The 55,057-nt window shown below is 39.5% G+C and carries 46 protein-coding genes, 1 tRNA gene and 1 pseudogene; 20 read left to right on the top strand and 28 right to left on the bottom strand.

All coding sequences use genetic code 11. The features are described 5' to 3' along the window. Positions 1 to 36 precede the first annotated feature (36 nt). Positions 37 to 1,920, bottom strand: a complete 1,884-nt coding sequence (locus O0V13_RS19440) for an amidophosphoribosyltransferase (RefSeq protein WP_268036669.1) — start codon at positions 1,918 to 1,920, stop codon at positions 37 to 39. 330 nt (positions 1,921 to 2,250) lie between these two features. Between O0V13_RS19440 and O0V13_RS19435 the strand changes: the two genes are divergently transcribed. Together O0V13_RS19435 and O0V13_RS19430 are read left to right on the top strand one after the other, a co-directional pair. Further along, positions 2,251 to 2,565, top strand: a complete 315-nt coding sequence (locus O0V13_RS19435) for a hypothetical protein (RefSeq protein ID WP_268036667.1) — start codon at positions 2,251 to 2,253, stop codon at positions 2,563 to 2,565. An 82-nt stretch (positions 2,566 to 2,647) separates the two neighbouring features. Next, the gene (locus O0V13_RS19430; protein WP_268036666.1) at positions 2,648 to 4,069 is read left to right on the top strand and encodes a sigma-54-dependent transcriptional regulator; all 1,422 of its coding nucleotides are present in this window, start codon (positions 2,648 to 2,650) and stop codon (positions 4,067 to 4,069) included. On the opposite strand, the gene O0V13_RS19425 is transcribed toward O0V13_RS19430, so the two are convergent. From O0V13_RS19425 to lepA, 7 genes and pseudogenes are all read right to left on the bottom strand, one after another. Then, entirely contained in the window at positions 4,066 to 6,669 is a 2,604-nt protein-coding gene (locus O0V13_RS19425) for an ATP-binding protein (protein WP_268036664.1), read from the bottom strand. The genes O0V13_RS19430 and O0V13_RS19425 overlap by 4 nt on opposite strands. Before the next feature lie 39 nt (positions 6,670 to 6,708). Next, complete coding sequence (locus O0V13_RS19420; protein ID WP_268036663.1) at positions 6,709 to 7,251, bottom strand: DsrE family protein; 543 nt, start codon at positions 7,249 to 7,251, stop codon at positions 6,709 to 6,711. A gap of 182 nt (positions 7,252 to 7,433) precedes the next feature. After that, positions 7,434 to 8,600 (bottom strand): 6-bladed beta-propeller, encoded by a 1,167-nt coding sequence (locus tag O0V13_RS19415; RefSeq protein WP_268036662.1) that lies wholly within the window; start codon positions 8,598 to 8,600, stop codon positions 7,434 to 7,436. 145 nt (positions 8,601 to 8,745) lie between these two features. Further along, positions 8,746 to 8,829: transfer RNA gene (locus tag O0V13_RS19410), tRNA-Leu, on the bottom strand. A gap of 67 nt (positions 8,830 to 8,896) precedes the next feature. Further along, positions 8,897 to 9,778: a bifunctional 5,10-methylenetetrahydrofolate dehydrogenase/5,10-methenyltetrahydrofolate cyclohydrolase gene (locus tag O0V13_RS19405; protein WP_268036661.1), complete on the bottom strand. Its 882-nt coding sequence runs from the start codon at positions 9,776 to 9,778 to the stop codon at positions 8,897 to 8,899. A 35-nt stretch (positions 9,779 to 9,813) separates the two neighbouring features. Next, positions 9,814 to 10,014 (bottom strand): annotated as a pseudogene (locus O0V13_RS21730) (hypothetical protein); the annotation flags it as partial. A 201-nt stretch (positions 10,015 to 10,215) separates the two neighbouring features. Further along, the gene (lepA, locus tag O0V13_RS19400) at positions 10,216 to 12,009 is read right to left on the bottom strand and encodes a translation elongation factor 4 (protein WP_268036660.1); all 1,794 of its coding nucleotides are present in this window, start codon (positions 12,007 to 12,009) and stop codon (positions 10,216 to 10,218) included. Positions 12,010 to 12,368: 359 nt separating this feature from the next. On the opposite strand from lepA, the gene O0V13_RS19395 reads away from it, so the two are divergent. From O0V13_RS19395 to O0V13_RS19375, 5 genes are all read left to right on the top strand, one after another. Then, complete coding sequence (locus O0V13_RS19395) at positions 12,369 to 13,523, top strand: efflux RND transporter periplasmic adaptor subunit (RefSeq protein WP_268036659.1); 1,155 nt, start codon at positions 12,369 to 12,371, stop codon at positions 13,521 to 13,523. A gap of 131 nt (positions 13,524 to 13,654) precedes the next feature. Further along, the gene (locus tag O0V13_RS19390) at positions 13,655 to 16,849 is read left to right on the top strand and encodes an efflux RND transporter permease subunit (RefSeq protein ID WP_268036658.1); all 3,195 of its coding nucleotides are present in this window, start codon (positions 13,655 to 13,657) and stop codon (positions 16,847 to 16,849) included. Further along, positions 16,846 to 18,339, top strand: coding sequence for an efflux transporter outer membrane subunit (locus O0V13_RS19385; protein ID WP_268036657.1), 1,494 nt, complete (start codon positions 16,846 to 16,848; stop codon positions 18,337 to 18,339). Before O0V13_RS19390 ends, O0V13_RS19385 begins: the two co-directional genes overlap by 4 nt. A 75-nt stretch (positions 18,340 to 18,414) precedes the next feature. After that, positions 18,415 to 18,951 (top strand): DUF4924 family protein, encoded by a 537-nt coding sequence (locus tag O0V13_RS19380; protein ID WP_268036656.1) that lies wholly within the window; start codon positions 18,415 to 18,417, stop codon positions 18,949 to 18,951. A gap of 3 nt (positions 18,952 to 18,954) precedes the next feature. Continuing rightward, the gene (locus O0V13_RS19375) at positions 18,955 to 19,080 is read left to right on the top strand and encodes a hypothetical protein (protein WP_268036655.1); all 126 of its coding nucleotides are present in this window, start codon (positions 18,955 to 18,957) and stop codon (positions 19,078 to 19,080) included. Here O0V13_RS19375 and O0V13_RS19370 read toward each other — a convergent pair. Beyond that, positions 19,067 to 20,995, bottom strand: a complete 1,929-nt coding sequence (locus O0V13_RS19370; RefSeq protein ID WP_268036654.1) for an AAA domain-containing protein — start codon at positions 20,993 to 20,995, stop codon at positions 19,067 to 19,069. The genes O0V13_RS19375 and O0V13_RS19370 overlap by 14 nt on opposite strands. A 50-nt stretch (positions 20,996 to 21,045) precedes the next feature. Here O0V13_RS19370 and O0V13_RS19365 point away from each other — a divergent pair, with 50 nt between their 5' ends. Both O0V13_RS19365 and O0V13_RS19360 read left to right on the top strand, forming a co-directional pair. Then, a complete protein-coding gene (locus O0V13_RS19365) occupies positions 21,046 to 21,651 on the top strand; it encodes an acyl carrier protein phosphodiesterase (RefSeq protein ID WP_268036653.1) in 606 nt (201 codons plus the stop codon). Further along, positions 21,638 to 22,096 (top strand): hypothetical protein, encoded by a 459-nt coding sequence (locus O0V13_RS19360; protein ID WP_073572904.1) that lies wholly within the window; start codon positions 21,638 to 21,640, stop codon positions 22,094 to 22,096. Before O0V13_RS19365 ends, O0V13_RS19360 begins: the two co-directional genes overlap by 14 nt. A gap of 19 nt (positions 22,097 to 22,115) precedes the next feature. Here the strand turns inward: O0V13_RS19360 and O0V13_RS19355 are convergent, their stop codons facing one another. The 5 genes from O0V13_RS19355 to O0V13_RS19335 form a co-directional block, all read right to left on the bottom strand. Then, positions 22,116 to 22,652 carry an inorganic diphosphatase gene (locus tag O0V13_RS19355; RefSeq protein ID WP_268036652.1) on the bottom strand — a complete coding sequence of 179 codons (537 nt, stop codon included), beginning with the start codon at positions 22,650 to 22,652 and terminating at the stop codon, positions 22,116 to 22,118. Between the two features lie 75 nt (positions 22,653 to 22,727). Next, positions 22,728 to 23,813, bottom strand: coding sequence for a hybrid sensor histidine kinase/response regulator (locus O0V13_RS19350; RefSeq protein ID WP_268036651.1), 1,086 nt, complete (start codon positions 23,811 to 23,813; stop codon positions 22,728 to 22,730). Further along, positions 23,806 to 25,911, bottom strand: a complete 2,106-nt coding sequence (locus tag O0V13_RS19345; RefSeq protein WP_268036650.1) for a sensor histidine kinase — start codon at positions 25,909 to 25,911, stop codon at positions 23,806 to 23,808. Before O0V13_RS19345 ends, O0V13_RS19350 begins: the two co-directional genes overlap by 8 nt. Beyond that, entirely contained in the window at positions 25,908 to 26,594 is a 687-nt protein-coding gene (locus tag O0V13_RS19340; protein ID WP_083586487.1) for a hypothetical protein, read from the bottom strand. The genes O0V13_RS19345 and O0V13_RS19340 overlap by 4 nt, the downstream gene beginning before the upstream one ends. A gap of 4 nt (positions 26,595 to 26,598) precedes the next feature. Continuing rightward, complete coding sequence (locus tag O0V13_RS19335; protein ID WP_268036649.1) at positions 26,599 to 28,869, bottom strand: Rv1355c family protein; 2,271 nt, start codon at positions 28,867 to 28,869, stop codon at positions 26,599 to 26,601. A 205-nt stretch (positions 28,870 to 29,074) separates the two neighbouring features. On the opposite strand from O0V13_RS19335, the gene O0V13_RS19330 reads away from it, so the two are divergent. Beyond that, a complete protein-coding gene (locus O0V13_RS19330) occupies positions 29,075 to 29,548 on the top strand; it encodes a response regulator (RefSeq protein ID WP_073572898.1) in 474 nt (157 codons plus the stop codon). Positions 29,549 to 29,554: 6 nt separating this feature from the next. Here the strand turns inward: O0V13_RS19330 and O0V13_RS19325 are convergent, their stop codons facing one another. The 3 genes from O0V13_RS19325 to porX are packed head-to-tail and all read right to left on the bottom strand — an operon-like array spanning position 29,555 to position 32,749. Next, a complete protein-coding gene (locus O0V13_RS19325) occupies positions 29,555 to 30,766 on the bottom strand; it encodes an alanine dehydrogenase (protein ID WP_268036648.1) in 1,212 nt (403 codons plus the stop codon). Further along, complete coding sequence (gene tsaE / locus O0V13_RS19320) at positions 30,756 to 31,166, bottom strand: tRNA (adenosine(37)-N6)-threonylcarbamoyltransferase complex ATPase subunit type 1 TsaE (protein ID WP_268036647.1); 411 nt, start codon at positions 31,164 to 31,166, stop codon at positions 30,756 to 30,758. The genes O0V13_RS19325 and tsaE overlap by 11 nt, the downstream gene beginning before the upstream one ends. A 29-nt stretch (positions 31,167 to 31,195) precedes the next feature. After that, positions 31,196 to 32,749, bottom strand: a complete 1,554-nt coding sequence (porX, locus tag O0V13_RS19315; RefSeq protein WP_268036646.1) for a T9SS response regulator signal transducer PorX — start codon at positions 32,747 to 32,749, stop codon at positions 31,196 to 31,198. A gap of 60 nt (positions 32,750 to 32,809) precedes the next feature. On the opposite strand from porX, the gene O0V13_RS19310 reads away from it, so the two are divergent. From O0V13_RS19310 to O0V13_RS19285, 6 genes are read left to right on the top strand one after another with little or no spacing between them, the layout of a single operon-like run. Continuing rightward, on the top strand, positions 32,810 to 34,033 hold the full coding sequence (locus tag O0V13_RS19310) for an HD domain-containing protein (protein ID WP_268036645.1): 1,224 nt from the start codon (positions 32,810 to 32,812) through the stop codon (positions 34,031 to 34,033). 20 nt (positions 34,034 to 34,053) lie between these two features. Beyond that, positions 34,054 to 35,076, top strand: coding sequence for a UDP-3-O-(3-hydroxymyristoyl)glucosamine N-acyltransferase (gene lpxD, locus O0V13_RS19305; protein ID WP_268036644.1), 1,023 nt, complete (start codon positions 34,054 to 34,056; stop codon positions 35,074 to 35,076). Positions 35,077 to 35,113: 37 nt separating this feature from the next. After that, the gene (locus tag O0V13_RS19300) at positions 35,114 to 36,508 is read left to right on the top strand and encodes a bifunctional UDP-3-O-[3-hydroxymyristoyl] N-acetylglucosamine deacetylase/3-hydroxyacyl-ACP dehydratase (RefSeq protein ID WP_268036670.1); all 1,395 of its coding nucleotides are present in this window, start codon (positions 35,114 to 35,116) and stop codon (positions 36,506 to 36,508) included. Further along, positions 36,505 to 37,284, top strand: a complete 780-nt coding sequence (gene lpxA, locus O0V13_RS19295; protein WP_268036643.1) for an acyl-ACP--UDP-N-acetylglucosamine O-acyltransferase — start codon at positions 36,505 to 36,507, stop codon at positions 37,282 to 37,284. The genes O0V13_RS19300 and lpxA overlap by 4 nt, the downstream gene beginning before the upstream one ends. Before the next feature lie 2 nt (positions 37,285 to 37,286). Next, positions 37,287 to 37,907: an ABC transporter ATP-binding protein gene (locus tag O0V13_RS19290; protein WP_268036642.1), complete on the top strand. Its 621-nt coding sequence runs from the start codon at positions 37,287 to 37,289 to the stop codon at positions 37,905 to 37,907. Positions 37,908 to 37,964: 57 nt separating this feature from the next. Further along, a complete protein-coding gene (locus O0V13_RS19285) occupies positions 37,965 to 38,450 on the top strand; it encodes a hypothetical protein (protein WP_268036641.1) in 486 nt (161 codons plus the stop codon). 52 nt (positions 38,451 to 38,502) lie between these two features. On the opposite strand, the gene O0V13_RS19280 is transcribed toward O0V13_RS19285, so the two are convergent. Both O0V13_RS19280 and O0V13_RS19275 read right to left on the bottom strand, forming a co-directional pair. Further along, positions 38,503 to 40,890, bottom strand: a complete 2,388-nt coding sequence (locus O0V13_RS19280) for an endonuclease MutS2 (protein ID WP_268036640.1) — start codon at positions 40,888 to 40,890, stop codon at positions 38,503 to 38,505. Beyond that, entirely contained in the window at positions 40,890 to 41,240 is a 351-nt protein-coding gene (locus O0V13_RS19275; protein WP_268036639.1) for a DUF4296 domain-containing protein, read from the bottom strand. The genes O0V13_RS19280 and O0V13_RS19275 overlap by 1 nt, the downstream gene beginning before the upstream one ends. A gap of 107 nt (positions 41,241 to 41,347) precedes the next feature. Between O0V13_RS19275 and O0V13_RS19270 the strand changes: the two genes are divergently transcribed. The 4 genes from O0V13_RS19270 (at position 41,348) to hemN (ending at position 45,610) form a co-directional block, all read left to right on the top strand. Then, positions 41,348 to 42,226, top strand: a complete 879-nt coding sequence (locus tag O0V13_RS19270; RefSeq protein ID WP_268036638.1) for a DUF58 domain-containing protein — start codon at positions 41,348 to 41,350, stop codon at positions 42,224 to 42,226. Then, positions 42,219 to 43,115, top strand: coding sequence for a hypothetical protein (locus tag O0V13_RS19265; RefSeq protein WP_268036637.1), 897 nt, complete (start codon positions 42,219 to 42,221; stop codon positions 43,113 to 43,115). Before O0V13_RS19270 ends, O0V13_RS19265 begins: the two co-directional genes overlap by 8 nt. Further along, positions 43,096 to 44,139: a vWA domain-containing protein gene (locus O0V13_RS19260; RefSeq protein ID WP_268036636.1), complete on the top strand. Its 1,044-nt coding sequence runs from the start codon at positions 43,096 to 43,098 to the stop codon at positions 44,137 to 44,139. The genes O0V13_RS19265 and O0V13_RS19260 overlap by 20 nt, the downstream gene beginning before the upstream one ends. Before the next feature lie 112 nt (positions 44,140 to 44,251). Continuing rightward, positions 44,252 to 45,610, top strand: a complete 1,359-nt coding sequence (hemN, locus tag O0V13_RS19255) for an oxygen-independent coproporphyrinogen III oxidase (RefSeq protein ID WP_268036635.1) — start codon at positions 44,252 to 44,254, stop codon at positions 45,608 to 45,610. A 3-nt stretch (positions 45,611 to 45,613) separates the two neighbouring features. Here hemN and O0V13_RS19250 read toward each other — a convergent pair whose 3' ends face one another. The 9 genes from O0V13_RS19250 to O0V13_RS19210 all read right to left on the bottom strand — a co-directional run bounded on the left by O0V13_RS19250 (position 45,614) and on the right by O0V13_RS19210 (position 54,775). Next, positions 45,614 to 46,318, bottom strand: a complete 705-nt coding sequence (locus O0V13_RS19250; protein WP_268036634.1) for a sulfite exporter TauE/SafE family protein — start codon at positions 46,316 to 46,318, stop codon at positions 45,614 to 45,616. After that, on the bottom strand, positions 46,318 to 46,743 hold the full coding sequence (locus O0V13_RS19245; protein WP_268036633.1) for a FixH family protein: 426 nt from the start codon (positions 46,741 to 46,743) through the stop codon (positions 46,318 to 46,320). Before O0V13_RS19245 ends, O0V13_RS19250 begins: the two co-directional genes overlap by 1 nt. 6 nt (positions 46,744 to 46,749) lie before the next feature. Then, positions 46,750 to 48,168 carry a cytochrome c oxidase accessory protein CcoG gene (gene ccoG, locus O0V13_RS19240; protein ID WP_268036632.1) on the bottom strand — a complete coding sequence of 473 codons (1,419 nt, stop codon included), beginning with the start codon at positions 48,166 to 48,168 and terminating at the stop codon, positions 46,750 to 46,752. Positions 48,169 to 48,215: 47 nt separating this feature from the next. Continuing rightward, positions 48,216 to 49,148, bottom strand: coding sequence for a cbb3-type cytochrome c oxidase N-terminal domain-containing protein (locus tag O0V13_RS19235; RefSeq protein WP_268036631.1), 933 nt, complete (start codon positions 49,146 to 49,148; stop codon positions 48,216 to 48,218). Continuing rightward, positions 49,145 to 49,330, bottom strand: a complete 186-nt coding sequence (locus O0V13_RS19230; protein WP_268036630.1) for a cbb3-type cytochrome c oxidase subunit 3 — start codon at positions 49,328 to 49,330, stop codon at positions 49,145 to 49,147. The genes O0V13_RS19235 and O0V13_RS19230 overlap by 4 nt, the downstream gene beginning before the upstream one ends. A gap of 12 nt (positions 49,331 to 49,342) precedes the next feature. After that, positions 49,343 to 51,469 carry a cytochrome-c oxidase, cbb3-type subunit I gene (ccoN, locus tag O0V13_RS19225; protein WP_268036629.1) on the bottom strand — a complete coding sequence of 709 codons (2,127 nt, stop codon included), beginning with the start codon at positions 51,467 to 51,469 and terminating at the stop codon, positions 49,343 to 49,345. Continuing rightward, positions 51,462 to 51,647 carry a cbb3-type cytochrome oxidase assembly protein CcoS gene (gene ccoS, locus O0V13_RS19220; RefSeq protein WP_268036628.1) on the bottom strand — a complete coding sequence of 62 codons (186 nt, stop codon included), beginning with the start codon at positions 51,645 to 51,647 and terminating at the stop codon, positions 51,462 to 51,464. Before ccoS ends, ccoN begins: the two co-directional genes overlap by 8 nt. 1 nt (position 51,648) lies before the next feature. After that, positions 51,649 to 54,075 carry a heavy metal translocating P-type ATPase gene (locus tag O0V13_RS19215; RefSeq protein WP_268036627.1) on the bottom strand — a complete coding sequence of 809 codons (2,427 nt, stop codon included), beginning with the start codon at positions 54,073 to 54,075 and terminating at the stop codon, positions 51,649 to 51,651. A gap of 70 nt (positions 54,076 to 54,145) precedes the next feature. Then, positions 54,146 to 54,775, bottom strand: a complete 630-nt coding sequence (locus O0V13_RS19210; protein ID WP_268036626.1) for a hypothetical protein — start codon at positions 54,773 to 54,775, stop codon at positions 54,146 to 54,148. Between the last annotated feature and the right edge of the window lie 282 nt (positions 54,776 to 55,057).

The raw sequence follows: 55,057 nt of genomic DNA, 5'->3' as shown, positions 1-55,057 counted from the left end.
GAATTCTCTGCGCCTTTCGAAATTTTATTTCAATGATTAATATGCTCTGACAGTTTTGCCTTCCATAAAATTCACGAATGACTTATTCACTACTCTTGTACCTCCTGTGGTAGGGTAGTTTCCAGTGAAATACCAGTCACCAATATGATCAGGAGTACATTTATGCAGATTATCAACAGTTTGGTAAATCACTTGAACCTCTGCCTCAATCTCAGGATTAGTAACAATCTCACCAATTTTGGTGGATATTTCCTCATCGGTAAATGATTCATAAACTTTCTTCACAAAGTTTTCAGAACCAGCAGGGTTCACTACACATGCATCATAGGTTTCATCCAAGATATTATCCAATCCTCTTTCTTTCAATAAAGCAAGGGCAGCTCTGAAGGCAATGAATTCCTTCATTCTGGACATATCAATACCGTAGCAATCAGGGAATCTAATTTGAGGAGCTGAAGAAACGATAATGATTTTCTTTGGCTTCAATTTATCCAAAGTCGTCAAAATACTCTTCTCCAAAGTGGTTCCTCTCACGATACTATCATCAATTACAACCAAGGAATCAATTCCAGGTTTGATCACTTCATATGTCGTATCATACACGGATGAAACCATCACATCTCTATCATCATCATTGGTGATAAAGGTTCTCAGTTTCACGTCTTTGGAAACCAATTTTTCAACTCTTGGACGGAAGTTCAAAAGATCTTCCAAATCTCCCATATGTGGCTTTCCTTCCAAGAAAACTTCTTTTCTCTTGGCTACCAAGTAGTCTTCCAAGCCTTCGATCATACCCAAAAAGGCAGTCTCAGCAGTATTAGGAATGTAGGAAAACACGGTGTTTTTAAGGTCAAAGTCGATTGCTTTCAAGATCTGAGGAATCAAGGCTTTACCCAAATTCTTTCTTTCCTGATAAATCGCTGGATCAGTACCTCTTGAGAAGTAAATTCTCTCAAAGGAGCAAGAAGTCTTCTTCCTTGCAGGCATGATCTCGGATTCAGCATAGGAACCATCCTTATTGATCACCAAAGCATGACCTGGCTGAATCTCTTTAATAGCGTTGAAATCTATATTGAAGGCAGATTTGATAGCCGGTTTTTCAGAAGCTACCACAATCACCTCATCATCTGCATAATAATAGGCTGGTCTAATTCCGGATGGATCTCTCACAACGAATGAAGATCCGTTTCCAATTAATCCTGCCATTGCATAGCCTCCATCGAAGTCTCTACAAGATCTTCTCAAGATTCTGGCTACATCCAATTCGTTTTCGATCACATGTGTGATCTGCTCATTGGAATACTGATGTTTGTACTTGTCAAAAATTCTCTGGTTCTCCTCATCTAGGAAGTGACCTATTTTCTCCATCACTGTGACAGTATCGGTTTTCTCTTTCGGGTGCTGCCCCAATTGAACCAATTTGTCAAACAGTTCCTCCACATTGGTCATGTTGAAGTTACCCGCCATCACTAGGTTTCGGCTTCTCCAGTTATTTTGCTTCAAGAAAGGGTGACAGGTCTCGATACTGTTTTCACCATGTGTACCATATCTAAGGTGTCCCAACCAAACTTCCCCTGTAAAGGCGATGTTTTCTTTTAGCCAACTTGCACCACTCAAAGCATCATGTCCGCCAAGTTTTTTGGCCTTTTTATACTTCTTGTTGATTTTGTCAAAGATAAAATTGACTGCTGAAGGCTCGATAGAACGATATCTGGAGATATATCTCGTTCCCGGCTGGGTATCGATTTTCACATTTGCGACACCGGCGCCATCCTGACCTCTGTTGATTTGCTTTTGCATCAGGACGTACATCCTGTTTGAAGCGTAGGCGGCTGTACCGTATTTGTCAATGTAATATTGAGGAGACTTACGGAGCCTTACCATGGCTATACCGCATTCATGTTTGATCGCGTCGCTCATTACCTGGGTGAGTGTTTAAATGACAGTTCAAAGTTACAGGTTTTTAGAAGATATTTCGGGTTAAAAAAGTTCGCATTTCTATAATTTACCATTCCTTTTTGATTTAAAGCAAGTTATAGGCATAAATCGAACGATTTATGGTTTTTTAGGACCATGTTGACCAGCTAATCCTCAACATTTCCGCAATCAAATCTCCCCAAAATCGCTTTCAGGAGCTATTGAGCCAGATGGCACACCAATGGCAATTCATAAATCAACCGACATTAAAATCGGTGAACGGGTCCGGACCCTACCATTTACTTTAACCAATTTAACAAAACCACAATGATTATGAAAAAGTCAATGTTATTTGCCGCCATGTTTGCAACTGGAGTCGCTTTTGCCGCTCCACTTCAACCAACAAGTTTGACTCCAATGGGTATAGAAATCCAAGAAGGAAAAGTCAAAATAGAACCCGACACTTTACCTGATCCGGTAAAGACAGCCGTCGCAAATGATGAAGAAGTAAAATCCTTAACCATCGCTGAAGCTTGGCAATGGACATTGCCAGATGGAAGTTTCAATTTTGAAGTTGTCTTTGATAATGGCACCGAAGAAAAACTAAGTAAGAAGTATGATAAGGATGGAAATGAAATAAAAGATTAAGTTGTTCAATCCCCTTAATTTGAAAGCACCGGAATCATGTCTGGTGCTTTTTTTGTTTTAATTGGCATAAGAAAAAATTCCTATGAAAAAGATACTACTGGTAGAGGACGATTTGACTTATTCTAGAATTGTCAAAACCTTTTTAGAAAAAAACGGATTTCAAGTAGAAACCACCACCAAGGTCAAGGAAGCTCAACAAATGATGGGAGGAGGAAAATTTGACCTCATCATTGCAGACTTCCGACTTCCTGATGGTACCGGCATGGAACTTCTCCAATGGTCCAAAAAGGAATTTCCTCAGACTCAGGTAATTTTGATCACGCATTACTCTGATATCAGGATTGCGATTAAAGCCATGAAGCTGGGTGCCTTTGAATATATCACCAAGCCAATCAATCCAGATGAGCTTTTGGCGACTGTCAAAGAGTCCCTTTCTTCTCAAGCAGAGGCTCCAAGTCACTCTTTTTCAGAAATAAAACAAGAAAGTACATCTCCTAAAATCAGTCAAAAAACTACTTCTCCCAGCAGCTCTTTTTATGTAGTAGGAGATTCTCAAGAGGCTGAAAAGCTGGAAAAACATATTCATCTGGTTGCTCCAACTGATCTGAGTGTTTTGGTACTTGGCGAAACAGGAACTGGTAAAGAATTCATTTCCAGAAGAATACATGATAATTCTGAAAGAAAAGATGGCCCTTTTATCGCAATTGACTGCGGTGCCTTGCCAAAAGATCTTGCTGGAAGTGAGCTATTTGGACACGTAAAAGGTGCTTTTACAGGGGCATTGGAAAATAAAACAGGCCACTTTGAGATGGCACATGGTGGGACCATCTTTTTGGATGAGGTCGGAAACCTCAGCTATGAAGTCCAAATCCAGCTGTTGAGAGCTATTCAGGAGAGAACAATCCGTAAAATCGGTGGAAACAAAGAGATTAAAATCGATGTAAGAATCATCGCTGCTACAAATGAAAACCTTTTACAGCAAGCGGGTGAAGGTGCTTTCAGGGAAGACCTTTATCATAGATTAAATGAATTCACATTAAACGCTATTCCTCTTCGCAGAAGAAAAGATGATCTGGAAGTTTTTGCCGAGCAGTTTTTAGAAGAAAGCAATGAGCGACTCAACAAATCCGTAAAAGGCTTTACTTCAGATGTTTGGGAAGTTTTCTTAGGTTATGATTGGCCGGGAAATCTTAGAGAATTCAAAAACATTATCAAAAGAGCGGTACTTTTAACAAGTGGTCCTTTGGTAGAAAAAGAAGCTTTACCAGCAGATTTGCACGATCCGGAGCAGGCATTTGCCACCCATAGAAGTGTGGCAACCAGTCCAGCCGGAGCTGATTTACCTTCTCCCAGAGACTATAAAAGTCAGTGGATCGAACAGGAAAAAGAATTGATTCAGCAAGTTCTTCAGGACACAAAATTCAACAAGTCCAAGACAGCCAGAATTTTAAAAATGGACCGAAAGACACTTTACAGCAAAATGGAAAAATACGGTCTTAATTAGGTTTTTGCTGGAGCTTTTGACAAAATAAACTTATCCAGTTCGTTCAAAAGCTCCTTTATTTTTTCTTCCAAAACAACCAACTGAGAACCAACTCCTTGCTTATTCCCAAGCTTGAGACTATTTTCAATTTTTCTGGCCATATCACCTGTCTCAGATTTAATTTGTCCCAAACGGCTTCCCAATTGATGGCAAATCTCCAACACTGTATCATACCTCTCATTCAAGCGAGCCTTTTGTAGCTGCTCCACATTCTTTTTTGTTTCCTGAATCAGGTCCTTCAAAATATCCTTCAACAAGGACTCATCCCCCATACAGAATCGATTCAAATCCCTTAGGTCAAAAAGCTCTGTATTGACCACTTCCTCTTCGGTTTCATCGGATTGAATTTCTGTAACACACTCAGGGAAAAAACGGCCCAAAACGCCCACAAGGGACACTTCCTGGAATGGTTTGAACAAAATATCACTAAATCCAATCTGCTTCATCTTCTCCTTTTCCTCGACAAAAACATTTGCTGTCATAGCCAAAATAGGCTGGCCTTGATAGCTAGGATGATTTTTAAGCATCTCTATTACATCAAAACCAGAGAACTCAGGCATCTGAATATCCAATATTGCTAAGTCAAAGTCCTCACTATCAAACCTATCCCTAAAAGCTGCACCACCATCATATAAGGAAGTTTCTGCCCCGAAATAGGTCAAAATTTGAGACAGGTATTGAATCCCAACAGGATCATCATCCACCAACAAAATCTTCTTCCCAGAAAGATTCAACACAAACTGTTGATTATAAAGCGGTTTCGTAGACAAAGCCTCCACACTTTCCATTGGAAGAACAATCTTCATGGAAGTCCCTTTCCCCTCTTCGCTTTTCGCTTCGATGGTACCACCCATCAACTGTGCAAGCCTGTGAACGATCGCCAAACCCAGCCCTGTACCTCCAAATTTTCTAGAAATAGAGGTATCTGCCTGATCAAACTCCCTGAACACTTTGGACAAAACTTCCTCACTCATACCGATCCCACTGTCCTCTACTTCCACAGATAGTGTATTTTCTACCCAATCCACTCTCACCTGAATCCAGCCATGAGAAGTAAATTTGAAAGCATTGCTCAATAAATTATTGACGATTTGCTTTATTCTCAATTGATCTCCTACCAACCACTTTCCTTCAGGGAGATTGAGTTTCCATTTGAAATCCAAATCCTTTTCCTGAGCTTTCAGATCAAAAAAGTCTTGAAGAGCACTGAATAATTGCTCAGGATCAAATGGCTCAGTTTCCAACTTCAATTTCCCTGCTTCGAGTTTAGAAAAGTCCAATACCTCGTCAACAATCTCCATCAATGTTTCCGAAGCAAATCCAATCATTTTCAGTTGAGACTTTTGTCGATCATCCAATTGAGTCTTTTCCATCACGGATCGATAGCCCTGAATGACATGCAGAGGATTTCGGATCTCATGACTCATATTGGCCAAAAACTCCTGCTTTGACCTAGCCAATTGCTCTGACTTTAATCGAGAAGCTTCCAGATTTTCCTGATATTGACGGTTTCGCTTAATCTCTTTTAGAATGGAATAAACCATAAATCCGCTCCCCAAAATCGCTAAAGCAACGATAATCACCAGGAAGAAGGTTACATCATATGCTAGACCATAGGCCTCACGATTTTGCTGGGAAGATTCTTCCAAAATCCTCCTCTGCAACAAGGTCAACAGATCCTGAATCGTTGCAATTACTTCACTCTGCTTAATGGAAAGGTCCGTTTCTATCTGAGCCAGATTCTCCCTCTGCCTCCTTTCTTCTCTATAGATTCGATTGATCACTCCACGGATATTGAACAGAATACTGTCTAAGGTTCCTGAACCAGAATTGGAGCTTATACTTGTTCCTTGTTGAAGAGAACTGATCAATTTATCCAATTCGGGAGTTTGGGAAATCGGAAGACTTGGCGTTGGTTCTTCTACGGGTGCCGGAGTGACTGGAACTGCCTTATCTCTTTTTCTTGAATTGGATTTACCCGCTTCTACTTCGGGTGTAGGAAGCGTGGTTGTAACAGACTTAACAGTTGTTTGTTTCTTGATATCATTGATGATATTATCTCTTGGATTCAGTTCATGAAGCGGTTGATTTTCTAAAATCTCAGCTCTTCTTCTGATTCCGATCTCTACATTTCGAAGTGCTTCCCTGGTAAAATTCCGATTGGCTAGATTGGTTTTTACCTCGTAGAGATTTTCATATCCAGCAATTAAAGAATCTAAATTGGTACGGATCAATTCAATATCATCCTGCTCCTCATCATCTGCAGCAAGAGATTCCAACTCATCCAATTTTTCCTCAAGATAATTCCGGGTAGAATCCGTAACCCTAAAATCTCCCTCAGGACCCAATCTGTCAATTTGAGTGATTTGGATGATTTCAGCCTGCAAATCATTGAGAGCATCCAGCTTTTGATTAGGCGCAGACAGCTGCCCCATCGTGTCGAGGAGCCGATTGAGTGTATAGTACGTCAACCCAGCTACCCCGACGAGGAATATAGCTGCCAGAAAAAAGCCTAAAACGACTTTGATCGCGGCGGTGGTATTGGGAGTGTTTTTTTTCATAGAGATGCCCCCAAAATCCCCAATAATTATTCCAAGTCCTTAGAACTTGAGTAAAACGTATCCTTGGGGAACGTAGGTAGTAAGTGTAGTCAAGGCAGAATGCGCAATCTGAACCCCTGTCCACAGATCCTCTTTATTCAAATTTCTGGCTCTCATGGATTGCCCACAAACGTAAAATTCCACGCCTGCGTCCTTCAATGCATCGTAAACCGGAATATTCGGGTTTTCCACTTGATGTCTTTCACTATACTTCGCATCATTCAGAACCGTGAAGATTGCTCCTCCATGAACGACTACTTTCACATGAATGTTTTCTTGAGGCACCCCTGCCAAAGCATGCAAATTCACCATTCTGGCTATATTATCCACCCATCTGCTGATCTGAGCAGGATCATCTGGCCCGGAAGTCATATCAACAATGATCTTATATTCTTTAGTAGGATCCGGTCGCTCTGTTGCTTCAGGGATTTCATAGATCCCCCCATACTTTTTGATGATAGGAAAATGAGGTTGGTTTTGGGCAAATAAAGCGGTAGTACCTAGGAAAAACAGAACTAGAAGCGAAAGCAGATTTTTTCTCATATTGAAATATTATTAAGCTTGAAAAGTAAGGAAATAATCTGCGAATGGGAGTCCGTTGATGGAAAAAACATGAAAGATCAAGGGAGAATTGGCAATGGTCAATTTTCAAATTCAAGGATAAAAAGGCTTCCTCCGTCATTTGTGACTTTACTAATGCACGTTTCTGAAAATGCAGATGGAGATTAATCCTTCTTTATTCTGCTTATGCAAATAAAATAAGGGAAGGCTGAACCCTTCTGAACCAACTGGTCTTGAAGTTTAGCCTGAAATTCAGAATTAAAATTAGAGTCGAAAAAGTCATCTGACCCCAATTTTTCACCATAGATAGGGAAATAAAGTTTATTATCCTCTGTTAGAACCTGAGGACTATCAAAAAGCCTGAAAATCGGATTTTCAGAACTGTAGGCAAACACTTTAAACTCAGAATCCTGCTTATCCAGAATCCCAGATTTGAAGGTAGAATAATCCAGAAAATTAAAGACAACAAATCCATCATTTTCCAAATAAAAGTTCCCGTTCATCGATTCCCCTCCTCGTACAGATTTAACCAAAGTTTCTGGAGATGCTAAAGCCTTAAAATCCCTTTGATTTTCTTTCATAAAAGGACTTAACAAATCAGTATAATACCTGGCTTTAAAATCTTTTCCTAATGGATCGTAAGTATAAACAGTATCATGAAAAGGTTTTGAAAAACTCACATTTTGGCCTGTCCTATCTAAAAATCCAGAAATAGTTATAATACTTTTTTCTTTTTTAGGATCATAGATAAAATAAGAATCCAATATTGCACCATCACTCCCAATTAGATGGACATTGAATGAACCCTTTGCAGAATTATGATTCACATAAATCAAAAGCTCCCCATTCCCGGCAGAGACTAATTTGTCCCCAAACAAACCGGTATTAATTTTTTCCACAAAATTACCCGACTCGACATCATATACGAATACCGCCCGACTTCCTCTTGACATCAAGTACACTTTACCATCATAAAATTCTATGTCAGAAACATCCATGAATTCTCCTGGACCTTCACCTTTCGAACCATATTTTCTTACAAACTTTCCCAATTTGTCAAAAAGGAAAACAATAGACTGTTTTTTGTCAAATACCAAATAATCATCCCCGACCAACTTGACTTTTGAAATCGTGGATAAAAAAATTGAATCAGGAACAGCTAACGGAATCAGGTCTTCAAATTCAAATAAACCATCAATTTGATTGATAGGATTCGGCAAATCATCATAAATAAGAAGAGGCTGGGGCCCTGTTATTTCAATTTTAACTTCTTTCTTTCCTGCTGTACACGAAATCAAAAAAAGGAATACCACCCATTTAAAAAACTTCATAAATGCTCAATTTAAATTTGAGTTAAAAAACCAATTGAAACGCCTTAAAGATCACGTTCTAAGACTTAACACTTTAAACTGGGAAAAATTGAACAGTAAAAAAAGCTGATACAAAAAAAGCCCTGAATTACTTCAGAGCTTTCCGTGCGCACGAGAAGATTCGAACTTCCACACAACTTAATGCACCACCCCCTCAAGATGGCGTGTCTACCAGTTTCACCACGTGCGCGACATAGGGTCAGCAAAAGTAGAAAGCGAATCCTTTCTACGCAAACCCTTTTTTAGGCTTTTTGGCCTTAATTATAAACTTTTTTCTCAGCGGCCAACAAGGTATTATATAGCAATGAAGCAATAGTCATAGGTCCAACACCACCCGGAACAGGAGTAATCGCTGAAGCTTTGGCAGATACCTCTTCAAACTGCACATCTCCAACCAATCTGAATCCAGATTTCTTGCTTGCATCTTCGATTCTGTGAATTCCCACATCAATCACCACTGCTCCTTCTTTCACCATATCAGCAGTCACAAAATGAGGCTTACCCAATGCTACGATCAATATATCCGCAGTCTGAGCAATCTCTTTCAAGTTCTGGGTACGGCTATGAGTCAAAGTCACAGTAGCATTTCCAGGGTATCCGTTTCTTGCCATTAGAATACTCATTGGGCTACCTACGATATGGCTTCTTCCGATGACCACACAATGCTTTCCGGAAGTTTCGATATTATATCTCTTCAGCAATTCCACTATACCGTAAGGAGTTGCGGCTACATAAGCCGGCCAGTTCAAAGCCATTCTACCGACATTGGCGGGAGTAAATCCATCCACGTCTTTCTCAGGCTTGATCTTATCGGTTACTTTCTCTACAGAAATATGCTTAGGTAAAGGAAGTTGAACGATCAACCCATCGATATCCGGGTTTTCATTGATATCCTCCACCACTTTTAGCAATTCCTCTTCAGAAACCGTTTCTTCCAATCTTACCAAAGTAGATTCGAAGCCGATCTCATGACAAGCTTTTACTTTTGCTCCCACATAGGTTTGGCTCGCCCCATCATTTCCTACCAACACAGCAGCCAAATGAGGAACTTTCCCTCCCTCCTGCTTTATTTCCGCTACTCTCGCAGCAATTTCAGATTTGATTTCAGCAGAGGTTTTTTTACCGTCAATAAGAATCATAAGATTTACGAGTTTTGATTTACGATTTACGAAGCCTAAGCGAACTTCATTCGTTGATTTAAATTCCTTGCAGTTTTTATACTTGCCACAACAATGGCTAAGATTTGATCAGCTTCCCCGATCAGCCTTTTTATTTCAAAGGAAATGGTAGAATCAGAATTTATTTCTTCTAATAACTCTAGAAAAAACTGACTTTCATCTCCCTCTTCCTCTACAATCTTTAATTTGTTAATAAAATCAGCCCTTGATTACGCCCTACTAACAGCCCTATAATTTGCCGCAACAGAACAACTAGAACATCGAAATAGTTGATTTATATACCCAATATACTCCCTAGTATGAGGAAGTTATGAGCACAGATACCAAACATCAAATTAGAATTAATAAAGGAGGTTCAAATTCCCCTCGTACATGGTAAATCGGAAATCTTAATTCAATTAGTCTAGTTTGAGAACTGCCATAAACGCTTCTTGAGGCACCTCGACGTTTCCGACTTGTCTCATACGTTTTTTACCTTTCTTCTGCTTTTCAAGCAATTTTCTCTTTCTGGAAATATCACCACCATAACACTTCGCCAAAACGTTTTTGCGCAAGGCTTTCACAGTTTCTCTGGCAATGATTTTCTGTCCAATAGCAGCCTGAATCGCAATCTCGAACATTTGGCGAGGCACCAATTCTTTCAGTTTCTCACAAAGTCTCTTGCCCCATTCGTAAGCTTTATCTCTATGTACTACTGCCGAAAGTGCATCCACAGGCTCCCCATTCAACATCACATCCAATCTCACCATGTGAGAAACCTGGTATCCAATCAGCTCATAATCCAATGAGGCATATCCTCTGGATATTGTTTTCAGTTTATCGAAGAAATCAAATACAATCTCAGCCAAAGGCATATCGAATGTCAATTCCACTCGTTCAGCAGTCAGGTAAACCTGATTTTTTATCTGACCACGCTTATCCATACAAAGTGTAATCACAGAACCCACATACTCTGCTGCCGTAATGATGGACGCTTTAACATAGGGTTCCTCGATATGCTTCATTTTGGTAGGATCCGGCATATCCGAAGGAGCGTTGATGACCTGATAAGTATCATTGGTCATCAGGGCCTTAAACTGAACCGAAGGTACAGTAGTGATCACTGTCATATCAAACTCCCGCTCCAAACGCTCTTGGATGATCTCCATATGCAGCATTCCTAAGAATCCGCATCGGAAACCAAAGCCCAAAGCCGCTGAAGTCTCTGGCTCCCAAACCAAGGAAGCATCATTCAGCTGAAGCTTTTCCATGGAAGCCCTTAGCTCTTCGTAATCCGTCGTATCTACTGGATAAATTCCGGCAAAAACCATCGGTTTTACGTTCTCAAAGCCTTGGATTGCTTTTTCACATGGTCTTTTGATGTGGGTGATGGTATCTCCTACTTTGATTTCTTTAGCTACTTTCACACCTGAAATCAAATAGCCTACATTACCCGCAGACATGGTTTGTTGAGGAATCTGATTCAAGCCCAAAATCCCGATTTCATCTGCTTCGTATTCTCTACCAGTGTTGACAAATTTGATTTTATCACCTTTGCTGAAGGTTCCGTTAAAAATTCGGAAAATCACCTCAACACCTCTAAAAGGATTGTAAACCGAGTCAAAAATCATCGCCTGAAGCGGTGCTTCTGGATCACCGGTTGGTGCTGGGATTCTGGTCACGACAGCTTTCAAGATGTCATCGATTCCTATCCCTGTTTTGCCGGAGGCCAAAATAATCTCCTCACGATCACAACCGATCAAATCAATCACCTCATCTGCTACAGATTCAGGATCTGCTCCAGGCAAGTCAATTTTATTCAATACCGGAATGATTTCAAGATCATGTCCCAAAGCCAAATACAAATTGGAAATAGTCTGAGCTTCGATACCTTGAGAAGCATCCACAATCAAAAGAGCACCTTCACAGGCAGCAATCGATCTGGAAACTTCATAAGAAAAGTCCACGTGTCCGGGAGTATCGATCAAGTTTAAGGTATATTCCTCACCCTCATGGGCATATTTCATCTGAATCGCATGAGACTTGATGGTGATCCCTCTCTCACGCTCCAGATCCATATTATCCAACAACTGATCCTGCATATCTCGGTCAGCGACCGTCTGAGTTTCCTGCAGTAATCTATCCGCCAATGTACTTTTCCCATGATCGATATGGGCGATGATACAGAAATTTCTAATGTTTTTCATAAGCATTCGTGCCGCAAAAGTAGTAAAAATTAAGGTTCTGTCTCCTTGTTTTTTAAATGCATTGTTGAAACAGGAAATAATCCATCAAAAGGTTATCGATTTTCCTCTTTTCAATAGACCCTAAATGGATTTATTAGCATCAAAATGTGGGGAATATCCCATTGTATGTGTACTTAAAACCTCTTAAAAATGGGGAATTTCTCCACAACCCTACTCAATTATTAAAATCCACCAACTTTTAAAAAGAGAAAAAATTGACCGCAATCGATTGAATTAAAGTTAATTAAGAGTTACACATCCCGTGGTATGATTATTTCACTTGGCTAGCATAATTCTGGATTTATTCAGAACAACCAATCACACTCATGAAAAAGAGAACGTTACTAAACCAACGCTTAAAAGCTATTTCAGGATATATGCTTTTGGCTATTACCACAATCGGATTTACAGGATGCGAGGAAGAGGTGGCAGAAGATGAAGGCATTCCATTGCCGGTTTTGACTTTGAAAAAAGAATCTGCCGCTTTGGAATTCAAATACCTGGGCTCCATAGAAGGAGTAGAAAACGTGCAAATCCGACCTCAGGTGGATGGCGTTTTGGAAGAAATCTATGTAGATGAGGGACAATATGTCAAAAAAGGGCAACCCTTATTCAAAATCAACAGCCAGCCCTATGTAGAGGATTTGAAAAATGCTCAGGCAAATGTGGATCTGGAAAAAGCCAAACTCAGAAAAGCTCAAACAGAAATAGATCGATTAAAGCCTTTGATTGAAAACGAGGTAATCTCTGAAGTCAGAATGGAGACAACCTTGGCTGATTATGAAGTCGCTCAGTCTTCATTGGCAAAGGCAGAAGCTGAAGCCGCCAATATGAGAATTAATTTGGCTTTCACTACTATAAAAGCTCCTGTTGACGGATTGATGGGAAGAATCCCCAAATCAATCGGAAACCTGGTAAAGAAAACTGACGGAGAGCCTTTGACTGTTCTTTCCAACGTTCATGAGATTTATGTTTATTTCTCAATGAGTGAATCCGATTATCTCTATTACGAGCGAATGAAGAAGGATTCCACTTCCAAGAAAATGAATCCTGATGTAAAATTGGTTCTTGCGGATGGAAGCATTTATAACAATGTTGGAACAATCGATGCCAACTCAGGACAGATCAACCGGTCAACAGGATCCATAACCTTAAGAGCTCATTTCCAAAATCCAGACACACTTTTAAGAACAGGAAACACTGGAAAAATCCTGATGGAGCAAATTTACCCGAATGCGATTTTGGTGCCGCAGAGTGCTACCACTTCCATTCAGGACAAGCGATTTGTTTTCCTTTTGAAACCCGATAACACAGTAGAAAGAAAGGAAATCACTATTGAAGGTCGCACAGGCAATCAGTTTATTGTCAGTGGAAAAAGTCTCAATGAAGATGATAGAATCGTTATTTCCGGACTTGAGAAAATATCTGAAGGGATAAAAATCAAACCTTTGGAACAAGGACATCTTCTTTCTCAAAACTAATTACCATCACTGGTCACTAAGGTTTCCAGACCTTTTACTCACTATTATTTCCAATGAATTGACTCCCTTTTGAGGGAGAATGGGAAGCCATTGTCATTCCTGAAAATTCAAACTGAAAAGCTGATTCAGCCATGATAAAAAACATTATTAAACGTCCAGTCCTGGCATTGGTAATTTCCATCCTCTTGGTCTTGGCTGGTGCTGCAAGTATGAATGTACTACCGGTGGAACGTTTCCCTGAAATTGCTCCCCCAAGTGTCAGTGTCCAGGTGTACTACCCTGGTGCCAATGCAGAAACTGTTGCCAAGTCAGTTCTTCTCCCTTTGGAGGAAGCGATCAATGGGGCTGAAAATATGAGCTATGTCAACTCTACAGCGACCAATTCGGGTCGAGGGCGATCCACGGTGTATTTCGAACCGGGAACCGATCCAAATGTGGCTGCAGTGGAGATTCAGAATAGGATTTCAAAAGTAATGGAACAAATCCCTGCAGAGGTTCGCGAAGCAGGGATTGTGGTTTTAAAAAGGCTGAAAGGTTCTTTGATGACCATCAATATTTATAGCGAAGATGACACCTACGACGAGACTTTTTTAAATGCCTATACTCGGATGAAAATCCGAAGAGAATTGAAGCGTGTCGGAGGAATTGCCGAAGCATCAATTCTAAGATCCAGAGACTACGCCATGAGAATCTGGCTGAATCCTGAAAAGTTGGCTCTCTATGGCTTGACTCCTAGGGAAGTTTACACCGAGGTTAGAGATCAAAGTTTTGAAGCGGCGCCAGGTAGATTCGGTGAAAATTCTGAGGAAGTTTTTGAAATTGTTTTGAAGCATAACGGCCGATTCAGTGAGCCGGAAGAATATGAAAATCTGGTCATCAAAACTGAAGAGGATGGTGCTCAATTGAAATTGAAAGATGTAGCCAGATTGGAGTTTGGAGCATCCAACTATGCTAGTGAAAACAAATTGGATGGTAAATCTGCTGTAACCATCGATATCGTGCAGCAGCAAGGTGCAAATGCAGTAGAAATTGACAAGGCGGTGCGTGAAATCATGGAAGATCAAGCCAAGGCATTTCCAGAGGGGATGAAATACAATATTTCTTACTCTGTCCGTGATCAGATCGATGAGTCCATGCACCACGTTCAGAAGACCTTAATTGAGGCTTTTATTTTGGTATTTTTGGTGGTTTTCATCTTTCTTCAAGACTTCCGGGCCACTATCATTACAGCGATTTCAATCCCGGTTTCATTGGTCGGAACTTTCTTTTTCCTTCAGCTCATCGGAGCGACTATGAACGTACTGAGTATGTTCTCCATCGTACTCGCCATCGGGATCGTGGTCGATGACGCCATTGTGGTCATCGAGGCTATTTATGAAAAGATGCATGACCAAGGCCTAAAGGTTTTGGATGCAGTAAATACCGCTCTTTCCGAAATCACAGGAGCTATTATTTCAATTACCATTGTAATTGCAGCTGTTTTCCTTCCTGCAGGATTCTTGGATGGACCAGTGGGTGTGTTTTACAAAGAGTTCGCTTTTACCATCATTTTCGCAGTCTTGATTTCAGCGATCAATGCCTTGACACTGGTTCCTGTTTTGAGCGCTTTGATTTTAGGTAAAAAGAAGAAAAATGAATCTGAAGAAGTAGAAGATGAAAACCTTTGGAAAAAGGTCAAAAACTCCAAACCCGCCGACAAACTAAAAACCATCAAAGGAAAAGGCTTAAAGAAATTTGACACGGTATTCGATCGATTCACAAACTGGTATCTGGGAATCGTCAAATGGGCCATCAGCAGAAAATGGTTGACTTTGGGAGGATTGGCATTGGTTTGTGCAGGCACCTATTTTATGGCCTCCACGACTCCAAAAGGATTTATCCCAACAGAGGATGACAACTTCTTGATTTTCTCCTTGACGATGCCAGAAGGATCATCCCTTCACAGAACTAACCAATTATTACGGGAGGCTGATTCACTTTTGCATTTAGAGCAGGCGGTTGCCAGTGTCAATACAGTTTCAGGTTATAACATTGTGGATGATTCAGAAAGTGCTTCCACAGGTTTGGGCTATATCAAATTGAAGACCGTTTCAGAAAGAGGAGACATTTCAGCCCTCAATGATGTCGTGAAGCATTTGACCGAAAAGCTTTCGGTTTTAAACGAGCCAAAAATCAACATGTATCCACGCCCAACCATTCAAGGTTTCGGGAATTTCGATGGGGTTCAGATTGTACTTCAGGATTATTCGGATGGGGATTTAGCCGAGTTTGGTGTTTTGGTCAATGAATTTATCGCTGAATTGAGCAGGCAAAAAGCAATCGAGAAAGCCTTTACCTCTTACAATACCAATTTCCCTCAATACAAAATTGATATCGACTATGAAAAGGCCAAAGCCTTAGGCGTTTCTGTCAAAGACATGATGTTTACCATCCAGTCCAATTTTGGTAGAACCCGAGTAGGAGATTTCAACCGATTTACCCGTCAATACATGGTCTATATGCAGTCTGATATTGAGTATCGAGAGAATCCGGAGGCCATCAATTCCATCATGGTCAAAAACAAAAAAGGTGAGATGGTTCCTTTGACCTCATTTGTCAAACTTGAACCGACTTACGGTCCTGAAACAGTTTTCAGATACAATCTTTACAATGCTGCCAGAATAAATATTACTCCGGCAAAAGGCTATAGCACCGGAGATGTCATGAAGGTGATTGAGGATTTGAGTGAACAAAAACTTCCTGCAAACCTTGGATTTGAATGGACCGGAATGAGTTTGGAGGAGAAAAAGTCAGGCTCCGACACCACCTTGATATTTATCATCAGTATCATCTTGACTTTTTTCATTTTGGCAGCCCAATACGAAAGTTTCTGGCTGCCAATGGCAGTGATTCTTTCACTTCCTGCAGGGATTCTTGGGATTTTTGTTTCCATCAATCTTGTAGGAATGGACAATAACATCTATGTACAAGTCGGATTGATTATGCTCATCGGTTTGCTGGCCAAAAACGCCATTCTGATAGTGGAATTTGTGGCCCAAAAAAGAAGGGCAGGATTGAATATTCTTGATTCTGTACTACAAGCTTGTGAGCAAAGACTTCGTCCTATCATGATGACCTCTTTTGCTTTTACAGCCGGATTGGTTCCATTGATGTTTTCTGTAGGTTCTTCTGCTGAAGGGACCAAGTCAGTCAGTATTGGTACTGCTGGAGGAATGATTTTCGGTATTTCTCTTGGTCTCATCTTTATTCCGGTTTTGGCTTATCTATTCCAAGATCTGCAGGATCGATTTGCGCTTAGTATCACAAAAGATTCAAACAAATCATGAAAATGATCAGATATATTATCCCTTTCTTTTTGGTTTTGGGGCTAGCAACCAGCTGCAAAGTCGGGGAAAGCTATACTCGTCCCGAAACTGATATTCCTGATGGATTTTATGGGGGTGAAAAAATCCAGGACAGCATTTTTGTTGGGGAAAAACAAATTGCTTCTATCAGCTGGTCTGAGTTTTTCAAAGACTCTACCTTGAATTCATTGATCGAAGAGGCACTGGACCATAATTTTGATTTGCAGAAAGCTGCAAAGCAGATAGAAATATCCAAGGAAAGTTTTCTTCAATCTAAAGCAAATTTCCTCCCTAGTTTAGGGGCAACACCTGGATCTTTCCGAAGGGAGTACTATTCAGAAAATTTCAACAACTATGGCTCCAACCGATCTAGAAGAAACCATCCAGATGGGGTGCCGACAACACTTTATACTGAGAATTTAGCCTATGCAGTTTCTCTCCAAACCAGTTGGGAATTGGATGTATGGGGCAAATTGGCCTGGCAAAAAGATGCTGCATTGGCTAAGTACCTTCAAACTCAAGAATTTCAAAAAGCCCTGCAAACAGCCATTGTTTCGGAGATTGCAAGCACTTATTTTAATATGCTGATGCTAAAGTCCCAGCTAACTGTGGCAGAGAGAAACTATGCATTGAGTCAAAACACATTGAAAATCGTCAAGCTTCAATACGATGCAGGTGAAAATACTGCTTTGGCGATTCAGCAAACAGAATCTCAAATGCTTCGTGCCAAAGCTTTGATTCCACAATTGGAAAAGGCTTATACACTTCAGGAAAACAGACTCAACAATCTTTTAGGAAAGATTCCCGGAAATATTGAAATGAGCGGGGTCCTAGAAGATTTGGTTTTGAGCAATAGCTATAGTACCGGTGTACCTCTTGAATTGATTCAAAACAGGCCGGATGTTATGGCCTCGGAATACAATCTCATTGCCAGCAATGCCAGAGTTGGAATTGCACAAGCTATGAAATATCCTTCATTGACTATCAGTGCCGGGATGGGATTGAATTCTATGAGCATGGGAACAGTATTGGATCCTATTGGGTCTGGATTTGCACTTTTGAACGGGGCCTTATTCCAACCTATTTTCCAAAACAGAAAACTAAAAACCAATCATCAAATCGCCATCAAACAACGCGAAATTGCCGAGCTGGATTTTAGAGAAAAAGTGAATACGGCTGTAACAGAGGTTTCAGATGCTTTGGTGAATATGGAAAAGCTTCAGGAGGAATACGAAATAGCTCAGACCCGGATGCGAACCACTACCAAAGGTATGACTAATGCGTTTTTGCTTTTTGAAAGCGGATTTGCCAACTACCTGGAGATCATCAATGCTCAGGAAGATGCGCTTCAAAACCAATTGGAAGTAGTCCAGCTGAAAATGCAACTGGCATTAGCCAAAGTCGAATTGTATAGGAGTTTAGGAGGTGGTTGGAGAGAGGAGTCGGTGGAAACAGAATCTACCGAACAATAAGAGATAAGGGAGTCTTCAAATTCGAGACTCCCATTTATTTTATGTTTTTTACCTTTGCAGCACATTTAGAGAACTATGAAGTCAATCGCTGCCAAAAAGAAGCTTAACAATATTGCAGAATACATCCTCTATCTCTACCAGATGGAAGATTTGATTCGATCTTATCAAGGAAATCTGGAAGAAATTAATCAGTATGTAGTTTCTCATTACCCTGTAGAAGATCTGGAAAAATCAGAGATTTCTTCTTGGTTTGAAGAAATCAAAACTAAAATGGAACAAGAAGGAATTCTTGAAAAAGGTCATTTGGAGGAAACTCGTAAACTGGTAGATGAACTTTCAAAAATCCATTGGCAACTCCTAAAAACAGATAAAACTTACTTCGAAACTTATCAAAAAGCCAAGCCCCATATCATGCAGGTAGTAATGGATGCTGAAGGACAGGACTTGGGTAATGAAATCCAAATTTGCCTGAATGGGGTTTACGGATTATTACTTTGTAGACTTTTAGGCAAAAAGGTTTCTGATGAGCAATTGAAAACTGCAGAGTCTTTTGGAGAAGTACTTAGCCTGCTCAATCTGGTTTATCAGCAAGAAATCATATCCAGAAATTAAACGATGAGCAATACCGGAATCATTATCGTCGTCAGCATCGTTGCGCTTCACTTTGTGATCGGTATTGGTTATTTGATTTATAAGCTTTCTGGGAAATCGCAGGATGAAAAAGATTCTAAGAATCCATAAACTCCCACACACTTCTATATCCCCCATTCTCTTCAAAATATTGAAGGATGGAATCAAAAAAAGGATTGATCGCAAGCGTACTGCTATCCCCTACAAGAACCAATTTTCGTTTGGCTCGAGTCAAGGCGACATTCATTCGTCTTTCATCTGCCAAGAAACCAATCTCTCCCCGATCATTGGATCGAGTCAATGAAATCAGCATCAAATCTCGCTCCTGGCCCTGAAACCCATCCACCGTATCAATAGTGACCAAATCTGAAAAAGCCCTCAAATTGGGATAATCATAGGACTCAAAAATCAGATTTCTCAAATATCGAACTTGAGCCGAATAGGGGGCAATCAATCCAATGGTCCATTTATTCTCCTTGAATTTCCCGACTCCTATTCGCTTGATCAAATCCTCTAAATAGCGGGAGGAAAAAGCTCCTTCCTCTGGATTGAATGTACTTAAGCTATCCTCTTCCTGTCTATCCGTATACCCTGCACCAGCGGTATCGATCCATTCCAAAACAGGCTCATTTTCGAAGAAGTGATCTTCTGTATTTGGTGCTGCTTCCAGCTTTCCTTTGTAGAAATATGAATTGGAAAAGCCCATGATTTCAGACTTCATCCGGTATTGAACTTGAAGCAATTCTGCTACTTCAGGCTTTCTGGATATCACTTTCTCCATCAGTGTCTCGGCCAAACCAGATTGAGAAGCTTCGTAAGATTTGATAGTTGGTGGAAGTTGAAGGTGGTCTCCTGCAAAAACGATTTTTTTAGCTTTCAAAATCGGAATCCAAGTAGCAGCCTCCAATCCTTGAGCGGCTTCATCAATGAATACCACATCAAAAGTCATCCCTTTTAACTGGAAATGAGAAGCTCCTACCAAGGTACAGGCAAAGACCTGCGTCTTTTGAAAAATGTCATAGGAAATGTATTCCTCCAAATGTCTGGCCGCCTCACGAATTCTACCAACTTCATCAAAAAGCAATTGACGCTGTCTTCTTTCCTCTTTACCAAAATTTCTTTTGAATTGCTTAGCCAGTTTGAGGTACTGGTCTATCTCTTTTCGAAGCTTTTTGAGATCTCTGTAACTGTCATGTTGTACAGTTTTGGCGTCCAAAGTCTGATTAAGAATTTTTTCCTCCACTCTTGCCGGATGTCCGAGACGAAGTGTAGAGACTCCCTGATCAGTCAATTTTTCCACCAAAAGGTCAACGGCCGCATTGCTTGGAGCACAAACTAGGATGGATTTCCTATCTTCCGCAGCTTCCAGGATCGCCTGAATCAAAGTGGTGGTTTTCCCTGTCCCCGGAGGTCCATGTATGATGGCTACGTCTTGAGCTTCGGATAGTTTCAGGCAGGCTTGATTCTGCGAAAAATTCAGGATCTCCTTTTCAATTCTAGCTAAGGAATTGAATTTTGGAGCCTGATCACCCAAGAGGATCTCTTTGAATTCATTAATTCTAGGAGTATCACCTTTGATCACTTGCTTCAAGGCATATTCCATTTCTCTGTAGCTCGCCTCATCAAACAGTAAATCAACTCCCAGCTTGCTTCCCTCCATCCATTCTGGCAATTCATCTGCTTGAAGTGTGACTACCATCATGTCTTTTTTGACAGTATTGATCACGCCATTGACCCTAAATTCCGCAGACAGGTAGCCTTCTTGATTGGAAAAGAAAGAAACTGATTTCCCAGATTGAAAAGAGGAAGCCTGATGATGGTCTAACTTTTCTATTTCCACCAACAACCTCTCTCCCATTCCGATTTTGGACTTTTTTACTTGCACAGGATACCAGGTTATACCTTCCTTTTTCTTTGCTTGCAGAGAAGTATTCAAAAATTTCTTCTTGTACTGGGCCAAATCCTCCTGCCATTCCAGTTTCAAAAGTTTCAGACCTTTTTTTAATTCCTCCGTGACTTTGTCCATCAATCCGTATTTTAGGCGAAACTAATCAAAAGTCTTAGAGTTTCTCCCTTATGAATTTTCTTGCTCATGCATTTCTTTCCTTTCAACAAGAAAAAATTCTGGTCGGGAATTTTATAGCCGATTTTGTCAAAGGAAAACAGATCAATGACTTTGAAGATGGGATTCTGATGGGCATTTTGCTCCATCGGGAAATAGATTTCTTCACCGATTCACATCCTCTTGTGAAAGCAGGACAATCCTATTTGAGACCCAAGTTTGGGCATTATTCCACTGTAATCACTGATATTTTTTTCGATTACTTTTTAATTAAACATTGGAAGGAGTTCAAAGATATTCCTCTGGAAACCTTTATTCAGGAAACTTTTGAAACCCTAGACTCTTATGAAGAGATATTTCCGCCACGCTTTGCCAACATGTATTATTGGATGCGACAGGACAATTGGCTTTTGGCTTATGGAAGCGTAGAAGGTATTCAAAGTGCGCTTACAGGAATGTCCAAAAGAACCAAATTCAACTCCAAAATGGAAGAAGCTCATTTGGCTTTAGTAGAAAGAGAAAAAGAATTTGACGTGATTTTCTTAGCTTTTTTCAAAGATTTAGAGACTTTTGCGTTCGAAAAACTTCAAGAAATCCAACAAGCACATGGTCGTCATTAAACCGAAAAGCTCCACTTATTTTTCACTGGGAATTATCGTAGTGGCTCTTTTGGCAGGCTTAATCCTGATTTTAAGGGATTTCGCTTACAAAGGAAGCTTTGGCTTTTGGTTTTACCTGATTGCTGCTACGATTATCACTTTGGTTCTTTTGATGCTTTTGGTGAAGATGTTGGCGGGTTTTCGGTTTATCACCGCAGGAAGAGATCAAATTATCATTAAGATGCCACTTCGGGGATTTCACAAAGCATATCCCGTTTCTGATATTTTAGCTTGGGAAGAGGAAGTGGTAATGGCCAATAAAAAAGAATTCAAGCAATTAACCATTGCATTTTCGGACAAGCAGTCCATTTCGGTTTCCAATCACGAGCACGACGCTTATACCGACCTAATCAAATATTTGATCAAAAAAGCTCCGAAGCAACGCGTAAAAAGTAAAAAAGCCTGATTTCTCAGGCTTAAAATTTTTATTGGTTTCTAAAGTTCTTGTCATAAAGATCAATACTCTCTCTGATAATTCTAAGAGCATCTTCTTTGCCCAAGAAGTCTTCAACTTTCACTTCTTTGTTTTCCAACTTCTTATAGTCCTCAAAGAATCTGTGAATTTCCTTCATCAAGTGAGGAGGAAGTTCGTCGATATCATTGATATAGTTGACGGACTGATCACCAGCTGCTACAGCGATGATTTTATCATCTGCCTCACCACCATCAACCATTCTCATCACACCGATCACCTTTGCTTCAACCAAGCACATAGATGGGATATCAATTTGAGAGATAATCAAGATATCCAAAGGGTCATGATCCTCACAAAAGGTTTGAGGAATAAATCCATAATTAGCAGGATAGTGAACTGCAGAGAATAATACCCTGTCCAACATCAACATCCCTGATTTTTTATGCAATTCGTATTTGCCTTTACTTCCTTTGGGAATTTCGACAACTCCCATTACAACTTCAGGAGATTCTTTCCCAATATTGACATCATGCCAAGGGTTAATCATAAATTTTTCTTTTTGTTAATAAAAAGTCGGAGGGCAAAGATACGCTTTCCGACTAAAATCACCACAAAGAAGGGGTTATTTCAATGAAGGAAGTGAGACTCTAAAGGTAGTTCCCTCATCCAAGACTGATTCCAATTCTATATTTCCACCTAATTGCTCCACCGCTTCTTTGACCATATAGAGTCCTAACCCAGTACCTACATTCTTTTGAGTGGCACGTGTAAATAGATTAAACACATCAGAACGATGACGTTCATCAATTCCTATTCCATTGTCTTCCAACATAATAAGAGCCTGACCTTCTCTCACATCAACAGTAAGACTAATCCTTTTCTCACCTTCTCCCCTTTTTTGGAATTGGACGGAATTGCTAAATAAATTATTCAAGATCACTCGGATTTTAGATTCATCCGAATAGAATACATCTTCTTGGGTGATTTGTACATCAATATGGAAATGCTGAAGATCAAACTTGGCATGATAGGCTTCCATCTGTTGCCCAACCACTGCTTTGAAGTCAATCTCAGCAACTTTGTGATCAATTTTAGTAGATCTATAGAAGTCCAACATTTTGTAAATGAAGTCATCCAATTTGGTAGTTGCAGAATCAATCATTTCAAAATACTCCATGATATTAGGATCACTCACCTCCATTTTGGCGAGTTTGGATACTCCTGAAATACTCATCAATGGTCCTCTCAATTCGTGAGAAAGGCTATAAACAAATTGATTCATTTCTGTATGCAACTTCTTTAGCCTGATGTTTTTTTCTTTGAGCTCTTGACGCATAAAGAAAATATCCGCTGCATTTTTGATCGAGTTTTTGATCTGCTCAATATTCCATGGCTTATCGATAAAACGGTAAACTTCGCCTTTGTTGATCGCATCGATTACAGAGGCAATATCAGAATAACCTGTCAAGAGAATTCTAATAGGATCAGGATTGATTTCAATCAATTTTTCAAAAAACTCAGTACCGGTCATTCCCGGCATCCTTTGGTCAGCGATTACAACATGAACATCTTCTTCTTGAGCTATTTTGAGCCCTTCTTCTGCATCAATAGCTGTAAAAATCTTAAAATCCTTTCTTAAAGTAGCTCTAAAAGATTTGAGGTTATTATCCTCATCATCTATGTAGAGCACATGAATTTTGCTATTCATATTTGGCTGTGCTTTGGTAAACAGGTAGCGTTATAATAAAAGTAGTTCCTTGACCTTCTTCAGATTTTACTTCCAGGGTCCCTTTATGGTTCTCAATAATAGAATAAACTATTGAAAGGCCCAAACCTGTACCCTTCCCAACTGCCTTTGTAGTAAAGAAAGGTTCGAAAATTCTTTGCTTGACACTTTCTGGCATTCCAGGACCATTATCCTCAATTTCCACAACCACCTGATCCCCAGTATCCTTGGTCCTTAGCGTTATTTTTGGATCACTGATGGTATCTAAATTATCACTCAATGCATGAACAGCATTATTGATAATATTCATAAATACCTGGTTGATTTTACCTGCCAGACATTCCACTAATGGCAACTCTCCAAACTCTCTTACAATTCTTATTTTTCCAGGAATCGAACTATTCAGCAAAATAATAGTGCTATTGATACCATCATGGAGATCCACTTTCTTCACATCCTGCTCATCTACTCTGGAGAATAATCTTAAGCCTTTCACAATTTCCACGGTCCTTTTGGCTCCTTCTTCCATCCCTTTCAATAACTGATCAACTTCATCAAGCACATAGTCCAATTCCAAGTCTTCTTCCAGATCCAAAGCTTTCTTCTTTGACTCCTCTTTAAACTCTTCTTTTCCAGTCTCTCTATAGAACTCAATCACTTCCATTATGTCCGCTATATCTCGCTTAAGAGGCATAATATTGGAACTCACAAAGTTGATTGGGTTATTGATTTCGTGAGCAATACCTGCTGTCAACTGACCTAAAGAAGCCATCTTCTCTTGGCTTACTAATTGGCTTTGGGTATTTTGAAGATTTCGAAGTGCCTGTTCCAATTCATCAGTTCGCACCCTTACTTTATCTTCCAAAAGAACATTTTGCTCTTTGATCAGCTGCTCATTCTCCTTCAATACTCTTAAACGCTCTGACTGCTCACGCTCTTTTTCTTTTTTCAGGATGTTGATTTTATCTGCTAAAGCAAAGGCTAACAAAATTGTTTCAAACGTCACCCCGATGGTAAATACGTAATTGGTGAAAAAATTATGAGGTAGGAAATTCAGATATCTAAGAAGGAATATCATCATGCTAACTATCAATAATGACCAGGCAAACAAGAAAAACTTAGCTGGACGATAGCCTTTTCTTAGGCTGAAAATTGAAATTGATAGCAAATAGAATGACACAAAACCCAACAAGCTTTGCATCATTTTGATATTGAACTGACCAATTCCAAAATCAATAAAGAATGTAATCAATACAAAAAAGTAAATTACAATAACTCCAAATCCAACATTATAAACTTTCTTATTGAGATTCTTAATATTCAAAAACTTCAATGAATAATAAATCCCCGTCATTGAAACCAAAATGGTGGTGATATAGAAAGCGTGTTCTTTTAGATAAATATTATCGGGCCAGAAGTAGGCATCCACATAACCTGCCAAAACACTTTGATTCAGTCCCTCCAAAAGGATATAAAAGATAAAAATCCCATAGAGGTAATCCTTGGTTGAAGACCATAAGAAGAGATTGTAAAAAAACATTGCCAATACAATCCCAAAGTAAATCCCAAAAAGTACATTTTTCTGATCCAGCTTCAGCGCGTATTTTGACTCAGCTTCATGATTGATTTCAATTGGGACAACAATATTCCCCAAACTTTTTACTTTAATGTAATAAGTCAATGTCTCATTGACTGGAATCAATTCTTGATTAAAGAGTGAATTGAAATCACTTTTGGTATAATTCACTCTTCCCAATTGGGATAATAATGAGCCGTTTTGGTCATAAACTTCGATCTCATTGAGCATTGGGTTTTCAAAGGAAATGTCAACTTGGCTTTCATTTGAGAATCGGGAATCTAAAATTACTTTTATCAAAAAGACCGAATCACTGTATCCCAAAAAGAGGTTTGCATCTTTCTCTTCTTTCCAGGAAATATTCTCCAAGTTGAGATTACTTATTCCTTCATCTAAGTCTGGAAGAGTAGTGTATCCAACATACCTAAAACCATCGCCATTTTTTTCTGAACAAGAAATGGCAAAGAATGCCGCTATAAATACTATTATTAATGTTCTTATCATTCTAAAAAAGATGTGTACTCTAATGTGACATGTCTGTTTCTATAAACTTCTTCAATGATCAGTGATCTATTGTTTCGTATTCTAAAAATCGGTTCTCGGTGTTCCTCTGCTGTCATGGGAAGATTGACTACATCATGAAGTTTCATTGCCGTAGCAATCAAATCCAATTTGGGATAATAAAAAGTACCGTTATTCCCCACCTCAGACAAAACTTCGTATCCTATCTCAAGTCCAAGTTTCACTGTAGTAGGAGCAAATAATGCGTAAAGTGAATTTAAGCCGATTTTTGGTGCCAATGCCAAACAAGCTTTAACCATAAAAATAGCACCTATCCCTAATCCGGTGATTTTTCTGGAATTCCAAAGACCGCAAACCTCACCGGTTCCTGCATCTAGGTCCTTAGCGATTACATCCCTAATTGAACTATCTAGATCCTGAATTGCCTCCACCATCGGCAGAGGGGAAATTTCATTTGCTTTATGAATTCGTGCACCTCCGTAGATCTGCCCATCTTCGCTGGATTCCACAATTACCACTATGACATCAGGGTTTTGAGCCCATGAATTATTAGCAGATGTGACTTTTTTGACACCAATACTTTCCAATACCTGTCGATGCCCCTCAATGAACAATTCACACCTCTCTGGATAATCTACCGCCTTGAACGCAATCAACTTATACATAATCCTACAACACTATAAGGCTTTTCCACACATCCCGCCGATAGGAACGCATACTTGGTTCATCTGCTTTATTAAGGCGAATCATAAAGATTTCTTTCCTCTGAAGATCTTTATTGAAAATTTCATTCAGGTCCTTTTTCAATCCCTTTATACCTTCTTTTTCTTCTGGAGTAAACCCACTGTTTTCTTCACCTTCTACCCTATGAAAGATAAACAGGGATCCGGAAACAGGCTGAATACTAATACCCAATATATTAGCTTTCAGCCAAATTCTCTGAAGAGTAGCGCCAGCTTTTAAGATTGAAATAGGATCATAAGAATCGCTTTCAATCATCAAAATAGCTGAGGAGCTAAGTATGGTATCATCAGAAATTTTAGATAGGCCAAAGCCCAAATCATGTTTTCTGAAAAATTCTACTGTACCAGGATCTCTCACCAAGCCCATGGCAGCTCTGGAGGAAGGATCCATTTCCAAAGTTGCAATATCTATTCCATCGCCTGTGCTTTTGGCTTCTTCATCTGACCATCGGATTTCATCCATAAAATCCTGATATCCTTGCTCATGAAGTAATCGATATCGATCCATGCCCCCAATAATACCAGCAAGTTGTTTCAAGTCTTCATTGGAAGAGACTACTTCTATTGAAATCTCTTTTTCTTTAGTCCCAGTAGCCTTCAAAATCTCAAGATCCTCTGACTTCAATTCTTCTTTTGGACCATTCTTCCTATTGGTGCATCTAAGTTCAATTCCCTTAGAAAGCTCTCCAAATGGTACTGAAATGCTTTCAGAAGATTTTGATTGGAAACGAATTTGAGCAATGTAATCTTGATCAAATTCAGAGACTTTATATTCTATCTCTACCTGGACCCCCATATCTGCAGCAGCAAGACGAATATTTTCAAGTGCAGCTCCAAAGGCTAAAAGGGAGCCTGAACTTTTATAATCCAATAAAGAATTGCTCAAGGATTTGTCTTCGAACAAGTGGAGAACTCCATTTTTATCAAAAACCCACTTCCATGGTTGAGAATTCCCACCTGAAGGAGCCAGATTGGCTAATCGGACCAAATGCTCCAACTCTTCAGGCAACAATTTATATGAGGAACCTTTCTTGTAATTATAAATTGATTCTTCAGACCAACTTTGACTTACTTCTTCGGATGAAGTTTGTTCTACTTTTTTAATCTTTTTGGAAGGAATCAATTCATCCAAATCAACAAAATACCTGCCCGACTCAATATCTTCTCCCAATAAAAAATTTCGCGCAACGTGCCCAATTGAAGCACCTCCCAAAAAAACAGAAGAAGCTAATTGAGGCCAAGATGTGATACTCTGAGTTACTTCCAATAGGGAAGCTTTCATCCGAGTTGAAAGGGTATCTTCACCTGTTATCTTCAGTACCATGGGTACTTTTTGCTTATTTGTCAGGTTTTTCAATGATTTCAAATTGAGGTCACCCAAATACCCATGAAACAATGGCCTATCTGGTTCATCATCAAAACGCTCCACATCTAGCATTCCTCTATCTGAAGTTTCCATCATTAAAGCCACTTTTTTACTTCTGGCTTTTTCTCGAAGTAAAACCTTAATATCTAGACTGTCACATTCATCAATAATCAGGTCTAACATTCCCCCATCCTCAAAAAACTCATCAATGTTATCCTCCGAAATACCATCTCGGTAAAGCTTTAGCTTGAGATAAGGATCCATTTCTGAAATCTCCCTAGCCGCAATCACAACTTTCTCAGTTCCCAAATTTGTCACACCCGCTCTCAGACGATTAAGATTACTCAATTCCAAGGTATCGAAATCTGCAAGCCGCAATTCCCCAAAACTTCTCTCAAGAGCCATGACCAAAGCAATACTTTGACCTACTGACAACCCGACGATTCCAACTTTCTTTTGAGCCAGTTCAGCTTGTTCCTGAGGAGTGATTTTATAATTGTTTCTTAGTGTTCTGACTCTAATAAACTCCTCTTCTGGCAAAAGATGGACTAATGTAGATTTCCATGGGTAATAAACCCAATTACCATAATCTTCTTTGATCTGACCTTCGAAAAACTCATCTATTTGTCCTTCCAATTCTTTCTTTGATAATGCCTTGGTAGGATGGTTGGACTTAATTAAGTCTGCTACCTGACTCTCAATTTGATCAACAATAGATATTTGAGGATTGTGAAATAGGTCCACCAGCTTTTCTTTATCGCAATAATTCTTAGGATCAAGAATTATTGGATAAACCTGATCAGCCAAGGCAGATTTGGATGAAATAAGCATTTTTGGTAAGAAAGGGTAAAGGTGACGATAGGTAAAGTTAGTTTTTGATTTTATATGTCAAATCAATTGTATCAATTATTTATTCTAATTCATTGAAAAATCTAATGCGCTATTGATTAAATACATGAAACAAATTGTTTGGTTTTGATAAAAAAATACAATTATTTAGAACTAATTTCACATACCATATTAGTTTGGATAGTTAATGGAAAAGAAGTCTGAAGAAAAAATAAGAATTTTATACGTGGATGATGAAGAAAATAATCTTCAGGCATTCAAGGCTACTTTTCGCCGTGATTTTAAAATTTTCCTTGCTATTTCAGCGAAAGAAGGAAGAGAGGTCCTAGAAAAAGAAGAGATAGACATCATTATTACTGACCAAAGAATGCCTGAGCAAACTGGTGTCGAATTTCTTGAATCAATCATCCCCATTCACCCAAATCCAATTAGAGTTTTATTGACTGGATATACAGATATCCAAGCTGTAATTGATGCTATTAATAAAGGTCAAGTATATCATTATCTCACCAAACCTTGGGAAGAAGATTATTTGAGAACAGTTATTAAAAATGCGTTTGAAGTATATACACTTCGTAAGGAAAACGAACGTTTGACACAGTCATTGATCAAAGCAAATGATCAATTAGAATTCTTGTTAAGACAAAACCTTCTTTCTTAAGGCAAATCAATATCTGGCAGCTAGGAGTAATTGTAATTCCTTGTGAGTAAGATCAAACTTCCTTGCTAAATAGGCATTGGTTAGGCTACCACGATAAGTGTAGACGCCTCTCAAGAACCATCGGTAATTAAAAATCATTTCTTCTGGACCTCCCAAATCTGACATTTGAAGGACAATTGGGGTAAAAATATTACTCAAAGAATAGGAAGCTGTTCTAGAAACCCTAGAAGCTATATTGGGAACGCAATAATGAATCACATCATGAACTGTGAAAGTGGGTTCACTATGAGTAGTCAAACTAGCTGTCTCAATACAACCTCCCTGGTCAATCCCAACGTCAATTATGATACTTCCATGCATCATATTGGCCACCATTTCTTCACTTACTACAATTTTATTCCTTCCCTTTTCAGCCCTGAGGGCCCCAATTACAACATCTGCCTCAGATAAAGCCTGTGTCAAAGTCAAATTGTCAATTGTAGAAGTATAAACTTGTTGACCAAGTAATTGCTTTAGTCTACGGAGTTTGTAAATGTGATTGTCAAAAACTTTGATATTCGCTCCAAGTCCTAGGGCTGTTCTAGCTGCATATTCAGCTACTGTTCCTGCGCCGATGATGACCACTTGGGTTGGAGGAACACCGGTTACGCCTCCCATGATCAGCCCTTTTCCGTCATTAACTGAGGAAAGATATTCTGAAGCAATCAACATCACAGTACTACCAGCAATTTCAGACATTGCACGAACGACTGGCATCCCACCTACTTTATCTTCTAAGTATTCAAAAGCTACTGCGGTGATCTTTTTTGCATTCAAAGCTTGAATCAGCTCTTTACTTTGATTCCCGATTTGCAAAGCTGAAATCAAACATGCTCCCAACTGCATAAAGCCGATTTCTTCAATGGTTGGAGCATCTACTTTCAAGACCAAATCGACTTCAAAGGATTCCTTGGAGGAATAAACTACCTTGGCTCCTGCGTCTGAATAATCTTGATCTGAAAACTTGGAAGCAACACCGGCTCCTGTTTCCACGATCACGTGCATTCCATTGTTAGTCAACAATCCTACCGCCTCTGGAGTCAATACAACTCGCTTTTCCTCTGATGATTTCTCTTTGGGAATTCCAATACTTAATTGTTTTCCGTCTTTTTTTACTTTGACTGGAGATTCTTTAGGAATCAGCCCAACAGCAGCTATATCTTTCATCTCAGTGGACATCCTCAATTAGTTGAAGTGTAATTTTTCTACTTGAGGCAGTATTATACTCAATTTTTACCAATAAAAATTGATCGGGGATCAATCCTCCTAAATTTTCAGCCCATTCCATCCAACAATAATCCCCACCATAGAAATACTCCTCTATTCCAATTTCCAATGCCTCAGCTGGATCATCAAGTCTATAAAAGTCAAAATGGTAAATTCTCTCACCTTTATCAGTCTCATATTGATTAACAATCCCAAAAGTTGGACTGCTCATGGGATCAATCACACCCATTTTTTCACCGAGAGCTTTGATTAGGGTAGTTTTACCAGCTCCCATTTCGCCTTGAAAAACCCAGATTTTCTCATCTCCTACATGGGTAAATACCCAATCGGCAACAGATCCAAGTTCCGACATTTCATATATTCTACTAAGCACCAAGCTGACTATTTTGAAGTAAGGTGAACGATCGGTATGATCATTTCCTCCAAAGATACACCTCCATGCTGAAAAGTATCCTTGTAATAGTTGACATAGTAATTGTAATTATTGGGATACGCGAAGAAATAATCCTCCACAGCAAAAACGTAGCTAGAAGAAACATTCAATTTTGGCAGTTTGGCATCTTCAGGTTTTCTGATTTCAAAAACTTTCCCCGCTTCGAAATTCAAATTCTTCCCTTGCTTATATCTCAAATTCGTTGTCACATTTTTATCTCCGATAATTCTGTAAGGCTTATTCACTCGCTTTGTCCCATGATCTGTAGTGATAATCACATCTGCTTCTGCACTTTGGATCTTTTTGAGCAAATCGAACAAACTACTATGCTCAAACCAACTTTTGGTCAAAGAACGATAGGCAGATTCATCCGGAGCCAATTCACGGATCATTTTCATATCGGTTCGGGCATGGGAAACCATATCTACAAAGTTATAAACCAATACATTCAGCTCATTTTGGAGCATGGCGTGAAATTGATCTAAAGCCGCTTTCCCTTGGTTTGCCTGAAGAATTTTATGGTATGTGAATTTTCCAGCGATTCGATTTTTCTCCATGTTGATTCGGATCCAATCCTCCTCAAAATTATTTTTTCCCTCATCCGAATCCTCATCTTCCCAGAAATTCGGATAAAACCGAGCCATGTCCATTGGCATCATCCCACTGAACAAGGCATTTCTGGCAAAAGCAGTGGTGGTCGGTAGAATACTATAATAGGTCTGTTTCTCTTGAATATTGAAATAGGGAGAAACCAAGCTTTCGATCTCTTCCCATTGATCTAATCTTAGATTATCTATCACGATGAAGAAAAGTGGCTTCCCTTCTCGCATCTTTGGAAAAACCTTCTTTTTCATCACCTGATAGGAAAGCAAGGGCTTTTCTTGATTCTTCTCTTGCATCCAATCCAGATAATTGTCCTTGACGAACCTAGCAAAAGAGGAATTGGCTTCAGTTTTTTGGGACTCTAAAACCTCCAACATATTTTTATTCTCAGTCGAATCGATCTGGAGCTCCCAATAGGTGAGTTTTTTATAAATATTGGCCCAGTCTTCATGATCCTCAGCATCTCCAAAGGCCATGCTGATATTCATAAATTCCTGTTGGTAATTGAGCGTAGTCTTTTCGTCTATCAATTGGCGATTTTGAAGAATCTTTTTGACAGAAAGCCAAATCTGACTTGGATTGAGAGGTTTGATCAGATAGTCGGCAATCTTTCCTCCGATCGCATCATTCATGATATGCTCTTCCTCACTTTTGGTAATCATCACCACAGGAATTTGAGGCTTGATTTGCTTGATTTGCTGCAAAGTTTCCAAGCCTGTCATTCCTGGCATCATTTCATCTAGAAAAATGACATCAAAATTATTTTTCTCAACTTCCTCGATTGCATCTACACCAGAGTTGACAGTAGCTATATCGTAGCCTTTTTGCTGCAAAAAAAGAATATGTGGTTTGAGGAGGTCGATTTCATCGTCTGCCCAAAGGATCTGTGGGTTTTGCATTGTTATGATTCCGTTTCTTTTAAAATTATAATTACTTTTGGGTAAACAAAAGAGGCCTCCTTGAAAAGCCAGAAAATACTCAACGACCCCGTCTATGGTTTCATCACCATTCCGAGTGAGCTGATTTTTACCATCATTGATCACCCTTACTTCCAGAGATTACGCAGGATCAAGCAGTTAGGACTGACAGACTTCGTCTATCCAGGTGCTCTCCATACGCGTTTTCACCATGCTTTGGGTGCCATGCACCTGATGAGTATCACTTTGGATAATCTCAGAAACAAAGGCACTGAAATCAGCAATGAGGAATATGAGGCTGCACTTATTGCAATCCTTCTTCATGACATTGGACATGGGCCTTTTTCCCATGCTTTGGAATATAGTCTCCTAAAATCTGTTCCTCACGAAGAGCTTTCTCTTATGATTATTGAACTCTTAAATGAGGAATTAGGTGGCAAACTATCCCTCAGTTTAAGAATCTTTAAGAATCAATATGAAAGAAAATTCTTCCATCAATTGGTTTCCAGCCAGTTAGACATAGACCGTCTGGATTACCTTCAGAGAGATTGTTTCTTCACAGGAGTATCTGAGGGAACTATAGGAGCTGACAGAATCATCAAAATGATGGACGTAAAAAACGATCAAGTAGTGATTGAGGAAAAAGGGATTTATTCCATTGAGAATTTCCTAAGCGCTCGAAGATTGATGTATTGGCAAGTTTACCTCCACAAGACAACCGTGAGTGCTGAGAAAATGCTGATCAACTTGATTCAGCGTGGTAAAGATCTAAAAACTCAAGGAGCTCAATTCCCGATTTCTGATGAATTCGACTATCTCCTAGGGCATGAATTGACTTTGGAGGATTTCAAAAAGAATCCAGATCTTCTCAAAATCTTCTTAGAATTAGATGATTTGGACCTTTGGGGAGCTATCAAGCTTTGGAAAAAGTCGGATGATTATGTCTTGAGAAATATCTCTCAAATGTTTTTGACAAGGAATCTTTTCAAAATCAGCCTAGATAGTGAACCTTTTTCTCCTGAAGAGATTTTAAAATCCAAGGAAAAAACTATTGCCAAACTAGGCATACCTGAATCTGATTTGGATTATTTCTTTTCGCAGGGAAAAGTAAGTAATTATGGATATCTAATTCGCGATCGAATCAATATCCTCACCAAAGTTGGAAAGGTGATTGATGTAGCTCAAGCTGCTGATTTACCAAACATCAAAGTGATGAGTAAAATCGTGGAGAAACATTATATATGTAAAGCCAAAAGTCTAATTTAGATTTTCATTCTTTTTGCTGTATGGAATTTACACTAGGACAATTAGCCCAATTATTAGAAGGAAAAGTCGAAGGAGACGAGACTCAAAAAGTTTCTCGATTGGATAAAATCCAAGAGGGAAAACCTGGGGGAATCAGTTTTCTTTCCAATGAAAAATACGAGCCTTTTATTTACCAAACTGAGGCTACAGCTGTCATCGTTTCGGAAGGATTTAAGGCTTCCAAAGAGCTCAAGACGAATATCGTTCGGGTAAAAGATGCTTACCTAGGATTTACAGCCCTTTTGGAAGCTTATGCCCAATTCACCAAATCGGCTTTGGTTGGTGTGGAAGAACCCGCCTATATGGATTCCAGCAGCACTATTGGAGAGAATGAATACCGAGGTGCATTTTCTTACATTGGGAAAAATTGCCAAATCGGCCAAAATGTTAAAATCCATCCCCATGCCTATGTAGGAAACAATGTAAAAATCGGGGATAATACGATAATTCACGCAGGTGCGAAAATTCACTCTGAAACCCAAATCGGCACCAATTGTGAAATTCACTCGGGTGCTGTAATTGGTTCAGATGGATTTGGTTTTGCTCCACAAGCAGACGGGACCTACAAGTCTATTCCTCAAATTGGAAATGTAATCATTGAAGACAATGTTTCCATTGGGGCCAACACAACAGTGGATTGCGCCACTATGGGTTCAACCATTATTAAAAAGGGAGCCAAGATTGATAATCAAGTTCAAATTGCTCATAACGTAATAATTGGGGAGAACACGGTAATCGCAGCCCAATCTGGAATCTCTGGATCTACAGAAATCGGAAAAAATTGCGTAATTGCTGGAAAAGCAGGTATTGTCGGCCATATCAAGATTGCTGACAACACGACTATCGGAGCGAATACTGGCATATCAAAATCAATAAAAAAATCGGGTGAGACCCTATTCGGATATATGGGAATGGATCTGAAGCAATTCCTAAAGTCTTATTCTATTTTTAAAAATCTGGAAGACCTCGAAAAGCGGCTTAAAGAACTCGAAAAAAAGCCTTAATTTTGCGGCCCCAAGCATTTAAATGGCTGAAGAAATAATGAAAGTAAAACAACATACCATCAAAAAACAGGTAGAGCTATCTGGAGTTGGGCTTCATACTGGAGTCATTTCCAATATGACTTTCCTACCTGCACCTCCCAATCATGGGATCAAGTTTCAAAGAATTGATTTGGAAGGCAGCCCTACTGTTGACGCAGATTGTGATTTGGTGGTAGACGTTTCCAGAGGCACAACTTTAGAACAAAACGGAGCCAGAGTATATACTGTGGAGCACGTATTGGCAGCTTTGGTTGGAATGGAAATTGACAACGTCTTAATTCAATTGGATGGGCCTGAGCCTCCAATTATGGACGGTTCTTCTATTCAATTTATTGAAGTTTTGGAAGATGCAGGGCTTGAAGAGCAAAATGCCTTAAGGAGATTTTTCGAAGTGGAGGAAAGTATCCAATACAAAGACTCTTCTCGTGAAGTAGAGATGGTTGCCCTACCAACTGACAATTATAGAGTGACAGTAATGGTAGATTACAACAGCCCAGTCTTGGGGAGCCAGCATGCTTCAATTACGGATATTGGTCAATTCAAATCCGAAATCGCCTCTTGTAGAACTTTCTGCTTTCTGCACGAACTAGAAATGCTGTATAACTCCAACCTGATCAAAGGTGGAGACTTGAATAATGCAATTGTGGTTGTAGACAGAGTTGTTGAAGAAAAGGAATTGGCTCATTTGGCTAAAATGTTCAATAAGCAACATGTAGAAGTCAAGAAAGAGGGAATTCTAAATAATGTAGACCTCCGATATAGAAATGAACCTGCTCGTCATAAACTATTAGACGTGGTTGGTGATTTGGCCTTGGTTGGTAGACCTTTGAAGGCCCAAATTTTAGCTGCAAGGCCAGGGCATGCCGCTAATGTGGCTTTTGCAAAAAAACTAAAAAGAGCAATGGAAAAAGCGGGAGCTTCCCATATCCCACATTATGATCCAAAGCTACCTCCGGTGATGGATATCAATCAAATTTCCAATATTCTCCCTCATAGATACCCCTTCCAACTATTGGATAAAATCATCTATCTTGATGATACAGTAGTGGCTGGAGTGAAAAACGTTACTATGAATGAACCATTTTTCTTGGGTCACTTTCCTGGTAATCCTGTAATGCCAGGTGTATTACAAGTGGAAGCAATGGCTCAAACCGGTGGTATTTTAGTATTGAGCACTGTGGATGATCCAGAAAACTACTGGACCTATTTCTTGGGTATCGAAAGCTGTAAATTCAGAAAGATGGTTCTTCCAGGAGATACCTTAATTTTTAAATGTGAACTATTGGCTCCAATCAGAAGAGGAATTGCGAAAATGAGAGGAGAAGCTTATGTAGGAAACACCTTGGTGTGCGAAGCGGTGATGACAGCCAGTATAACCCGTAAAGAATCATGATCAGCCCTCTTGCGCATGTAGACCCTAAAGCTCAACTTGGAGAGAATGTCCATATTGATCCATTTACCATGATTCATGGAGATGTCATCATCGGTGACAATACATGGATCGGCCCAAATGTGACAATTTTTCCAGGAGCTAGAATTGGGAAAAACTGTAAAATTTTCCCTGGATCAGTCCTTTCAGGAATCCCCCAGGATTTGAAATTCCAAGGTGAAGAATCCACAGTAATGATCGGTGACAACACCACCATCAGAGAATGTGTAACAATCAGTAGAGGTACAGTTGACAAACAAACCACTGTAATCGGAAGCAACTGCCTTTTGATGGCCTATGTCCACGTAGCACATGATTGTGTGATCGGAAGCAATGTAATCATCGCAAACTCGGTGCAGATTGCAGGTCACGTTTCCATTGACGACTGGGCGATTGTTGGTGGTTCTAGTGCCATTCATCAATTCGTGAAAGTTGGGATGCATTCCATGATATCTGGTGGTTCTTTGGTGAGAAAAGACGTACCTCCATTTACAAAAGCTGCGAGAGAACCTCTCTCCTATGCCGGCGTAAATTCATTGGGATTGAGAAGAAGAGGTTTCACTTCAGAATCTATTGCACACATTCAGGAGGTCTACAGATATCTTTTCTTGAATAGCTTAAATAACAGCAAGGCATTGGAAGAAATCGAAGTAAACCTTCCTGCTACCAAAGAAAGAGACGAAATCCTAAACTTCATCCGCTCTTCTGAAAGAGGTGTGATGAAAGGTTATTTCAATTAATCATGCTGAAAATCCAGATCGAGGAAGCTTCAAAGCGTTTTCAATACGAATGGATTTTCAAAAATCTAACTCTCTCCCTTCAAAGTGGAGATAGACTTGCCGTAACAGGAAGTAATGGTTCCGGCAAGTCTACACTTTTAAAATGCCTAGCTGGCTCCATCCCTTTGTCTTCAGGCAAAGTTTCTTACAATCTGAATGGAGCAGAGATCCCAGACACAGATTGGTTCAAGCAATTAACCATTGCTGCCCCCTATTTGGAATTACCTGAAGAATTTACCCTCGAAGAATTACTAGATTTTCATTTCAAATTCAAATCCCCAAAACAGGGATTAGACATTTCTGAAATGTTGGAAATTCTGTATTTGAGTGATCATAGAAATAAATTGGTTTCTCAGTTCTCTTCCGGAATGAAGCAACGAGTAAAACTCGGCCTTTCTCTTTTTTCAGATGTATCGATCGTTTTTTTGGATGAGCCAACAACGAACTTGGATAAAAAAGGCGTTAGCTGGTATTTAGATTTGGTGGAAAAATACACCAAAGATCAAATTCTTATGATTTGCTCCAACGAGCCTCGAGAGTTTGAATTCTGCCAGGAAAAACTCGTTCTTGAGGATTATAAATAAAAAGCTACTTTGAACTTAACCTGATATGGTTAATTTTAAGTTATTAATATCAAATCCATGAAAAAAGCACTTCTATCTTGGGCTACCTTCGCATTTTTTACCCTTTTGCTTATGTCTTGTGGGGGCGATGATCCAACTCCAACGCCTCAGCAAACTCCAGAGGAAAAAGCAATTGAAGCTTTGACAGGGACTGGTTCATTGACTTGGACTGTAGCAGGAGGAGGTTCAGTAACTAGAAGCGGTTCCACAGTAACTGATTTGTATTCTAGTTTTGAATTGAAATTAAACTCCGGCTCCACCAAAACATATACCACTATCAATAATAATGACCTATATGACGGCTCTGGGAACTGGGTCTTTGCAGGAAGCAACTTTGATAAGTTTACATTAACGGGAAGCCAACCTGCAGCTGGAAGGGAAATATCTTTTACTCGAACTGGAGATAATCTAAGGTTAGAATTCAATATTCCGGCACCAGGTGGACGTTTGAATGGAACGCAAGTAGTCGCTGGAAGCTATGTTTTCAATTTGATAAAGAAATAAAGGGAAAAATTAATCCTATAAACAAAAAGGGAGCTTGATGCTCCCTTTTTGTTTATTTCAATGTCACTAAAGTAACTCCAGCTCCTCCTCTATCAGCATGTTCATCTTCCATTTTTTTAACAGGTTGCATAGTTCTGAGCAAGTTCCTGGTGATATCCCGCAATATTCCATCGCCCTTTCCATGGACAATTCTCAGATCCTTTACCCCTAACATATAACCTTCATCAATAAAATTTTGGACTAGAGAAAACACCTCTTCTCCACGCTTTCCTCTCAAATCCAAGTTTGGTGAAAAGTCCATCATTTTTTGATTTGAATTGAACCCAAAGGTGGAAGACATTGCTTTTTTCTCCTTTTTCACCTGAGTCTGTGAAATCTTTTCCACTCGGGATAGCTTCACTGTGGACTTCAATTCTCCAATTGATATATCCAGTTCTTTATTCCTTAATTGAAGTACTTGACCAATTGCTCCATTATCCTTCAATCGAATCCAGTCACCCTCTTCGATCTTTCCACCAATCACCTTAATCCCCGGCTCTTTCACCACCTGCTTTTCAGGCTTCACTTTCTCCTTGAAGGTTTCCAATTCCTTACGGATTTGTTTTGTTGCCTCCTTCTCAGCATTCCCTTCTTTGATCTCCCGAATGGTGGATTCTATTTTTTTATTTGTTTCATCCAAAAGCCTTTTAGCTTCTTGCTTTGCTTCTTGGATGTATTTCTTTTTGGTCAGCTCGAGAGTCTCTTTCAGCTCATTGTATTCTTTCAATCGAGTTTTAAGAAGCCTTTCTTTACTCTGAACTTCTGTTAAAAGCCCTGAATATTGATTCTTCTCGTTTTCAAGCTGTGTCAGCAATCTATCATAACGAACTCGCTCATCCCCAATCTGACTTTTGGCATAAGCCAGAATCTCTTTAGAAATCCCAATTTTAGAAGCAATTTCCAAAGCGAATGAAGATCCTGGTTTTCCGATCTCCAATTGATACATGGGCTCCAGTTTATTCACATCATAGCGCATGGCTCCATTGACCAACCCTTGATTCTTATTCGCTACTTGCTTCAGATTACCGTAGTGAGTAGTCACCACACCAAAAGCACCTGCTTTATTCAATGAAAGTAAAATGGATTCTGCTATCGCACCGCCAAATTGAGGCTCAGTACCCGTTCCAAATTCATCTATAAACAGGATGGTTTTCTTATTTGCAAATTGGGTAAAATACTTCATGCTCATCAAATGAGAGCTATAGGTACTCAGGTCATTCTCCAGATTCTGTTCATCTCCTATATCAATAAAGAAATTATCAAACAAGGAGCTCTTGGAATCTGCATGAACCGGAATCAGAATCCCACATTGAAGCATATATTGCAACAAAGCAACTGTCTTCAAAGTCACAGATTTGCCACCTGCATTAGGTCCGGAGATCACCAGCAATCGATTATGCCCTTTCAATTCAATATCCAAAGGGATGATACTTTTTCCCTGAGATTTCAAAGCCAATTGTAAAAGTGGATGCCTAGCTTTATTGAAAGCAAGTACCCTTTCCTTGACGATTTCTGGTTTCACTGCATCGATCTTTTGGGCAAACTTTGCTTTTGCTCTGATAAAATCAATCAACCCGAGGAAATTGGTTGCTTTTCGAAGTGCAGGAATAGCCGGCCGCAGTCTATCGGTCAGTTGAGTTAGGATCTTGATTATTTCACGCCTTTCCATGTATTCCAGGTCCCGGATTTCATTATTGATATCCAAAGCCTCCTCTGGTTCCATGAAAACAGTTTGCCCTGTAGCAGACTCATCATGGATAAATCCACGGAGTTTCCTCTTATTTTCAGCTGCTACGGGAATCACCATTCTTCCGGATCGGATCGTAATTGCAGAATCTTCAGGAGTCAGACCTTTTGCCCTAGCTTCCTTGAAGATCCGATCCATTACCTTTCTCAACCTGCCTTCCTCAAAGATGATCTGATTTCGAATCAATTGAAGTTCGCGACTGGCATTACTTCGCATCAAACCTTTCTCATCAATGATCAACTCGATAGCTTTGAGAAGACCTAAGTCTAAATCCATTACCAATCCTAACAATTGGCTCAAGGCTGGATATTCTTCCCCAAACTTTGAAAAGAAAGTCAGGCAACCTTTTAAGGTTTGTAGTGATAATTTAATTTCATGAAACTCCTCCTGATCCAGAAATGCTCCTTCCAGCTTCGCTTTTTCCAAATATGGATTGAGATTGGTGAAATTGGACGCGGGAAAACTCTCTCCTGAAATCAATATATCCAAAAATTCCTGAGTCTGGTCCAGGAGTTTGGTGACCAATTTGATGTCGGAGGAAAACGCGACTTTATCAACAAACTGAGCTCCTAAAGAGGAGGAACATTCCTCTTTCAGCAACTCTTTGATTTTTTGAAAATTGATCTTTTGTTCGAGATTTGAAGGGTATAGCATTAGTTATTTTCTTCACTCATGGGGGCGGTTTCCCATACAACCAAAGTATCTACTACTCTGGCATAAATTTCATCCATTAAATCAGGGTACTGAAGATAGTAGCGCATACTTTCGGTAAAAAGAGAGTCGCTTACTTGATGTTTTACGAAGACATCTTTCTCCAACAAAGTGTAAAGCACTTGAGAAGAATCATAGGAAACCGGCATAGCACTGGCAATTCCTTCCGTCAGATGGATATCGGCAAGGACACTGACCATTTTATCCTCCGAAAGCAAATTCTTTGGAGTATCCTGATTATTGCATGAAAAAAGCAATAAGAAACTACATGTAATCGCAAACAATCTTTTCACAATCCAAAATTAGGTTTTTTTAACTGAAATTCTCTCTACCCTTCCTGTAACTGAAATTTTATAATTGGACTTAGTACTATAAATTAGTCCGTTCAAATCACCCATACATGAATCAACTGTTCAGCAAGCTCAGAAAATACGAAATCATGATCCGTAAGGTGGCCAACAATCACCTGCAAGGTGAGTACCAATCCATCTTTAAAGGCTCTGGTTTAGAGTTTGATGACTTGCGCCCATACCAATATGGTGATGATGTACGGACCATCGAATGGAAAGTTTCTGCAAAAGGGCATGGGACATTTGTTAAGACTTTCAAAGAAGATAAAGATCAATGTGTTTACTTTTTGCTGGATATTTCCGGATCTCAGGATATTGGACAACCCGGTCATAAAAAAATTGATCAAGGAAAGATCGTTGCTGGAGTATTGACTTTAGCAGCTATTTTTGATGGAAGTCAGGTCGGATTGATCAGTTATTCGGATCAAAAAGAAAAAATAATCCTTCCGGGTAAAGGTGGAAAGCAAGGAGTAAAAATGGTCCGGGGAATATTTGATCATGAAAACAATTCACTGAAAACAGACTTGAATTCAATGTTTACCTTTACTCTAAACTTGGTCAAGAAAAGAAGTGTAATTCTGGTTATTTCTGATTTTATTGACGAGGGCTATGAAAGACCTTTCAGGGCTTTGGCAGAGAAGCATGATTTGGTGGCAATTCAATTGACTGACCCTAGAGAATCTGCCTTACCCGCTTTGGGAATCATACCTGTATTCGACAAAGAAAAAGGGAAAACAACTTGGGTAAATACCGCATTTGGAAGCTTTTCCAGAAAAATCTCCGAAACCTTCACCTCTGAAAGAGAGCACTTAAAAGAAATTTGTAAGAAAAACCAGATCAACTATTTGGCTATTGACACTACCCAGGATATTGTAATGCCCCTGATTGAATTATTTAAGTACAGAAATAAAAGCATGAAGCGTGGGTAAAAAGATATTTTTTGTTTTTGCATTCCTGTGGTCTCTTTCATCCATGGCTCAGGAAGTTCAGGTTAACGCTTATTTCATGCAGGATTCTGCAAAATTGGGCGAACGGGTCGGCTATGTCTTAAAGGCCCAATATCCTCAAGAAAAGCAATTGATTTTTCCTGACTCTACTTTCGACTTCACTCCATTTGAACTTCTCGAAAAGAAATCATTCACATCCTATACCCGGGACGGAGTGACAGAAGATAGCGTAATCTATTTTATTTCGAATTTTGAGCTTGATCCCAGCTCCTATTTAACTCTTCCTGTCTATGAGTTGAGTCGATACGACAGTATCACATACTTTCCTTTGGAAGCAGAATTGAAGCTAAAATTGGAACTTGACAGCATTCCGGAGCAACCGATTTTCCAAGAAAACAATGTCTATCAATCCATTGAGAAAAAGTGGAATTGGATTTTGGTCGGAGGAATAGCAGTAGTAATTCTGCTGATTTTGGGAGCATTTTATTGGATGTTTGCCGACCAGATCAAAAAAATCTTTACCGAACAAGGGATCAAACGCCGATGGGGCAGGTTCCAAAAAAGATGGGCTCAGGCGACTGCAGAATTGGAAAAAGAGAATTCCATGGAAGCTGCAGACGAGCTTTTGGGTCTTTGGAAAGGATATATCGAAAGCATTACCAATCTTCCTGTGAAAGAATGGACTTCCAGTGAAATTGGAGAAAAACTTGGCGACATGAAAATCTTTAGCTCCTTGAGAGCAATTGAAATGATCATTTATGCAGGCAAAAAGTCTGAAATCAAAGAAGCGACTGATTATCTACTTCAGGTGGCCAAAGAAAAATATTTTAAAAAATTAAGCAAAAACAAGAATGCTAGAGCAACTGTCTGAATTTTTCAGCTGGTCTTGGTTTTTGCCTGAGACCTTCAAAACCTATGAATGGGAAAATCCGATTTTACTGAATTTGATCTGGATTATTCCATTGCTGATGGTCATCCGAAAGTTCATCAAATTTCTAAAAAACCCAGTTCTTGAGCTTTCTCTTCCCAAAAGAGCAAAGCAAAACAATCCTTGGACTTATTTGAGGTTACTCCCGACTGGCTTTTTTTTGCTGGCATTGGGAATGATAATTATTGCATTAGCAAGGCCCCAGCGAAGCAATGAGCGTGTAGAACAATACACTGAAGGTATTGACATCATGCTGGTAATGGATATTTCTGAATCCATGGATTTGCAGGATTTCACTCCCAATAGATTGGAAGCAGCCAAAGCAACTGCCATTGACTTCATCAACGGTAGAATGGGTGATAGAATCGGCATGGTTGTTTTCGCCGGAGAGGCATACTCCTTAGCTCCTCTGACCAATGATTACAAATTATTGACAGACCTGATCAGCGAGATTTCCTTCGATATGATGGAAGCAAAAGGTACTGCCATTGGCTCAGCCATTGCTGCTGGTACAAATCGGATGAAAGAAGCAGAATCTGTTTCAAAGGTCATGATCTTGCTCAGTGATGGTGAAAGTAATGCTGGAAATGTTGACCCGATGTTTGCCGCCCAACTGGCTTCTGCCTTGGGTATTAAAATTTATACTATCGCTGTTGGTAAAGACGGTATGGTACCGTATGGAACAGACTTTTTTGGAAGACCACAGATGGTAGAAAGTTATTTAGATGAAACTACCCTTCGAGAAATTGCAAAGTCGACTGAGGCCGAGTTTTTCCGGGCTTCCGATGGAAATGCACTCCAGAATATCTTTGATCAAATAGATATCATGGAGAAGACAGAGGTGGAAGAAAACCGATATAGAGAGACCACAGATTATTATCGGGTTTATCTTTTCTGGGGAATTCTATTGTTCTTCTTCTGGATGACTATGAAGAGTAGCTTCCTTAATAATTTCCTCCTGGACTAAAATTCACTTTAAATCATCCATGAAATTTTCCTGATAAAAATCAGGTTTTAACCTTATTTAGGTCAAGACTTTCAGGAGTCAGCAAAGTGATCTTTGTAAAAAGAAGATTGCAATGAAGTTGAGTCCTGAACTGATCCGAAAATACAATACTCCTGCTCCTAGATATACCAGCTATCCTACCGTTCCCCTTTGGGAAAACAATGTGGATGGGAAATCCTGGGAAGTTCTTGTTGAAAAGGCATTTCAACTTTATGGAAAAGAGGAAGGAATCACACTTTACATTCACCTTCCCTTTTGTGAAAGTCTTTGCACCTATTGTGGTTGTAACAAACGGATCACCAAAAACCATGGAGTAGAATATCCATATATTTTGGCCTTGCTCAATGAATGGAACAAGTATCTAAAAATCTTGGGTGAAAAGCCCAAATTAGCCGGAATTCACTTGGGAGGGGGAACTCCAACATTTTTCTCTCCCGACAATCTTTACTTCTTGCTAGGTACCATCATCGATGATTGTGAAGTACTTCCGAACAAAGAATTCAGTTTCGAAGGACATCCAAACAATACCAGCTATTCTCATTTGGAAAACTTGGCCGAACTTGGTTTTGATAGGGTCAGCTATGGTATTCAGGATTTCGATCCACAAGTTCAAAAAGCAATTCATAGAATTCAACCACTAGAATCTGTAGAAAAAGCTGTTTTTAATGCTCGGGAACTAGGCTATCAATCGATTAATTTCGATCTGATATACGGATTGCCATTCCAAACTATCTCCACTATGACCGAGACATTTGAAGCTGTAAAGTCTCTTCAGCCGGACAGGATAGCTTTCTATTCCTATGCTCATGTGCCTAGTTCTTTTCCAGCACAAAAAAGCTACGAAAAGGACCTCCCAAATGAATTAGAGAAAAGAGAGATGTATGAATTCGGTAAGGAAATGCTACTTCAAATGGGCTATGTTGAAATCGGAATGGATCATTTTGCCAAGCCGGATGACAGCTTGAATCTTGCAAAAGAAGAAGGAGAGCTTCACCGAAACTTCATGGGATACACTACCTCTCCTTCCAAAATGCTTTTAGGGCTTGGCGCAAGTAGTATTTCAGATATTCATATTGGATATGCCCAAAACACAAAATCGATTGAAACTTATCAATCAGAGCTTAAAGATTACGAATGGTCTATCATCAAAGGTCATCAATTGACTAAGCAAGACGTCAAAGTAAAGGAGCTAATTTTGAACTTGATTTGCAATCATGAGGCTGTTATAGAGGATGAAATCTGGGATTCTATTCCTTTTGAGAATCAAGAAAACATAAAAGAAATGGAGGCGGAAGGACTTTTGAATTTTAATAATAAGTTGCTTTCCATCACCGAAATGGGAGTTGCTGTAGTCAGAAATATCTGCATGCAATTTGACTTACGAATGATTGCTAAAAAGTCCGAAAAATTGGTTTTCAGTAAATCGATTTGATGATCATCGACACATGGTGATTTCTATTTGCTCAGATCCATAGTTAAAAACTTGAAGGTCTGGGCTAAAGCCATGAATTCCCAGGCCAAGACCTCGCACAATAAAAATCAAGCCTACCAAGACTCCCACATAGGGAATTATTTTTTGGACTGTGACACGAGATTTCGCAGGGATTATCTTACCTGAGTACATCAAAGCTAAAAGCAATGGAATTGTACCAATTCCGAAGAAGAACATGTAAGTTGCTCCAAGAATTGGGTTTTGTAAACCCAAAGCAGCTACCAATGCCAAATAAACCATCCCGCAAGGTAAAAGTCCATTCACCAATCCAGTTGCAAAAAATGCTGCCTTTCCTCCCATTTTTAGGAAATAAGACAAGTTGGACTTGATCCAGTTGACCGGCTTTGCAAAAATAGAATACCCGACTAGGTTCTCAGAGCCCTTTACACCAATGGCCACCAAAATAATGACCAAACCTATGGCTATGGAAAAACCTTGTTGGATTCCTGCCATGGAAAATGTGAATCCAATCGAACCCACAAGCAGTCCAAGGAACGCGTAGGTGACGCTTCTTCCTAGGTTGTATAGAATTTTATTGAGTAGAAATTGATTTGAACCTGAATTACCGACAGCCAGAGCAATAGGTCCGCACATTCCCACACAGTGGAATGAACCTAAAAAACCTAAAACCAATGCTGTCCAGATCATTACAAGTTGATTTTTTTCTCTTGATAGTAAGATTCTCCGTTTTCCTCCCAGCTCAACTGTACTTTCCAATACCCTGCTTTTAAGTCACCGATATAAACGGACTTTTTTCCAGCTTCCAAAATCTCAACCGGTAGCTCCTGATCCAATTCAATATCAGATGGTCTAAACAAGTTCAAAGTTCCTTTTGCACCAATTGGCAAATCCAAAATCAGAGCCTTTGAATTCATATCAAACTTCAAAGCCTCCCTATCTAAAGCCAAAGTCGAAACTTCTTTGTCAATTTGTTCTTGATATTTGATCTCCTCCTCGTAATAGTTCTCCGTCACCAATTCAATCCCTTCCATTCGAACAGAGATCACTACCATCGTGACCATTATCGCAATGAATGCAATAAATGTGATTACAATTCCTTTTCCCCAGTTCATTGTTAATTATTTAGTGGCTACCGGAGCCATAAAACTTGTATTAATTTCATCAATTTCCACTCCATTATGAAGTAATGAAAGATCAACTTTTTGCTGTGGCGTCAAAACTTCATTCTGACTTTTCACCAAGAAGAATCGTCCCTCAACTTTGGATTGCGGTTCCAAAACCCAATGTTGATCCCCAACCATTTCCACCTCAAACCCTGGTACCAAAGACTTCAAATCTACAGTTTGAGGTTTAAAAGTTTTATTGATCAAAGTTATCTGATACAAATTGGAAACAGTTCCATTGTCCCTCATCTGATATGTCATTCCAGGAAATCTGGTTACCGTAGCAGACAACTCATCTCGAGTAGCAATCAATGAAATAAAACCTACAATCAATAATAGCAATACAACCGAATAGGCTTTGACACGTCCGGTAAATAGTTCCTGAAAACCTTCCTGAATACTATTTTCAGATGCATACCTGATCAATCCTTTTGGTCTATCCACTTTCTCCATCACATCATCGCAGGCGTCAATACACGCGGTACAATTGACACATTCCATTTGGATGCCATTTCGGATATCAATTCCTGTTGGACAAACCTGAACGCAAAGATTACAATCCACGCAATCCCCTTTAGGAGCTTCCGCTACTTGTTTTTTCCGTATTGGTCCTCTTGGTTCGCCACGGACATAATCATACATCACATTAATAGAGCTGTTATCCAGCAATACTCCTTGTAATCTTCCATAAGGGCAGACTACAATACAAGCCTGCTCTCTAAACCAAGAAAAAACAAACATGAAAATCCCAGAAAAAGCCACCAAACCAATGAATCCTGCCAAGTGCTCTGAAGGTGGTTGAGTAACGATTTGTTTCACTTGATCTACTCCGATCAGATAGGCCATAACCAAGTGGCCAATCATTAAAGAAATAATGCCAAAGACAAATAGTTTGATTCCCTTTTTGGTGATTTTCTCAGAAGTCCATGGTCCTTCATTGAGAGCTCTCTGTTTATTAGCGTCTCCTTCAATTAAGTATTCAATTTTGCGAAATACCATTTCCATAAAAAGGGTCTGAGGGCAAGCCCATCCACACCAGATCCTACCAAAAATCACTGTAAAGAGAATGATGAATACAAACAGGATCAAAAGTAAAAATATCAGCAAATGAGTATCCTGAGGCCAAAAAACAGCTCCAAAAATAATAAACTTCCTTTCGAAAATATTAAAAAGAAGCCATGGCCTTCCATCTACCTTGATAAATGGTCCTGCAAATAAAATTGCCAGTAAAAGCCATGACAGGTAGGTTCTATATTTGTAAAAAACTCCAGAAACTTTCTTGGGATAAACCCAAAACCGCTTTCCATCATCCTTAACGGTACCTAATGAGTCACGAAATGTTTCAGGATTTAAATGGGGATTCTTTTTAGCCATAATTATGGAATTTAAGTCGCCGGAGTTTATCCGGCGACTTGAAGGTATTAAAGTGCAGCTACTACCGCTGTGCTATCTGTCACAGTAGGTACAGCTTCTACAGGAGCAGCTTCTCCCGGAGCATACAATTCACCTTGAGGGTCTTTCGGGTTTGCAGGAGTAGTTCCTTTCAAACTCAAAATATAACTAGCCACTTCTTGAATTTCCTGAGGAGCCAATTGATCTTCCCAAGGCACCATTCCTTTGCTGATCACACCATATTTGATCACAGTAAATACATCTTTGATATCTCCTCCGTGCAACCAATAGTCATCAGTCAAGTTAGGTCCTACTCCCCCACCACCATCTTGGGCATGACAGGCAGCACAATTGGCTTCGAAAATAGATTTACCTGCAGCTAATGCGGTTCCAGAGTCATCTACAGTCACATTGGTCTCATCAATAGAAGCCGCCATGTTTGCTTTTCTTGCTTCGGCAGCAATTGCCTCAACTTTCAACGACTCTTCATATTCCTGAACACCTGTCAATCCAATTCCCAACACTGAGTAATAAGTAAAATAAGCTATTGCAAAACCTATGGTTAAAATAAATACCCACTGCAACCAAGGTGGCATAAAGTTGTCCAACTCAGTAATCCCATCGTAGGAGTGGTCAGTCATTAATTTCTCTTGTTCTGCCTTGCCTCCAACTTCATCCATTTTCCCAGTTACGAAACGCTCTTTAAAGCTATCCCACCAGCTAGGTTCATCTGCCAATTCAGGATTTTCCTTCCGGAAAACAGTAACCATGAAGGACATTAAGTACACCATGAGAAATAGGAGAACCAGGATAACAAAAAGAACTATCCCCAAAATGACCAATAAGGTTAATTGACCGGAATCCATGGCTTGTAAATCAGTATACCAATTCGATTCTTCTGTTTGTGCCCAAGCCGGTAAGGAAAGAGCTATCATTGCTAAACTTGTAAGAAACTTTTTCATGGCTGGTGGTTGGTTAATTCGTCATCATTCTCCATTGGCAAGGACTTCATATGATCCACAAAATCCTTTGGCATTCGGATTACCCAGATTGCTACTCCTAGAAAAAACAGGACAAAAATCAAGAGGGAAACCACTGGATAGATATCTATATTTTCGATTGATCTTAATACGTCTTTATACATGATTTCTAGGGTTTAATTTCCTGCGGTTGCTTTGATATCTGTCCCCAAACGCTGCAAGTAAGCAATCAAGGCTACAATTTCAGTATTTGGAAGTGTCTCTATACCTGCGTCTTTCAAATTTGCAGTGATCTTACTTGCCTGTGCACTCAAATCTGCCAAAGCTTGCTCATCATATCCTTCAGGATAAGGAACACCCAGTTTCTGTAGGGTTCTGATTTTCGCAGGTAGATCTGCATAATCCATGGTATTCTCTAGCATCCAAGCATATGGAGGCATCAAAGAACCAGGAGACATAGATCTTGGGTCTTGCATATGGAAATAGTGCCAAGAGTCTGGATACTTTCCACCTACTCGGTGCAAATCCGGTCCAGTTCGCTTGGAACCCCACAAGAATGGTCTGTCATAGACAAATTCACCTGCTTTGGAATACTCACCATATCGCTCTGTTTCGAATCGGAATGGTCGGATCATTTGAGAATGACAGCTGACACAACCATTTTTGATATACAAATCTCTACCCTCCAATTCCAAAGGAGTATAAGGCTTAACAGATGAAATAGTTGGCACATTAGATTTCACCAAAATAGTTGGTACAATCTCGATAGCACCACCTATAGCGATTGCAATTGTTGCTAAAATGGTAAAGAAGACAGGCTTTCTCTCCCATGCTCTATGCCAGAATTCACCTTTAGGATTATAGGCTTTTGCCAAAGCTGGAGCTTGATCTTCTTCATATTCTTGGAAAGTACCTTGTTGAGCAGTTTTATACATGTTGTATATCATGATAATCGCACCGGACAGATAAAGTAAACCTCCGAATGCTCTCAACATGTACATTGGAACCAATTCTACCACTGTCTGTAGGAAGTTACCATAAGCCAAACGACCCATTTCATCAAACTCTCTCAACATCAAGAATTGAGTCAATGCAGCCACATACATTGGAAGCGCATAGAATACGATACCCAATGTTCCAATCCAGAAGTGTACATTAGCAAGTTTTGTAGAATAGATGGTGGTTTTGAAAATTCTTGGCCACATCCAGTAAAGTACACCAAATGTCAAGAAACCATTCCAACCCAATCCACCGATGTGAACGTGGGCAACGATCCAGTCAGTATAGTGGGCAATTGCATTTACATTTTTCAAGGAAAGTAATGGTCCTTCAAAGGTCGCCATACCGTAAGCGGTCACAGCAACAACCATAAATTTCAAAACAGGATCTTGCCTCACTTTATCCCAAGCACCTCTTAAGGTCAAAAGTCCGTTCACCATACCACCCCAAGACGGAGCGATTAGCATTACTGAGAAAGCAGTTCCTAGGACTTGAGCCCATTCTGGCAAGGCAGTATACAACAAGTGGTGAGGTCCTGCCCACATGTATATGAAAATCAAGGACCAAAAGTGGACGATAGAAAGCTTATAGGAGTAAACCGGTCTATTAGCAGCTTTTGGCAAGTAATAATACATCAATCCCAAGAAAGGAGTGGTTAGGAAGAATGCCACAGCATTGTGACCATACCACCACTGCACAAGCGCATCTTGCACCCCTGCATAAGCCGAATAACTTTTGAAAAAGCTAACTGGTAATTCAAGAGAATTAAAAATGTGAAGCACGGCAACTGTCACGAATGAGGCAAGGTAAAACCAGATCGCCACATACATATGACGCTCTCTTCTTTTGATCAGTGTTCCAATCATATTGGCTCCAAAAGCTACCCAAACCAATGCAATGGCAATATCAATTGGCCATTCTAGCTCGGCGTACTCTTTGGATGTGGTCAACCCAAGGGGAAGGGTGATGGCAGCAGCCAAAATAATTAATTGCCAACCCCAAAAGTGGAACCAGCTCAGGCTTTTATTCCACATCGGAGTTTTGAGCAATCTCGGCATGGAGTAATAGACTCCAGCAAAAATTGCGTTTCCGACAAAGGCAAAAATTACCGCATTGGTGTGCAATGGGCGAATTCTGCCAAATGTCGTGAACGGGGTTCCCATATTTGCTTCGGGAAGGAATAACTGAGTAGCGGCAATAACCCCTACCAACATTCCAACGACACCCCAGATAATCGTAGCGGCTCCAAAATATTTGACAATCTTATTGTCATAATAGAACCTCTCCAGTGTAGCATCATTCATAGGACTTCGGTTTTGTTGATTGATCTTTAGTTGATTTTTTATGTGAGTCGAAAAGCATTCGAATGGATGGAGTAGTATCATCATCAAACTGTCCATCTTTCATTGCTTTAAAAAAGAGCCAAAGAAAGGTGACTGCTAAAATGAGACTGACTCCTATCAATAGAAATATCACTTCCATTTTAAAGGTGGTTTTTGGTTAAAAGTCCTTTTTTCCATGCTACCGCATTGGTAGCCAAAGTGGTAAATACAACCACTGAAATACTACTTAATGGCATAAGGATGGCACAAACGACAGGACTTAAAACCCCCTGAACTGCCAAACTGATCCCCACGATGTTATATAGGAAACTCAGTACAAAGCTTGCTTTGATTATAGCCCTGCTGTCTTTTGCAAATGATAGAAAGCCTGGGATTTTGGAAATTGAGTCAGCACTCAAAATCGCATCACTAGCTGGACTAAAATGAGATACTTGGTCAGTGACTGCCACACCAATTGTGCTTTCTCTTAAGGCACCAGCATCATTCAACCCATCCCCAATCATCATGGTATTATTTTTTTTTCGATTTAGGTTTTTGATATACTCCAGCTTATCCTTTGGACTTTGTAAAAAATTATAGAGCATCGATGTACCTAATTTCTCTTGAAGAGAATCATATTCATGAGGATGATCACCGGAAAGTAAATGCAACGGATACTCCGATTCCAATTCTCTAATTAACTTTTCCGCCCCTTTTCTTAGTCCTGACTCGATATGAAATGCCCCAATTTCTTCTCCCTCAATGGAGAGGTAAACCAAATTGCCAGATTCAGTTTGTAGATCAGATTTAAAATTTGCAAAAGTTTTCGATCCGAGAATTAGTTCTTGCCCTTTGAAAACTGCAGTTATTCCATTTCCTTTCACCTCTTTTACCTGATCAATCTTTTTAGCCTCAATGGGGCCTAACCAAGCATTGATTCGATTACTCAAAGGATGAGTGGATCTTGAAACCATACTTTTTAAAATCTGCTTGGTTTCTATTGTCAATGGCTCACCTACATAGTTGATAGTTGCCTCACTTGGATCGGTCAAGGTGCCCGTTTTGTCAAAAACTAGCGTGTCGACCAATGCGAGCCGTTCAACAACAGAAGCATTTTTAAGATAAAATTTACCCCTACCAAAGATTCTCAGGGTATTCCCAAGTGTGAATGGAGTTGACATAGCCAAAGCACAAGGACAAGCTACAATCAGTACCGATGCAAAGGATTTGACCGCTAAAGAAAGGTCCTGAAAAGCCCAGAAAATAAAAGTACTTACAGCTATCGCAAAAACTGACCAAGTGAAAACTCCAGAGATTTTGTTGGACAAAGGTTCCAACAATCCATCTTTCTCTTTTTCAAAAGATTCATTATTCCACAAATCAGTCAAATAGCCTTGAGAAGGTGATTTTTGAACAGTAAGTAAAACAGGTTCACCACTTTGTCTACCACCTGCATAAATCAATTCGCCCTTTCTTTTTGGAACAGGAATCTCTTCACCGGTTACGAAACTGTAATCAATATTGGCATCTGAACTTAATAAAAGAGCGTCCGCAGGAATCAATTCTTCATTTCTGACCAAGATAACATCCCCTACCTCTAGTTTACTTAAAGGAATTACTTCTTCTCGACTCTGAATTAGTCGAGTTACAGCAATTGGAAAATAAGATTTGTAATCCCGATCAAATTCTAAAGTGGCAAAAGTCTTTTGCTGATAAACTTTGCCTAGGAGAAGAAAAAATAACAGCCCACCTAAACTATCCATGTATCCAGCATTACCATAAGTCAATACTTCCCAAAGGGAATAGAAAAACAAAGCAATGATCCCCAAAACAATTGGCACATCCATGTTGATGCGTTTTTGTTTTATTGAATTCCAAGCAGAAAGGTAATAATCACTTGCCGAATAAATAACTACGGGTAACGCCAGTAAAATATTCAAATAATTGAACAGCCCCCTGAAGTTTTCAGCAATCAAAGCTGTTTCAGAGAAATATTCAGGAATGCTAAAAAGCATCATATTCCCAAAACAAAAACCTGCTACAGCTAATTTGGTAATAGTTCGTCTATCTGTATGATGAACCGACTTCTCTTCAAGGTTTGAAAGATTAATTTTTGGTTCATACCCTATTGTGGAAAGCAATTCCACCACTGCTTTCAAGCTGATTTTATCATGAAGAAATTTGATTTGAACCTTTTTCTTCACAAAATCAACTCTACTAAATGTAATAGCCGCATTGATATGGTAAAGGTTTTCCAACAACCAGATACAGGATGCACAATGGATAAGAGGGATATAAAAAGTAATGTGACTTTCCTCTTGATTTTTGAAATCTAATAAGTTGGATTGAGTTTCAGGATCATCCAAATAATCAAATCTATTTCTTAAAGTTGATCTTTTCTTTTGGCTTTCCCCAGGAAAGGATTCAAGATTATAATAATCGCATAAGTCTTTCTCAGCCAACACCTCATAAACCAATTTACAGCCCTGGCAGCAAAAGACTTTATCCTCAATTTTCAAAGAGTCAGACTCGCATTTCTCACCACAGTGATAGCATTGAGTAGCCGTTGGATTTGAAGTTGAAGACATGATTATTTTTTGATAAAATTAGATGATAGAATAGCCTACAAACATGACATAAGTCAGCTTTGACAATGACTTACATCGATAGGTAAAAAGATAATTTATCACTCCATAGAGAACCTTTATAGAAATGAAAAAGCACTTTGGCCAAATCTGATTGGTAAGACTTCGTAGTTACCAACAAGCTACAATCATGTTTCACAGCATAAGACCAAAAATCTCCTATCCGCTGAAAATTAAATTTGATAAAACTAGTCTCTCTAGTCGACTGGGAAACCAGCTGAATCAACTCTTGCTCCTCCTTTATCTTAGACTTAGGGATAAAACTTGGAGAAATAATAGTGGCTTTGCTATCGACAATTTGGTTGTGAAACAAGCCTATAAACCTCTTTATCAAATTGGCTGAAGAAGGTGTCCCATCATAATGAAAAAGCAAATGGGAAGTAGAATATTCCGGAACAAACAATAAAACAGGAATATCACACGCTTCTTTCTCTAAAGGTCTTGGCAATTCATTTTCATGCAACCAATCCAAAACCTTCAATAAGTCAACACTAATTAGTGCTGGTTCATCTAAACTTTCTTCACATCCTTTATTTTCAACCTGTTGTGGCTGAAATCCAGATTCCAATGTGCGACAATGAAATTCCTTTAAGAATTCCCCAGGCAGATGAAATTTAGATGCAAGAGATGTCTTCAGTTCCATAGTCTTGATGTTTATTCAAAACTATAGGATGTACCAGCATTAAATTCTGATCAAAACCACGAGTCAATATGATAAAAGTCAGTTTCCTTTAAACTCAAAAATCTTACTTGGAAGAAACTAACATTTAAAAATTTAGCCAGAAAAACTACAAAAATCAAGCTATATGTGAACTTATTGAAAAGGCTATAAACCACAAAAGCTCTTTGGCGTGAACCAAAGGGCTTAAATAATGAGGCACCCCCCGATGATTATCTCGCGGGCTACTCTCCCGGGTGAAAGCCC

It is taken from the genome of Algoriphagus sp. PAP.12, assembly GCF_026652115.1.
Lineage (GTDB): Bacteria > Bacteroidota > Bacteroidia > Cytophagales > Cyclobacteriaceae > Algoriphagus.
This window is presented reverse-complemented; position numbering and strand designations above follow the sequence as displayed.

What these genes read in the sequence shown, in the direction of transcription:
- O0V13_RS19335 (WP_268036649.1), bottom strand. Translation starts at nt 28,869, where the DNA reads ATGCTTATTTCATCCAAATCTGCCTTGGCTGATCAGGTTTATCCAATA.
- O0V13_RS19260 (WP_268036636.1), top strand. Translation starts at nt 43,096, where the DNA reads ATGCTAGAGCAACTGTCTGAATTTTTCAGCTGGTCTTGGTTTTTGCCT.
- O0V13_RS19215 (WP_268036627.1), bottom strand. Translation starts at nt 54,075, where the DNA reads ATGTCTTCAACTTCAAATCCAACGGCTACTCAATGCTATCACTGTGGT.
- O0V13_RS19330 (WP_073572898.1), top strand. Translation starts at nt 29,075, where the DNA reads ATGGAAAAGAAGTCTGAAGAAAAAATAAGAATTTTATACGTGGATGAT.
- O0V13_RS19285 (WP_268036641.1), top strand. Translation starts at nt 37,965, where the DNA reads ATGAAAAAAGCACTTCTATCTTGGGCTACCTTCGCATTTTTTACCCTT.
- O0V13_RS19355 (WP_268036652.1), bottom strand. Translation starts at nt 22,652, where the DNA reads ATGATTAACCCTTGGCATGATGTCAATATTGGGAAAGAATCTCCTGAA.
- lepA (WP_268036660.1), bottom strand. Translation starts at nt 12,009, where the DNA reads ATGCTTATGAAAAACATTAGAAATTTCTGTATCATCGCCCATATCGAT.
- O0V13_RS19385 (WP_268036657.1), top strand. Translation starts at nt 16,846, where the DNA reads ATGAAAATGATCAGATATATTATCCCTTTCTTTTTGGTTTTGGGGCTA.
- O0V13_RS19420 (WP_268036663.1), bottom strand. Translation starts at nt 7,251, where the DNA reads ATGAGAAAAAATCTGCTTTCGCTTCTAGTTCTGTTTTTCCTAGGTACT.
- tsaE (WP_268036647.1), bottom strand. Translation starts at nt 31,166, where the DNA reads ATGTCGGAACTTGGATCTGTTGCCGATTGGGTATTTACCCATGTAGGA.
- O0V13_RS19415 (WP_268036662.1), bottom strand. Translation starts at nt 8,600, where the DNA reads ATGAAGTTTTTTAAATGGGTGGTATTCCTTTTTTTGATTTCGTGTACA.
- O0V13_RS19300 (WP_268036670.1), top strand. Translation starts at nt 35,114, where the DNA reads ATGAAAGTAAAACAACATACCATCAAAAAACAGGTAGAGCTATCTGGA.
- porX (WP_268036646.1), bottom strand. Translation starts at nt 32,749, where the DNA reads ATGCAAAACCCACAGATCCTTTGGGCAGACGATGAAATCGACCTCCTC.
- O0V13_RS19250 (WP_268036634.1), bottom strand. Translation starts at nt 46,318, where the DNA reads ATGATCTGGACAGCATTGGTTTTAGGTTTTTTAGGTTCATTCCACTGT.
- O0V13_RS19405 (WP_268036661.1), bottom strand. Translation starts at nt 9,778, where the DNA reads ATGATTCTTATTGACGGTAAAAAAACCTCTGCTGAAATCAAATCTGAA.
- O0V13_RS19245 (WP_268036633.1), bottom strand. Translation starts at nt 46,743, where the DNA reads ATGAACTGGGGAAAAGGAATTGTAATCACATTTATTGCATTCATTGCG.
- O0V13_RS19435 (WP_268036667.1), top strand. Translation starts at nt 2,251, where the DNA reads ATGAAAAAGTCAATGTTATTTGCCGCCATGTTTGCAACTGGAGTCGCT.
- O0V13_RS19440 (WP_268036669.1), bottom strand. Translation starts at nt 1,920, where the DNA reads ATGAGCGACGCGATCAAACATGAATGCGGTATAGCCATGGTAAGGCTC.
- O0V13_RS19210 (WP_268036626.1), bottom strand. Translation starts at nt 54,775, where the DNA reads ATGGAACTGAAGACATCTCTTGCATCTAAATTTCATCTGCCTGGGGAA.
- O0V13_RS19270 (WP_268036638.1), top strand. Translation starts at nt 41,348, where the DNA reads ATGAATCAACTGTTCAGCAAGCTCAGAAAATACGAAATCATGATCCGT.
- O0V13_RS19345 (WP_268036650.1), bottom strand. Translation starts at nt 25,911, where the DNA reads ATGATAAGAACATTAATAATAGTATTTATAGCGGCATTCTTTGCCATT.
- O0V13_RS19325 (WP_268036648.1), bottom strand. Translation starts at nt 30,766, where the DNA reads ATGTCCACTGAGATGAAAGATATAGCTGCTGTTGGGCTGATTCCTAAA.
- O0V13_RS19365 (WP_268036653.1), top strand. Translation starts at nt 21,046, where the DNA reads ATGAATTTTCTTGCTCATGCATTTCTTTCCTTTCAACAAGAAAAAATT.
- O0V13_RS19430 (WP_268036666.1), top strand. Translation starts at nt 2,648, where the DNA reads ATGAAAAAGATACTACTGGTAGAGGACGATTTGACTTATTCTAGAATT.
- O0V13_RS19360 (WP_073572904.1), top strand. Translation starts at nt 21,638, where the DNA reads ATGGTCGTCATTAAACCGAAAAGCTCCACTTATTTTTCACTGGGAATT.
- O0V13_RS19230 (WP_268036630.1), bottom strand. Translation starts at nt 49,330, where the DNA reads ATGTATAAAGACGTATTAAGATCAATCGAAAATATAGATATCTATCCA.
- O0V13_RS19380 (WP_268036656.1), top strand. Translation starts at nt 18,415, where the DNA reads ATGAAGTCAATCGCTGCCAAAAAGAAGCTTAACAATATTGCAGAATAC.
- O0V13_RS19375 (WP_268036655.1), top strand. Translation starts at nt 18,955, where the DNA reads ATGAGCAATACCGGAATCATTATCGTCGTCAGCATCGTTGCGCTTCAC.
- O0V13_RS19290 (WP_268036642.1), top strand. Translation starts at nt 37,287, where the DNA reads ATGCTGAAAATCCAGATCGAGGAAGCTTCAAAGCGTTTTCAATACGAA.
- O0V13_RS19395 (WP_268036659.1), top strand. Translation starts at nt 12,369, where the DNA reads ATGAAAAAGAGAACGTTACTAAACCAACGCTTAAAAGCTATTTCAGGA.
- O0V13_RS19280 (WP_268036640.1), bottom strand. Translation starts at nt 40,890, where the DNA reads ATGCTATACCCTTCAAATCTCGAACAAAAGATCAATTTTCAAAAAATC.
- O0V13_RS19350 (WP_268036651.1), bottom strand. Translation starts at nt 23,813, where the DNA reads ATGAATAGCAAAATTCATGTGCTCTACATAGATGATGAGGATAATAAC.
- ccoG (WP_268036632.1), bottom strand. Translation starts at nt 48,168, where the DNA reads ATGGCTAAAAAGAATCCCCATTTAAATCCTGAAACATTTCGTGACTCA.
- O0V13_RS19340 (WP_083586487.1), bottom strand. Translation starts at nt 26,594, where the DNA reads ATGTATAAGTTGATTGCGTTCAAGGCGGTAGATTATCCAGAGAGGTGT.
- O0V13_RS19390 (WP_268036658.1), top strand. Translation starts at nt 13,655, where the DNA reads ATGATAAAAAACATTATTAAACGTCCAGTCCTGGCATTGGTAATTTCC.
- O0V13_RS19235 (WP_268036631.1), bottom strand. Translation starts at nt 49,148, where the DNA reads ATGAAAAAGTTTCTTACAAGTTTAGCAATGATAGCTCTTTCCTTACCG.
- ccoS (WP_268036628.1), bottom strand. Translation starts at nt 51,647, where the DNA reads ATGGAAGTGATATTTCTATTGATAGGAGTCAGTCTCATTTTAGCAGTC.
- O0V13_RS19370 (WP_268036654.1), bottom strand. Translation starts at nt 20,995, where the DNA reads ATGGACAAAGTCACGGAGGAATTAAAAAAAGGTCTGAAACTTTTGAAA.
- ccoN (WP_268036629.1), bottom strand. Translation starts at nt 51,469, where the DNA reads ATGAATGATGCTACACTGGAGAGGTTCTATTATGACAATAAGATTGTC.
- hemN (WP_268036635.1), top strand. Translation starts at nt 44,252, where the DNA reads ATGAAGTTGAGTCCTGAACTGATCCGAAAATACAATACTCCTGCTCCT.
- O0V13_RS19425 (WP_268036664.1), bottom strand. Translation starts at nt 6,669, where the DNA reads ATGAAAAAAAACACTCCCAATACCACCGCCGCGATCAAAGTCGTTTTA.
- lpxA (WP_268036643.1), top strand. Translation starts at nt 36,505, where the DNA reads ATGATCAGCCCTCTTGCGCATGTAGACCCTAAAGCTCAACTTGGAGAG.
- lpxD (WP_268036644.1), top strand. Translation starts at nt 34,054, where the DNA reads ATGGAATTTACACTAGGACAATTAGCCCAATTATTAGAAGGAAAAGTC.